At 35.5% G+C, this 57,671-nt stretch carries 51 protein-coding genes, 2 pseudogenes and 1 other annotated feature (2 of these 54 running past the window's edge); of the genes and pseudogenes, 15 read left to right on the top strand and 38 right to left on the bottom strand.

Annotated elements, in window-relative coordinates; translation table 11 throughout:
* A protein-coding gene (locus KBW87_RS09455; protein ID WP_057810420.1) for a P-loop NTPase fold protein crosses the window boundary here: on the top strand, window positions 1-3 show its 3' end. The gene continues 2,586 nt to the left of window position 1, outside the view; only the last 3 of its 2,589 coding nucleotides appear in the window; the start codon falls outside the window, past its left edge; it ends in the stop codon at window positions 1-3.
* A gap of 74 nt (window positions 4-77) precedes the next feature.
* Here KBW87_RS09455 and KBW87_RS09450 read toward each other — a convergent pair whose 3' ends face one another.
* The gene (locus tag KBW87_RS09450; protein ID WP_255807354.1) at window positions 78-206 is read right to left on the bottom strand and encodes a hypothetical protein; all 129 of its coding nucleotides are present in this window, start codon (window positions 204-206) and stop codon (window positions 78-80) included.
* Window positions 190-309: pseudogene (locus KBW87_RS09700) on the bottom strand (histidine phosphatase family protein); the annotation flags it as partial. The pseudogene KBW87_RS09700 and the gene KBW87_RS09450, both read right to left, overlap by 17 nt.
* A 218-nt stretch (window positions 310-527) precedes the next feature.
* Here KBW87_RS09700 and KBW87_RS09445 point away from each other — a divergent pair.
* Window positions 528-1,049, top strand: a pseudogene (locus KBW87_RS09445) (PEP/pyruvate-binding domain-containing protein); the annotation flags it as partial.
* Window positions 1,050-1,203: 154 nt separating this feature from the next.
* On the opposite strand, the gene KBW87_RS09440 reads toward KBW87_RS09445, so the two are convergent.
* On the bottom strand, window positions 1,204-2,121 hold the full coding sequence (locus KBW87_RS09440; RefSeq protein ID WP_057810416.1) for a prenyltransferase: 918 nt from the start codon (window positions 2,119-2,121) through the stop codon (window positions 1,204-1,206).
* Between the two features lie 152 nt (window positions 2,122-2,273).
* On the opposite strand from KBW87_RS09440, the gene KBW87_RS09435 reads away from it, so the two are divergent.
* Both KBW87_RS09435 and KBW87_RS09430 read left to right on the top strand, forming a co-directional pair.
* Entirely contained in the window at window positions 2,274-3,188 is a 915-nt protein-coding gene (locus KBW87_RS09435; RefSeq protein ID WP_057810413.1) for a M48 family metallopeptidase, read from the top strand.
* Window positions 3,189-3,277: 89 nt separating this feature from the next.
* Entirely contained in the window at window positions 3,278-3,574 is a 297-nt protein-coding gene (locus KBW87_RS09430; protein ID WP_057810411.1) for a hypothetical protein, read from the top strand.
* 63 nt (window positions 3,575-3,637) lie between these two features.
* Here the strand turns inward: KBW87_RS09430 and KBW87_RS09425 are convergent, their stop codons facing one another.
* The 3 genes from KBW87_RS09425 to KBW87_RS09695 all read right to left on the bottom strand — a co-directional run bounded on the left by KBW87_RS09425 (window position 3,638) and on the right by KBW87_RS09695 (window position 6,683).
* Window positions 3,638-5,569: an SLAP domain-containing protein gene (locus tag KBW87_RS09425; RefSeq protein ID WP_057810409.1), complete on the bottom strand. Its 1,932-nt coding sequence runs from the start codon at window positions 5,567-5,569 to the stop codon at window positions 3,638-3,640.
* A 159-nt stretch (window positions 5,570-5,728) separates the two neighbouring features.
* Window positions 5,729-6,517 carry a DUF1828 domain-containing protein gene (locus tag KBW87_RS09420; protein ID WP_157055143.1) on the bottom strand — a complete coding sequence of 263 codons (789 nt, stop codon included), beginning with the start codon at window positions 6,515-6,517 and terminating at the stop codon, window positions 5,729-5,731.
* Entirely contained in the window at window positions 6,504-6,683 is a 180-nt protein-coding gene (locus KBW87_RS09695) for a hypothetical protein (RefSeq protein WP_420896554.1), read from the bottom strand. The genes KBW87_RS09420 and KBW87_RS09695 overlap by 14 nt, the downstream gene beginning before the upstream one ends.
* A 208-nt stretch (window positions 6,684-6,891) precedes the next feature.
* Here KBW87_RS09695 and dhaK point away from each other — a divergent pair, with 208 nt between their 5' ends.
* Genes dhaK through dhaM form a run of 3 tightly spaced genes read left to right on the top strand, consistent with a single transcriptional unit; the run spans window position 6,892 to window position 8,855 of the window.
* Complete coding sequence (gene dhaK / locus KBW87_RS09415) at window positions 6,892-7,887, top strand: dihydroxyacetone kinase subunit DhaK (RefSeq protein ID WP_057810405.1); 996 nt, start codon at window positions 6,892-6,894, stop codon at window positions 7,885-7,887.
* 12 nt (window positions 7,888-7,899) lie between these two features.
* A complete protein-coding gene (dhaL, locus tag KBW87_RS09410; protein ID WP_057810403.1) occupies window positions 7,900-8,484 on the top strand; it encodes a dihydroxyacetone kinase subunit DhaL in 585 nt (194 codons plus the stop codon).
* Entirely contained in the window at window positions 8,481-8,855 is a 375-nt protein-coding gene (dhaM, locus tag KBW87_RS09405; protein ID WP_057810400.1) for a dihydroxyacetone kinase phosphoryl donor subunit DhaM, read from the top strand. The genes dhaL and dhaM overlap by 4 nt, the downstream gene beginning before the upstream one ends.
* A gap of 148 nt (window positions 8,856-9,003) precedes the next feature.
* Here the strand turns inward: dhaM and KBW87_RS09400 are convergent, their stop codons facing one another.
* The 8 genes from KBW87_RS09400 to KBW87_RS09365 form a co-directional block, all read right to left on the bottom strand.
* On the bottom strand, window positions 9,004-9,639 hold the full coding sequence (locus KBW87_RS09400) for a Fic/DOC family protein (RefSeq protein ID WP_057810487.1): 636 nt from the start codon (window positions 9,637-9,639) through the stop codon (window positions 9,004-9,006).
* Entirely contained in the window at window positions 9,614-10,051 is a 438-nt protein-coding gene (locus KBW87_RS09395) for a hypothetical protein (protein WP_057810398.1), read from the bottom strand. Before KBW87_RS09395 ends, KBW87_RS09400 begins: the two co-directional genes overlap by 26 nt.
* A gap of 46 nt (window positions 10,052-10,097) precedes the next feature.
* Window positions 10,098-10,592 (bottom strand): P-loop NTPase family protein, encoded by a 495-nt coding sequence (locus tag KBW87_RS09390; protein WP_057810396.1) that lies wholly within the window; start codon window positions 10,590-10,592, stop codon window positions 10,098-10,100.
* A 67-nt stretch (window positions 10,593-10,659) separates the two neighbouring features.
* Window positions 10,660-11,541, bottom strand: coding sequence for a PPK2 family polyphosphate kinase (locus tag KBW87_RS09385; RefSeq protein ID WP_057810394.1), 882 nt, complete (start codon window positions 11,539-11,541; stop codon window positions 10,660-10,662).
* Between the two features lie 240 nt (window positions 11,542-11,781).
* Window positions 11,782-13,404: a peptide ABC transporter substrate-binding protein gene (locus tag KBW87_RS09380; protein ID WP_057810392.1), complete on the bottom strand. Its 1,623-nt coding sequence runs from the start codon at window positions 13,402-13,404 to the stop codon at window positions 11,782-11,784.
* 67 nt (window positions 13,405-13,471) lie between these two features.
* Window positions 13,472-13,716 (bottom strand) — a binding site (T-box leader).
* Window positions 13,717-13,893: 177 nt separating this feature from the next.
* Window positions 13,894-14,505: a tyrosine-type recombinase/integrase gene (locus KBW87_RS09375; RefSeq protein WP_057810390.1), complete on the bottom strand. Its 612-nt coding sequence runs from the start codon at window positions 14,503-14,505 to the stop codon at window positions 13,894-13,896.
* A gap of 353 nt (window positions 14,506-14,858) precedes the next feature.
* Window positions 14,859-17,780 carry a Rib/alpha-like domain-containing protein gene (locus tag KBW87_RS09370; protein ID WP_255807351.1) on the bottom strand — a complete coding sequence of 974 codons (2,922 nt, stop codon included), beginning with the start codon at window positions 17,778-17,780 and terminating at the stop codon, window positions 14,859-14,861.
* 138 nt (window positions 17,781-17,918) lie between these two features.
* Complete coding sequence (locus KBW87_RS09365) at window positions 17,919-20,249, bottom strand: pectate lyase-like adhesive domain-containing protein (protein ID WP_057811298.1); 2,331 nt, start codon at window positions 20,247-20,249, stop codon at window positions 17,919-17,921.
* A gap of 211 nt (window positions 20,250-20,460) precedes the next feature.
* Between KBW87_RS09365 and KBW87_RS09360 the strand changes: the two genes are divergently transcribed.
* On the top strand, window positions 20,461-20,919 hold the full coding sequence (locus KBW87_RS09360; protein WP_057811300.1) for a hypothetical protein: 459 nt from the start codon (window positions 20,461-20,463) through the stop codon (window positions 20,917-20,919).
* Window positions 20,920-21,091: 172 nt separating this feature from the next.
* Here KBW87_RS09360 and KBW87_RS09355 read toward each other — a convergent pair whose 3' ends face one another.
* The 7 genes from KBW87_RS09355 to KBW87_RS09325 all read right to left on the bottom strand — a co-directional run bounded on the left by KBW87_RS09355 (window position 21,092) and on the right by KBW87_RS09325 (window position 27,646).
* The gene (locus tag KBW87_RS09355; RefSeq protein WP_083478886.1) at window positions 21,092-22,015 is read right to left on the bottom strand and encodes an SLAP domain-containing protein; all 924 of its coding nucleotides are present in this window, start codon (window positions 22,013-22,015) and stop codon (window positions 21,092-21,094) included.
* Between the two features lie 146 nt (window positions 22,016-22,161).
* Window positions 22,162-23,811, bottom strand: coding sequence for a peptide ABC transporter substrate-binding protein (locus tag KBW87_RS09350; RefSeq protein WP_057811302.1), 1,650 nt, complete (start codon window positions 23,809-23,811; stop codon window positions 22,162-22,164).
* Window positions 23,812-24,073: 262 nt separating this feature from the next.
* Entirely contained in the window at window positions 24,074-24,739 is a 666-nt protein-coding gene (locus tag KBW87_RS09345; protein ID WP_057811304.1) for an NAD(P)-dependent oxidoreductase, read from the bottom strand.
* A gap of 331 nt (window positions 24,740-25,070) precedes the next feature.
* Window positions 25,071-25,577: a DUF7679 family protein gene (locus KBW87_RS09340; protein WP_338108170.1), complete on the bottom strand. Its 507-nt coding sequence runs from the start codon at window positions 25,575-25,577 to the stop codon at window positions 25,071-25,073.
* A gap of 165 nt (window positions 25,578-25,742) precedes the next feature.
* A complete protein-coding gene (locus KBW87_RS09335) occupies window positions 25,743-26,030 on the bottom strand; it encodes a hypothetical protein (protein ID WP_057811306.1) in 288 nt (95 codons plus the stop codon).
* Window positions 26,031-26,119: 89 nt separating this feature from the next.
* Window positions 26,120-27,283: a GNAT family N-acetyltransferase gene (locus KBW87_RS09330; RefSeq protein WP_057811308.1), complete on the bottom strand. Its 1,164-nt coding sequence runs from the start codon at window positions 27,281-27,283 to the stop codon at window positions 26,120-26,122.
* Between the two features lie 99 nt (window positions 27,284-27,382).
* Window positions 27,383-27,646 (bottom strand): hypothetical protein, encoded by a 264-nt coding sequence (locus KBW87_RS09325; RefSeq protein ID WP_057811310.1) that lies wholly within the window; start codon window positions 27,644-27,646, stop codon window positions 27,383-27,385.
* A gap of 130 nt (window positions 27,647-27,776) precedes the next feature.
* Here KBW87_RS09325 and KBW87_RS09320 point away from each other — a divergent pair, with 130 nt between their 5' ends.
* Window positions 27,777-28,901: a glycosyltransferase gene (locus KBW87_RS09320; protein ID WP_057811312.1), complete on the top strand. Its 1,125-nt coding sequence runs from the start codon at window positions 27,777-27,779 to the stop codon at window positions 28,899-28,901.
* Between the two features lie 117 nt (window positions 28,902-29,018).
* Here the strand turns inward: KBW87_RS09320 and KBW87_RS09315 are convergent, their stop codons facing one another.
* Both KBW87_RS09315 and KBW87_RS09690 read right to left on the bottom strand, forming a co-directional pair.
* Window positions 29,019-29,660 carry a hypothetical protein gene (locus tag KBW87_RS09315; protein ID WP_057811314.1) on the bottom strand — a complete coding sequence of 214 codons (642 nt, stop codon included), beginning with the start codon at window positions 29,658-29,660 and terminating at the stop codon, window positions 29,019-29,021.
* Window positions 29,661-30,159: 499 nt separating this feature from the next.
* Window positions 30,160-30,399, bottom strand: coding sequence for a maltose acetyltransferase domain-containing protein (locus tag KBW87_RS09690; protein WP_057811316.1), 240 nt, complete (start codon window positions 30,397-30,399; stop codon window positions 30,160-30,162).
* Between the two features lie 87 nt (window positions 30,400-30,486).
* Here KBW87_RS09690 and KBW87_RS09305 point away from each other — a divergent pair, with 87 nt between their 5' ends.
* The 5 genes from KBW87_RS09305 (at window position 30,487) to KBW87_RS09285 (ending at window position 34,946) form a co-directional block, all read left to right on the top strand.
* Window positions 30,487-31,032: a cysteine hydrolase family protein gene (locus KBW87_RS09305; RefSeq protein ID WP_057811318.1), complete on the top strand. Its 546-nt coding sequence runs from the start codon at window positions 30,487-30,489 to the stop codon at window positions 31,030-31,032.
* 218 nt (window positions 31,033-31,250) lie between these two features.
* Window positions 31,251-33,485: a ribonucleoside-triphosphate reductase, adenosylcobalamin-dependent gene (gene nrdJ / locus KBW87_RS09300; protein WP_057811540.1), complete on the top strand. Its 2,235-nt coding sequence runs from the start codon at window positions 31,251-31,253 to the stop codon at window positions 33,483-33,485.
* A gap of 20 nt (window positions 33,486-33,505) precedes the next feature.
* A complete protein-coding gene (locus tag KBW87_RS09295) occupies window positions 33,506-33,892 on the top strand; it encodes a DUF4430 domain-containing protein (RefSeq protein WP_057811320.1) in 387 nt (128 codons plus the stop codon).
* On the top strand, window positions 33,892-34,416 hold the full coding sequence (locus KBW87_RS09290; protein ID WP_057811322.1) for an ECF transporter S component: 525 nt from the start codon (window positions 33,892-33,894) through the stop codon (window positions 34,414-34,416). The genes KBW87_RS09295 and KBW87_RS09290 overlap by 1 nt, the downstream gene beginning before the upstream one ends.
* Window positions 34,413-34,946: a cob(I)yrinic acid a,c-diamide adenosyltransferase gene (locus KBW87_RS09285; RefSeq protein WP_057811323.1), complete on the top strand. Its 534-nt coding sequence runs from the start codon at window positions 34,413-34,415 to the stop codon at window positions 34,944-34,946. Before KBW87_RS09290 ends, KBW87_RS09285 begins: the two co-directional genes overlap by 4 nt.
* A gap of 345 nt (window positions 34,947-35,291) precedes the next feature.
* Here KBW87_RS09285 and KBW87_RS09280 read toward each other — a convergent pair whose 3' ends face one another.
* The 4 genes from KBW87_RS09280 to KBW87_RS09265 form a co-directional block, all read right to left on the bottom strand.
* Window positions 35,292-35,801 (bottom strand): YdcF family protein, encoded by a 510-nt coding sequence (locus KBW87_RS09280; RefSeq protein WP_201779845.1) that lies wholly within the window; start codon window positions 35,799-35,801, stop codon window positions 35,292-35,294.
* A gap of 429 nt (window positions 35,802-36,230) precedes the next feature.
* Complete coding sequence (locus KBW87_RS09275; RefSeq protein WP_057811325.1) at window positions 36,231-41,828, bottom strand: mucin-binding protein; 5,598 nt, start codon at window positions 41,826-41,828, stop codon at window positions 36,231-36,233.
* 447 nt (window positions 41,829-42,275) lie between these two features.
* Complete coding sequence (locus KBW87_RS09270) at window positions 42,276-43,559, bottom strand: phosphatidylserine decarboxylase family protein (RefSeq protein ID WP_057811327.1); 1,284 nt, start codon at window positions 43,557-43,559, stop codon at window positions 42,276-42,278.
* Between the two features lie 81 nt (window positions 43,560-43,640).
* The gene (locus KBW87_RS09265) at window positions 43,641-44,771 is read right to left on the bottom strand and encodes a glycerate kinase (RefSeq protein ID WP_057811329.1); all 1,131 of its coding nucleotides are present in this window, start codon (window positions 44,769-44,771) and stop codon (window positions 43,641-43,643) included.
* 76 nt (window positions 44,772-44,847) lie between these two features.
* Here KBW87_RS09265 and KBW87_RS09260 point away from each other — a divergent pair, with 76 nt between their 5' ends.
* Entirely contained in the window at window positions 44,848-45,129 is a 282-nt protein-coding gene (locus KBW87_RS09260; RefSeq protein WP_083478887.1) for a SemiSWEET family transporter, read from the top strand.
* Between the two features lie 38 nt (window positions 45,130-45,167).
* Here KBW87_RS09260 and KBW87_RS09255 read toward each other — a convergent pair whose 3' ends face one another.
* The 11 genes from KBW87_RS09255 to KBW87_RS09205 all read right to left on the bottom strand — a co-directional run.
* Window positions 45,168-45,713, bottom strand: a complete 546-nt coding sequence (locus KBW87_RS09255; RefSeq protein ID WP_057811334.1) for a hypothetical protein — start codon at window positions 45,711-45,713, stop codon at window positions 45,168-45,170.
* Between the two features lie 116 nt (window positions 45,714-45,829).
* On the bottom strand, window positions 45,830-46,906 hold the full coding sequence (locus KBW87_RS09250; RefSeq protein WP_057811337.1) for a hypothetical protein: 1,077 nt from the start codon (window positions 46,904-46,906) through the stop codon (window positions 45,830-45,832).
* Between the two features lie 24 nt (window positions 46,907-46,930).
* Window positions 46,931-47,437: a hypothetical protein gene (locus KBW87_RS09245; RefSeq protein WP_157055164.1), complete on the bottom strand. Its 507-nt coding sequence runs from the start codon at window positions 47,435-47,437 to the stop codon at window positions 46,931-46,933.
* A gap of 140 nt (window positions 47,438-47,577) precedes the next feature.
* The gene (locus KBW87_RS09240) at window positions 47,578-48,609 is read right to left on the bottom strand and encodes a YeiH family protein (protein WP_057811341.1); all 1,032 of its coding nucleotides are present in this window, start codon (window positions 48,607-48,609) and stop codon (window positions 47,578-47,580) included.
* Window positions 48,610-48,807: 198 nt separating this feature from the next.
* Window positions 48,808-49,959, bottom strand: coding sequence for a cysteine desulfurase family protein (locus KBW87_RS09235; RefSeq protein ID WP_057811343.1), 1,152 nt, complete (start codon window positions 49,957-49,959; stop codon window positions 48,808-48,810).
* A 137-nt stretch (window positions 49,960-50,096) separates the two neighbouring features.
* The gene (gene apf, locus KBW87_RS09230; protein ID WP_057811346.1) at window positions 50,097-50,771 is read right to left on the bottom strand and encodes an aggregation-promoting factor; all 675 of its coding nucleotides are present in this window, start codon (window positions 50,769-50,771) and stop codon (window positions 50,097-50,099) included.
* 252 nt (window positions 50,772-51,023) lie between these two features.
* The gene (locus tag KBW87_RS09225; RefSeq protein WP_057811348.1) at window positions 51,024-51,956 is read right to left on the bottom strand and encodes a Ppx/GppA family phosphatase; all 933 of its coding nucleotides are present in this window, start codon (window positions 51,954-51,956) and stop codon (window positions 51,024-51,026) included.
* Between the two features lie 81 nt (window positions 51,957-52,037).
* Window positions 52,038-53,417 carry a DUF2252 domain-containing protein gene (locus KBW87_RS09220; protein ID WP_057811350.1) on the bottom strand — a complete coding sequence of 460 codons (1,380 nt, stop codon included), beginning with the start codon at window positions 53,415-53,417 and terminating at the stop codon, window positions 52,038-52,040.
* Between the two features lie 45 nt (window positions 53,418-53,462).
* Complete coding sequence (locus KBW87_RS09215) at window positions 53,463-54,839, bottom strand: DUF2252 domain-containing protein (RefSeq protein WP_057811352.1); 1,377 nt, start codon at window positions 54,837-54,839, stop codon at window positions 53,463-53,465.
* The gene (locus KBW87_RS09210; RefSeq protein ID WP_057811353.1) at window positions 54,832-57,027 is read right to left on the bottom strand and encodes an RNA degradosome polyphosphate kinase; all 2,196 of its coding nucleotides are present in this window, start codon (window positions 57,025-57,027) and stop codon (window positions 54,832-54,834) included. The genes KBW87_RS09215 and KBW87_RS09210 overlap by 8 nt, the downstream gene beginning before the upstream one ends.
* On the bottom strand, window positions 57,027-57,671 hold the 3' portion of the coding sequence (locus tag KBW87_RS09205; RefSeq protein ID WP_057811355.1) for a Ppx/GppA phosphatase family protein. The gene runs 891 nt beyond the window's last position; only the last 645 of its 1,536 coding nucleotides appear in the window; its start codon lies beyond the right edge, outside the window — the gene reads right to left on this strand; it ends in the stop codon at window positions 57,027-57,029. The genes KBW87_RS09210 and KBW87_RS09205 overlap by 1 nt, the downstream gene beginning before the upstream one ends.

Below are 57,671 nucleotides of genomic sequence, written 5' to 3'. Positions count from 1 at the left end.
TAAGAATAAAACCCCATCGAAGTGAACAAAATTTACCTCGATGGGGTTTTTATTTTGCTATGAAAAGGGAATACATTTCAACAATAATATATTCCTACCTTAACATACAAAACCGAGCTCTTCATCAAGGGATGCGCTACAACATCTCCAGAAGGATTAATATATTTATCAAACTGAAGCACGTCATCATCGGCCTTCATAATCATAGTAGTTCTTCTCCTTTAAGGCCTTCATTCGCGTGTAAGGCATCTGATGATTGGTAATAATTTCCTGAATATCACAGGCGCGCTCTTGCGTAGAACAAAAAGAATAAAATTTTTATAGCTTGTGAAATACTTATCTATACTAATATTGCATTATTGCCTATATATCAATTAAATAAATACAATTTATGCTAGACCAATTTTGTGCAAAACTATTGACTTCATTCAAAATTCCAGCGAAAATGACCGTGAGATGACTTGCTTGTGTTGTAGAAAGATGTGGTCAAATGGAAAAAGCAGATAAGTATTTAACTCAAAAGCATCATAACGTATGATAATACAGCGCGCGATAATGCTTTAGTTCTTTGGTTTGACGAGTTGCGTCGCCAGGATGGTGATTTAGTTGGAGGGAAATCTTCTTCATTAGGAGAACTTACTTCTCAAACTCATGTCCCAGTTCCTTATGGGTATGCCACTACTTCTGAAGCATATCGTTATTTTATGAGAGAGACTGGCTGTAATGAAAAAGTCAATGAACTACTTAAGGAACTGAAAGATGTAGAAAATTCAGACGAATTGCACGCAGTTTGTTCAAAAATCAGAAAAGTGATTGTAGAAGCACCTATGCCAGAGACCTTAGCCTACATTATTGGAAAATCTTACGATGACTTGGCTGCCATGTCCAATCAAAACGAGCCTTATGTGGCTGTACGTTCAAGTGCAACGGCAGAAGACTTACCAAATGCGAGTTTTGCGGGTGAGCAAGATACATACTTAAACGTTCATGGCAGAGATAATGTCATTAAGAAGGTGCAAGAATGTTATGCGTCACTTTTTACTGATCGCGTTGTGAATGAACTCGCTAATGGAATTCGTAAAGTGGTCAGCGCCATGGCTCCTCGTCGTCCAGTGATTTTACGTTTTTCTGACTTTAAATCTGGCGAATACCATAATTTAAAGGGTGGCGAAAAATATGAACCTACTGAACCAGCGGACTTATTTAGTATCCAAAAATTGCAACTAAGGTAAAAAGAGCAATATAAATGGTGAAATAAAGGGATTCATTTTTGATGAATAAAAGATAGGTCTTTTGTTTATCGAGGTTGTTAAAAAAGACTTGCAGATTTTTCCAAAGAAACGGAGTTAAGAGGACGATTAAAGCAACAATCCAATTAATTTGCTGGAAAATTAATAGAAAGATAGGGGTGAGGAATCCTAAAATAGTCAAAATTTTAAGTAATTTAATTGATCTGTCTTTTCCTAAATAGCTTGCCAAAGTTCGGCGCCCATTAATAAGGTCTTCACGTAAATCACAGGTATTGTTGGCGAGCTGTGTAGCAAAAAACAAAAAGGTAATCGGAAGGCATTTCAGGAAAGTAGTAAGCAGAACTTTCCAAGTAAATGGCGCATAATTGTAACTTCCGATGTAGACTCCAACTTCGATAATAAAGATCGAGATCATAACCGATACAATCAATTCACAAAATCCAGTGGCATTGAAAGGCTTGGGACCTGCTGTATAAAATATTCCGAAAAAGTAGCCGATAATTCCCAATAAAAGGACTTGCCAACCAGTGCGCATTACCAGAAAAATTCCCGGAATTGCCGATAAAATGTACATTGTGATCATCAATTTTTTAACTGCAGGAAGGGAAAGATGCATTCGACCAATTGTGTTAGTGACGGTTAGGAAATGTTCATCTTTTCCATTTTTGTAGTCAAAATAGTCATCCGCAATATTAACGGCTAAATCAAATAAAAAGACGTCAATGAAGCAGAGTACGATATTAATTAAATCAACATAGTGAAAATTTTGATAAGTGATGGCTCCGGCAAAAATGAACCAAATTAGGTTGAGTGGGGCAATGAAAATTTCCGATAGATTGTAGAATGCTTCCCAAGTGATTGTTTTATTCATAATATTCTCCAATTATATAATTATTAATTCGCTTTCATTTTAATACTTTAGATAGAGAAGATCTAGGGAAATATTTTGTTTATATAATCTTGAAATAACTTTTTTGGTAAAATAAAAGTGAGAGTAAGAATGAAAAGAGGATATAAGAAAGAATGCTTTATAAGCAAATAAGCCAAAATAAGCGCAACACCGTCATTATTATGGTGCTTTTTGGTATTTTAATGTTGGCCATTAGTGCGCTGTTTGCTAATTTTTTAACGATATGGGCTGGTGTGATTTTCTTTATTATTGCGATTGGATATGTCCTTTATACATATTTCGATGCAACTGAGCACCTGATGAAGGTGACGGGTGGCGTGCAACTCAATAAAGAAAGTGCACCTGAAATTTACGAAATGGTGGAGGAGCTGTGTTTGGCAGCAGGGATGCCGATGCCAAAACTTTATGTTGTGCCTGATTCTGATCCCAATGCTTTTGCCACTGGACGTAATCCTGAGCATGCAAGTTTGGCCTTAACTCAAGGATTGCTTGAAATAATGAATAAGCAAGAAGTTCAAGGAGTGATTGGGCATGAGCTGTCTCATATTCGGAACTATGATACTCGCGTAACCGTCATTGCTAGTGCGATTGTAAATTTGATTTATGGGACAGGAATCGGATTGACTGTGCTAGCTTATGGAATGATCACGAGCAAGTCAAAAGGAATTATTGCTCTCATTATCAAACTGTTTTGTTGTTTATTAGGATTTATCGGCTTAATTATTATTGTCTTTGGAATTCCAATTTCAAAGTTGCTATTTTTATTAGTATCGCGCCAACGTGAATACTTAGCCGATGTTGGGAGCGTTGATTTGACTCGGGAACCATCAGGGATTATTTCTGCTTTACAAAAACTAGAAGATTTAGAAAATCAAGATCTGCTTCAATCACCTGATAAAAACAATTTGATGCTTAATAGCCTGTCATTTAATTTACCCCATGTTCACTCATGGTGGCTAAGATTAATGTCAGATCATCCACCATTAGATAAACGAATTGAACGCCTGAAAAATAGCGATAAAGTTTAATTAATCGATTAGTTAGCATAAGCATGGTATGATGAAAGTGAAAGCTCATACTCTAGTGATGTAAAACGAAAAAAGAAAGGAAAATAAAAATGACTGATGAAGAGATTCTTCAAGAAATTGAAAAACGTGTCAAAGAATCTGAAAATTGGAATATTTATCATCACTTAACTGATAAGTTGGGGCATCCCGCACTGATGCTTCAAGAAAATTGCCCACGCGGCGATCATCAAGGGGTAAACATCGATATCTTTAATGGGAACGCCTATGTATTTTTGGATAATGGCACTCCAGCAGAACCTGGCAGAACATTTTCTGTTCAAAGACAACGCGATATCCCAGCTTTAAAAGATTTATTAGATATTGTTGCTCCATACATTAGACAATAAAAATTAATGCATACTAAAAGCGTCAAGGTCATTTTGATCTTGGCGCTTTTGATGTATCTAAATTTATTTTTCCGTTTCAAAATCACTCACATCAAGAATGCGATTCTTTTTGCCTTGTTGTCTAAGCATGAAGACAGAAACTTTGCTGCTGTTCCAGCGGTAAGTAGGGTAGTAGCCGTCTTTATGAGCCCAGTGTTGGTAAATAGCAACGCTATCCTTTGCAATACCACTAGAGTAGAAACTATTAGCGTAGTAATTATTCATTACTTGCAAGATTTGATTAGCTTCATTGAAAGTGATGTCTTTAATATTTTTGACTTTAACTTTAGCACCGTTCAAATCTGCCTTGTCTTGCTTAAGTTGCCAAAGAAGCTCTTTAACTTCTGAGACAGTAGTCTTGTCTGACTTCATAGCTTTTTCTGCATCGGAGACAACACCATCGTAGTTAGCACGGAGGAAGTAAGAGGATAACTTGTACTTATCACTTTCACGAACACTTGGAGCTTCATCGATGTATTCTTTCAATTGATCCTTTTGATTAGTAGATGCGAGAGCAGAATCAGCTTTAGCTTCTTCTGGGGTATTTTGTGGAGTTAGTTTAATGCCGTAAACATTCACATCATCGGCTTTAACAAAGCTATTACCAATGTCTTCATAGCCTTTTGAAGCAAAGAAAGCAATTCGGTTTTGCAAGTGATAGAAGAGTTCAGCCTTGTTGGTTTTTGCATTCCATAAATACCACATACCATCAATATTATATATATCTTGTGAATTACTTGCATCCTCACTGGTGCTAATCTTGGAACCAGGTAAAGTTTCTTGTTGGGCATTAATATTATAAACGGGCGTTTCCGTATGGCTCTTAAAGTCAAAGTACGACTTAGTTAGATTTTCATAATCGTGCGTGCGCAGGTTAAAGCGAATCTGAAAGTTACTAGTAGGATCATCCTGTGGGTATTCGCTAGCGTCGCCCCACCAGAGATAGCGGTAATTTTTGCCAACTTTTACTCTAGCGTAAAGTTCGGCATTATCGCCTTGACCCTTAACTACAAAGAGGTTAGTTTTGAGTTTTTTACCGGCGCGAGCAACTTCGTCAATTGGTTGGAGCTCACTATTACGATAAGAAAGGTCATTGCGGGGTACAATATAAGTCGATCCTGTCTTATAAACGTAGTTGCTGTCAACTTGGCCAACATTGTAGGCATTGATATAGCGGCCACCACCAACTGCATAATAAGTCTTACCTTTAATCTTATATTGATCTAGTTGATAAAACTTATTGCCACTTCCCTTATAGAAAGTATAAGTGGCATTTTTTTGGGCTGCTTTTATTTTGCCAGCATAGTTGATGATTGAGTTCTTTATTAGTTTTGAACCCTTAATGCGTTGCCCTTTGCGATTATATAAGTAACTATTGTAGTTTAAACGAAGAATGCCCTTACCATTTAACTTACTGATATCGTTGCTTTTAACATATCGACCATTTCCAATATTATAAAAAGTTTCTGGCCGAGTTCCATAAAGTGAACCAAGGTATTGGAATTGGGTATTCTTAGGGATGTAGGCTTTTTTTCCGTTAAAAGTCTTCAGACGTTTACCGTTTTTATCATAAATGTAGCTGTTGAATCTAATGCCAAGTTTGCCATCCTTTGTAACCGATCCAACATTATTAGTCTTAACATAGCCACCTTTACCTAGAGAAGAGTAAGACACTCCATTAATAATTCGAATTGGTGGAAGATTTTCAATTAGACTGTAACGCTGATTAATAGAAATACTACCATAAGTTTTAATGGGTTGATTTTTCTTAACTTTATATGGTTCCTTCAGCGCTTTTCCCTTACGATTATAGACTGTGATGTAATCATCGTAATAAGGAGCAGCTACCGTAATTGTGTTTTGACTTGCTGAAACTGTTTGAGTTTTGCCCGCTCCTAAAAGAGAAAGTGCTAATAAAGCACTCGAAGTTAGTAAAATAGGTTTATTAATTTTCATGATTTAACCCTCCTAGGGCTTATTATACTATGCTTGAGCAGTTTTAGTGATATCAGAAAAGTTACAAAAATCTATAAAAGTTTGTGAAATTTTTTAGTCTCCGGCCTGTGTACGAAGTTGCCTCAAGGTTGGTGTAGAGGGATTGTTAGTTTGTGAAAATTAAGCCTTTAGTTGATCTAATACTTCATTACGTTTACTGTAAAGAACAGTAGTGATGTTATTTTCTTTAAACATTTGTTGTATCTCTGGTCGAATAATCTTAGGTGTTTTTGTATTTTCTTTATTTGTGTCATTTAAAAAGACATAATATTCTGAATTTTGGCGAATTTCTCTAGTTTGCAAAATATCAGTAAGAGCAACTTTGGCAAACATACTATTATTTGGGCTACTAAGAGTTTTAATTAAACGTGTTGGGATTTTTTTATATCCAGAGATAAGAAAGTCAAAATTAAAAGTCATTCTACTTGCACCAGAAAATGATACATCAGGTGTAGCACGAATTTGATTTTCTTCTAAAAAATTTCCCACATCTTCTATAAAAAGAGACTTTGTATTATTTTTGGATAACATGAACATGTCATTTACAGATAACATAGCCTGTAAAAGTCTGTTTTTTGCATCAGGAAATTTGGAAAGAGGGACAGTAATTGTTAGTTCATCATTTTCGTTTTTTATACCAAATGTCATTAACTTCTGATTAAATATCCGCTTTCGATTAACGGACTTGGAAATGTAAACACCTAAAGATTCTAAATTATCTATTGTCCATCCATCATCTGTGAGAGTAATAGTATTATTAGAGTTCTCAATGGCATACATTGTCACTTCATCTGAAAAGCTATCAAGGAAAGGTACATCAATTCGAACAATTTTTGAGTTTAAATTTTTAAAAGAGGATTTAGCTTTGTACCACTCTAAGTATTGCTTTTGTAAATCAAATGCCTTCATTGTTAACACTTCCTTTAAAACTGATATGCACATAATTTATAAATTTATTGAGAGCATCATTTAGATTATCGTGTTCATCAAACGGAAAATCAGTTAGGGGATATGCATACGCTTCTACGTTTTGACCATTAAATCTATAAAGATGAATATGATTTCCGTTATTAATGTTAGAACTTCATCACTAGAAAATTTATCCAAATTCATTGTCTTAACTGTTTTCCTTTTCTACATGTTAGTATATATAATTTATTATTTTATACTACTTATATCACTTATCAATAATTTACCTAGAAATTTCTCCAATAAGCTAAACTTAATCCTCCTAGTAGGTTACAATTAATGTGTAACCGATTTCAAATAAGGAGAGATAAACAATGAAAAAGATCATTAATAATCCTCATGATGTCGTTGCAGAAATGGTTTCTGGAATGACACGTTCTTATCCGCAATTCATTGAAAAGATTCCTGACACTGAAGCTGTGGTTCGCTCCAATAAGGAATCAATGAAAGGGAAGGTCGGCATCGTCAGCGGTGGTGGCTCTGGTCACGAACCAACCCATGCAGGTTATGTTGGCAAAGGGATGCTTAGTGCGGCTGTGTGCGGTCAAGTCTTTACTTCACCCACTCCCGATCAGATTTATGCAGCAATTAAAGCCGTCAATCAAGGCCAAGGCGTATATTTAGTCGTCAAAAATTACTCTGGTGACGTGATGAATTTTGATATGGCGAAGGATTTAGCCGATATGGATGACATTCCAGTAAAAACTATCGTAGTGGACGATGATATTGCCGTTGAAAATAGTTTGTATACTCAAGGACGCCGTGGTGTTGCAGGGACTTTATTTATGCATAAAGTCTTAGGTGCTGCTGCTCAACAAGGGGCTAGCTTAGATGAAATCGATGCTTTGGCTAAGAAGGTTTTGCCTAATATCAAAACGATCGCTGTAGCTCTCTCGGCTGCAACCAATCCCGAAGTAGGGAAACCAGGTTTTACGTTAAAAGAGGACGAGATTGAATATGGTGTTGGAATTCATAGTGAGCCAGGATATCGTCGCGAAAAGATTAAGCCGTCAAAAGACCTCGTTGAAGAGCTCGTGGGTAAATTAAACGATGAAATGCATTTAGATGGCAATAAAAAGTATGCCTGCCTTGTTAACGGAATGGGTGCTACACCTTTGATGGAGCAATTTATTTTTGCTAACGATGTACTTAATAAGCTCGAAGAATTCAACATCAAGCCAAGCTTTATGAAGGTTGGTAATTACATGACGTCCCTGGACATGGCCGGAATTTCGCTTACTTTATTCGAAATTAAAGATAATAAGTGGCTTGACTATTTGAATTTCCCAGTTGAGACGATTGCGTGGTAGAAAGGAATAAAGATGACATTAACTGTTGATACTTTAACAAGTTGGATGAACAACTTTGCTAATAAGATTGAAGAAAATGCACAACACTTAAGTGATTTGGATACGCCAATTGGAGATGGCGATCATGGCTTCAATATGAGTCGCGGGATGAAAGCTGTTAAAGAAAAGCTTGCTACTAAACCTGTTGATGTAACGAGTGCCTTTAAAACTATTGCAATGGCATTGATTTCTACTGTTGGTGGGGCATCAGGCCCACTTTACGGGACTGCTTTTCTTGAAATGGCAAAAAAGAGTACTACTACCAATGACCTGGGTGAATTATTGGATGCTGCCCTGGCAGGCATTGAAAAGCGTGGAGGTGCTAAACCCGGAGATAAGACAATGGTTGACGTTTGGGCGAAGTTAGTACCCGATGTTAAAAACGGCACTTTAACCGAGGATAAAATTCATGAAGCTGTTGTGGCTACTAAAGACATGGTCGCTAAAAAAGGACGTGCAAGTTATTTAGGTGAACGTTCAAAAGAGCATGTTGATCCCGGTTCAGAATCAAGTGGTTATCTTTTTGAAGCCATGCTTGAAACGGAGGGGCTATTATGAGTTTAGGTATTACATTAGTTTCTCATGTGCCTGAAATTGCGGAAGGATTGCCCAAGCTTCTTAATCAAGTGGCTAAAGATGTACCGATTACTACCGCTGGAGGTACGAATGATGGCGATATTGGTACAAGCATGGAAAAGATCATGGATGCATTTGATGATAATGAAGCGGATGAAATCTTGGCATTTTATGATTTAGGAAGTGCCAAGATGAACCTTGAAATGGCTATGGAAATGACTGACAAAAAAACGGTTCATCTATACGATGCGGCTTTTGTTGAGGGTGCTTACACAGCGGCATCCTTAATTCAAGCCGGAGTAGGACTTGATGAAATTGAATCGCAACTGAAACCTTTAAAAATTAAGGACTAAAATAAAAACATCCCTCTAACTTGGATAATTTGTCCAGCTAGAGGGATGTTTTTTAGTTGTAATAATCGGGATCTGTAGGGTCAAGGGGAGCCCTAAAACATGTTTGATTAAAATTCTTGTTTTAAAAAATAAACCAGGATAGGTATACTTAATCCTTATGTGGCTCATTATCTGTTTGAATAGATTCTAATTGACCAAAGGCAGCTTTACGACTATATAAATTTTGAATACGTATCAATTTAGAAATTTTTTCAATATCTGCAGTATTTTGAGCAGCAATCATTTCATCATTTTTTCGTGGGAAGTCAATTACTTGTCCGTGATTTGCTGCTAAACATTGTAAAAATACCTTAGATGAGCGACCATTCCCTTCTCTAAAGGGATGCAGATAATTGATTTCGTCAAGGAGTTCAGCATAGTCCAGATTAGTTAAATGAGTTAATTTGCTCTTTTTCTTTAGCAATTCGTTGATATTCTGAATACCAAACTCTTGCCTATCTCCTTCCAAAAATTGATAGTTATCTTTCGATAAATTATAATCACGAATTTGGCCAGCCCAAGGATAAAGCCAACCAAACATTGCTTTATGAACAAATTGGAGTTCTTTAATCGTCTTGATCTTAGGCTTATTTTTGAGTAAGACCACTGCTCTAGCGGCACTTCCAATATATTCTATATTTTGTAATTTTTCTTTATCTCTTATATTTAGCTTATTCTTTAATGTGCCATTTGGATATAAAAACTTCTTTACATAGTATTCATTGTTCTTCTGTGTTGACATCATATTCATTTAATGCACTTTCAACGTCTTTTATAAATTCAGAATCAGGATTAACAAATTGGTTATTTAAGTATGTAATATCAGCTGCAACAGGATTCCAACCTTCTAAATGTTCAGCTTCGACTACAGCTCTAATCGTATAATAATTTTCAAGATTAGATATATTAACTCCTTGGATAGTTTGAGTATCGTCATTAATGTCGAGTATATAAGTTGAAGGCTGTAATTCTTCCAATAGTTCACTAGGTTTAATTTTCAAGCTTTCTGCAAACGCATTTAATTCTCTAATAGTCCAGAACTCAATAGGTTCTTCAGTCGCATTTACCAAGGCATCGAGAGGTATGTGACTTTTTTTAGAAATCTCTTCAATAGATATATTCGCATTATGTAAAAGTCTTAAAATAATTGTCGACATAAGTGCATCCCCTTCTAGATGAATTCTATATTTATAATATCATGTTTTACCCCTTATACTGATTTAAAAAATCACTTGCGTACTTACGATTTTTAAACTGGTATTGATTAATTTGAGGATGTTTACTTAAAGTCTCAATTATCTGTGGGCGTTTAGTCAAAGGAAATTGGCGAATATATTCCATAAATTCGGGATCCTCTTCTTGTTCAATCCACGGTAGATCAGGACGCTTTTTTCTTATTCTATCTCGTACCCCTTGTAAACATGTTTCTACATCATAGTCTAGAAAAAAGACTGTATCGCAAGCATCCAATCGTTCATCTAAAAGATATTGACTGTAGTTACCGTCTATTATCCATTGAGGTTGTTTCAAGATAGACCTAATTTGTTTATTTAACATTTTAGGTGGAATTGTTGTCTTATCTGCTTTCCAAAACAGATTATCTAAATAAAAAAGCGGCAAATCAAATTTGTTATGTAATTTTCTTGAGAAAGTACTCTTCCCGGCTCCTGGTGAGCCAATTACTAATATTCGTTTCATCTTTTCTCCTTTTAAGAGCAAAAAATTGATCTTAGATATTCTAAGGTCAATTTTTTATAGTACTAAGTTAATATTTATCTTCATCTTCTAAAAATTGCTTTGCCAAAACCAAATCTTTCTTTTGCATAGCTGTCAAAGTAGGATAAGCTAATGGCATCTTATTAACTCGTTTAGTTAAAATGTTTGACACAATTAAGCGTGAATACCATTTATCATCAGATGGGATAACATACCAAGGGTTTTCTTTAGTAGCCGTAGCATTGATGGCTTTTTGATAAACAGCTTGATACTTGTTCCAATATTGACGCTCTTTGATATCTGATGCGGATAATTTCCAATTCTTTCGTGGAGTATCAATCCGTGCTAAAAAACGTCTCTTTTGCTCAGCTTTAGAAATATGGAGGAAAAACTTGAGAATGACATATCCGTTTTGAGTCAAATAGTTTTCATAGTTTCTGATATTTGTATAGCGATTTTCAAAGAACTCTTCATTAATATCTGATAAAGAATGGATATTTGGCAAATAATCATTCAAGATGATTTGAGGATGAACGCGGGTAACCACTACATCTTCATAATAAGAGCGATTAAATACACCAATATGGCCACGTGGAGGTAATTTGCGATTTACACGCCACATATAGTCATGAAGTTTTTCCTCTTCCGTGGGTTGTTTAAAGCTAACTACATTGCAACCACTCGGACTTACTCCAGAAAGGATATGCTTAATCATACTATCTTTTCCGGAAGCATCCATCCCCTGGAGCACAATTAAAATGCTGTATTCGTGACGTGCAAACATTTTAGATTGAGCTTTCTTTAGATGTTTGACATTATCCTTAATCTGTTTCTTTATATGTTTGAGATCTTTACTAGAATCTTTTACAAAAGTTGGAGTATTTGAAATTTCAAAATTATTTTTAGTATAGCAAAACTGTTCTGTGTCCATAATAATATCTCCCTTTTATTATTACTGTAGATAAAAAACATATACTTGTCTAGAATTTGCACTTGCAAAAGACTTGAATTTATTTATTAAAACATAAAAACACATCAATATTTAAAAATATTGATGTGAAAATTATAATTAAAATATAAATTATTATTTTTTGAATTATTGTTTATTACGTTTTATATAATCTAAATATAAATCCATAATTATTTAAGCTCAAAGTCATAATTTACTTCTTTATTGAGTAACATATGTGTTACGGAAATTAAAACTACCGCTTGTAAAGCCCAGCTTATGAATATTCGGTCTTACCATCCATGCTTGTCCTTCGTGATAAAGTGGAGTTAGAGGTTGTTGACTATCAAGGACTTCTTCAGCCTTAGTTAAGTCTTCCAATCTCTTTTGAGTATTCATCTCTTTATTTGAAGCATTTATATATCTATCAAATTTCTTATTTGACCATTTACCAAAGTTGTAATTTTCACCAGTTGTCATACTACCCAACATTGAATTTGGATCAGTATAGTCTGTAATTAATCCGGTAAGATCAACATCATATTTACCATTGAGCATATTACTTACTCTGGTGGTTTTAGGCATCGATCTAACATTTACTACCATCTGTTTACCAAAGGTGCTTTCCAGCTGGCTTTGAAGATATTCCATCACCTTTTTAGACACATCGTCGTCATCTCCACCCAAAGTAAACTCCACTTTGGGCTTCTTTAATTCCTTTAACGCTTGATTAAAGAGAACTTGTGCTTCCTTCTTATTAAAATTGGTGTATTTACTAGTCGCATTAGTTTTAGCAAAATATTTATTAAAGTTTGTACTCCCAACAGTTTCTTCTGGACCAGTAAAAGTAGTAGCTACGGTATTGGCAGGGCCAACTGTTTTAGCTAAGGCTTTACGATTTAGAGCCATAGAAATAGCGCGCCGTAAATTTACATTAGCTAAATCTTTGTTATTAGTTAAACTATAAGTTAAATATTCTGTTTGATCAGCACTAAATACGCGATAGCCGGCTTGGTGCTTCAGCTGCTTTGAGGCGGACGCATCTAAATATGCACCATCTAACTTTTTAGATTGATAAAGATTGTAGTCAGTTGACGGTGTTTTTTGCACACTGTAGTTAACAGTGTTGAGCTTAACGTTTTTCTTATCCCAGTAATAATTATTCTTCTTCAATTTCCATGATAAATTAGATCCGGTCCAGCCAGTATGGATATAAGGGCCATTGTAAACCATATACTTTGAAGCAGTTCCATACTTTTTTCCATATTTCTTTGCGACTCTTTCGTTAACTGGATTCCAGTTTGAAGCGGTCATCGTTTTAAAGTATGGGACTGGATTTTTAAGGTGCACCACTAAAGTATGTTTATCTTTAGCCTCTACTCCCAGCTTGGCCGGAGAAGCTTTTCCAGCGGCCACTTCATTAGCATTTTTAACAGCTTGGTAAATATTTTGCTGCTGGGAATGCGTTTTAGGGTCTAAGGTTCTTTGCAAACTATAAACGAAATCGTCTGCTGTCACTGGATCCCCGTTAGACCATTTGGCATTTTTTCTTAAGGTAAAAGTCCAAGTTTTTCCATCTTTACTAGGGATGGATTTTTTAGCAACAGCTGGCCGAATATTCCCTTGATCATCCAATCGATTAAGTCCTTCAAATACATTGACTCCTTGCTCTCCACTGGTTGTATCAACCATTTTATTTTGATCTAAAGTTTGAATTTCAGATGTTGTCATCCATGACAATGTTTTGTCATATTTCGCCTGCGTTGACGAATTGGAACATGCTGACATTCCTACTGCTACAGCAGTTGTAGCCATACCACCGAATAATTTTACCCACTTTTTCATAAAATCTCTCCATTTCTATACTTTTAGCTTAGATAAAACAAAAACGCCCTACTAGATCTAATTGACCTAATAGGGCGTTTCTTCTACGCGGTACCACCTATATTCATCAGCAAAAAAGCTGATCTCTGCACGTGCGGCCCACTAAAAAGTGGACGATACGTCGCCGCTATATAGGGCGGCCCCTGAATATGCTAATATCGCATATTCAGCTCAAAGGTGATTTTCGCAATAAAATTTAGTTATCTTCTTTCACCAATATGAAGACTCTCTGCAAACTTCATTTTATGTTACTTTTCTTATCAAAGCTAAATGATTTACTTGTTGGAAATAATAATATCATGTTTTAATTAATAGTCAACTGTTTTTTAATTATAATTTTATATTTTTAATAAAAACCATCTTATAAAAATATTTTATGTGTTAAACATTATTTTTATATAAATAATAAAACTGAATTAACATCGTTTGAAACAAGTTATATATTTTAAATTATCCAAAATCTATTGTATCTAAAATGTGTTCCCGAGTATCTTGATCTAAACCTAAATAGGCCAAAGTCATTTCTTCAGAAGAATGATTTAGTAGTTTCATGACTAGGGCAATATTATGGTTAGTTTGTTGATAGACACGATAAGCACCTGTTTTTCGCATAGTATGGGTGCCAAGATAATTAATATTCAATTTTTCACCCACCTTGTGCATGATCATGTAATAACGTTTTTCATCAATATGTTTATCGGGATGAGTAAATGAAGGAAATAGCCATTCGCTAAAAAATACAGGATCAGTTGGATTTTCTTGCTGATACTTTTTTAGCCAGTCAAAGTAGTCTTCTAAGTCACGTTCAACTGGCTTAAGATATAAAGTATTTGGCTTTCTAGTTTTTTTATCGATAATATAAGCATTTCGTTTTACACGACCACGCTCATCATAAACGTCTGATTTTTTTAGCCGTAACACATCACTTACTCGTAAGAGGGTTGCTTTACCAACTTGAAAGATTGTGTAATTGCGTTGTCCCGTCTTAAAATCTTCTTTTAAAGATTGTTGAACTGCAGAAAGTACCCAAGAATCTTTAATCGGTTTTACAATTTGCTTCATTTCGAAAATTCCACCTTTTTCAATTAATAATTTCACTAAAGTATATCTAGTGCTATTTATTATATATCTATAATTATAACACTATTAAATTTTATCAACCACTTAAAACGTTGATATAACAAGGCTTTTAAATGCATTACCTAGTGTTATTTGTAAGAAATAGCACTAGTATTTCAAGCTGAAAACAGCAAAAATCAAGAATTGTAATTCTAGTGGCTTTAATTATTAAGTTATAAGCTTATTGCAGGAACTTGACCGTAGAATGGCGATCTCAGCATATAAAAATAACCAAGTATTTTATTGGAATACTTGGTTATTTAGTTAACATAATTTATTCTAAGTCAGCTTATAATTTACTGTTGTTTGCGTTTCCGATCTACAATCAATCCTAACAAGCCACTAATAGTTGCCATCGCAAGACCAATAGAAGCTAAATCATCATCTTTGCTTCCCGTTTGTGGTAATTCCTTCATCGAAGTAGATTGACTTTCCTTACCATTTTGTGAAGTTGATAGTGAATTACTCATGCTATTATTAGCTTTAGAAGAATTTTCTAATGATGTAATAGAAGTAAGGATTAATTTTCCTTTTAGAGAAATCGTGTAATTATAAACTTTATTTTCATTTACTTTGATAATCGAAGTAATTTCACCATTAGCATTAACTGTTACTTGATAACCGTTATTTCTAAGCCGATTAATAATTTGATCAGTACTTCTATTATTAACTGGAATGGTAATAGCTTTTGGACCGTTGTTATAATCAAAACCATTATTGCTATGGCTAATCTTGTTGCTCTCATGAGTAAAGGTATTTACACGTTTAGTGTGAGTTGAATGATTAGTGTTAGTAGGGTTTTGCTCAGTAGCCTTTGGCTTACGAGTATATGTGACCTTAACAACAGTATCGGCAGAAGTTGGTGAAACTTCAATAGTATTCAAATCGCCGTCTATATGTTTAGTGTAACCCTTTACGTTTGGAGTGGTTACTTTATCTAAGGTTCTTGTAGATGGAGTCCAATTTCCGTAAGAAATTACTTCCCCTGTAGCTGTATTAATAGTCTTATTTCTCGTAAATGTAGCAGTTTGAGTAATCTTCTTAGCCTTCTTACCAGGTTCCTTAATGATTATTGTTCTTGTTACATGTTTGAATAAATCTTTTTGGTTAGGATCATCTGGATTTGTTGGTTCAATAACTTTTGTAGTATTCGTTGGATTTTCTGGAGTATTAGGTTGTTCAGGTGTGATTGGGGTAACCGGTTGAGTCTCGTCTTTTGTAACGACAACTTTAACAGGAACTTCGTCCTTTGAGCCGTCTGGATAAGTTACAACAATAGTAGCTGATTTAGTGCCAACTGTTGAAGTATTAGGAGTATCTTTCCAAGTATACTTGGTGCCTTTTGGCAATTCATTAGTATTCTTGATACCTTCCTCTGGATTTGGAGTTTGGCCCTTCTTTACATTGACAGTTTGGCCTTCTGGTTCATACTTTTCTGAATCTGGCTTTTCAGAAGGTTGGCTGTTATCTGTGACCACAACTTTAACAGGAACTTCGTCCTTTGAGCCATCTGGATAAGTTACAACAATAGTAGCTGACTTAGTACCAACTGTTGAAGTATCAGGAGTATCTTTCCAAGTATACTTGGTGCCTTTTGGCAATTCATTAGTATTCTTGATGCCTTCCTCTGGATTTGGAGTTTGGCCCTTCTTTACGTTAACAGTTTGACCTTCTGGTTCATATTTTTCTGAATCTGGCTTTTCAGAAGGTTGGCTGTTATCTGTGACCACAACTTTAACAGGAACTTCGTCCTTTGAGCCGTCTGGATAAGTTACAACGATAGTAGCTGACTTAGTGCCAACTGTTGAAGTATCAGGAGTATCTTTCCAAGTATACTTGGTGCCTTTTGGCAATTCATTAGTATTCTTAATGCCTTCTTCTGGATTTGGAGTTTGGCCCTTCTTTACGTTAACAGTTTGACCTTCTGGTTCATACTTTTCTGAATCTGGCTTTTCAGAAGGTTGGCTGTTATCTGTGACCACAACCTTAACAGGAACTTCATCCTTTGAGCCATCTGGGTAAGTTACAACGATAGTAGCTGATTTAGTGCCAACTGTTGAAGTATTAGGAGTGGTCTTCCAAGTGTATTTAGTACCCTTTGGCAATTCATTAGTATTCTTGATACCTTCCTCTGGATTTGGAGTTTGGCCCTTCTTTACATTGACAGTTTGACCTTCTGGTTCATACTTTTCTGAATCTGGCTTTTCAGAAGGTTGGCTGTTATCGGTGACCACAACCTTAACAGGAACTTCATCCTTTGAGCCATCTGGGTAAGTTACAACGATAGTAGCTGATTTAGTGCCAACTGTTGAAGTATTAGGAGTGGTCTTCCAAGTGTACTTAGTGCCTTTTGGCATGTCATTACTATTCTTGATGCCTTCTTCAGCGTTAGGAGTTTGGCCCTTCTTTACGTTAACAGTTTGACCTTCTGGTTCATATTTTTCTGAATCTGGCTTTTCAGAAGGTTGGCTGTTATCTGTGACCACAACCTTAACAGGAACTTCGTCCTTTGAGCCGTCTGGGTAAGTTACAACAATAGTAGCTGATTTAGTGCCAACTGTTGAAGTATCAGGAGTAGTCTTCCAAGTGTATTTAGTGCCTTTTGGCATGTCATTACTATTCTTGATGCCTTCTTCAGCGTTAGGAGTTTGGCCCTTCTTTACGTTAACAGTTTGACCTTCTGGTTCATACTTCTCTGAATCTGGCTTTTCAGAAGGTTGGCTGTTATCTGTGACCACAACTTTAACAGGAACTTCGTCCTTTGAGCCATCTGGGTAAGTTACAACAATAGTAGCTGATTTAGTGCCAACTGTTGAAGTATCAGGAGTATCTTTCCAAGTATACTTGGTGCCTTTTGGCAATTCATTAGTATTCTTGATGCCTTCCTCTGGATTTGGAGTTTGGCCCTTCTTTACGTTAACAGTTTGGCCTTCAGGGGTATATTCGTCCGCTAAGCTCTTAACAATAACTTTAACGGGGACAACATCTTCTGATTTATCTGCATAAGTTACAATTACTTTACCATCAAAAGTTCCTGGCTTTGCGGTACTTGGAGTATCATTTTTATCCCAAGTGTAGGTAGAGACATTGGTTAAATCAGCCTTATTAGTAATTGCCTGCTCCGCATCAGCAGGAGTCAAAACTGCATTTTCATTTACAGTAATTGTGCCGCCTTTTGGATCATTCTTATCCGCATCAGGAATAAGATCGCTTCCCATTGCTACATTTGAAGCACTCCACCAGTTAAAGTAATTATTAAAATCAGCTGGAGTAGATAAATCACTTGGTTCATCAGAAAGAGCAACTGGAGCAAAAGTTACACTTGCCTGAGCTTCACCAAATGGAACCCCTTCAGACTAAGAATCTGGTGCGTCAGATGTGGAGCCGCCTTTATTATTATAATTTGCAGCCCAGTTCCCCATCTTATTTACTGTATTAAGATTTGTAATATTCCATTTATAGGCAGTATTTGTTGAAACTTTTCCATTAGAGTACTTTACGCCACCAACTGTAGCATAATCAAGCGGAATAGCTTCACCATCACTTGAAGCGACGTTAATCGAGTTAGTGGTACCTTCAAGACGGAATAACATCCCTTTTTGTGCGCCAGTTCTCACCATCTTAAATAATTCAGGATCGGTAATTTTAACGTAATCACTCGAACTAGTACCAAACATTACTATCATTCCCATTGGGAAGATTTCTTTTTCGCTACCTAAATAACTAGCAGAACCATCAAGTGGAGTACCACTATGACTATCCATTTGTAATGCATCTTCGAGATCCATTCTTCCGCCATTCATAGTCAAGTTCATACTAAATCCATTACTACCATTTGATCCAAAGTCAATTAATGGACTGTTAGCTTGCTTAGAATTACTATCAGTTTTACGAATAATAGTTAAATTTGCGTCTTTATCTATTTCAATAGTAGCGTGGGTATTATTATTTACAAAACTTGAATTATCTGCAGATCCTGTAGGACTCCAACCAACTACAATAGGACCCGAGTGATCTCCTGCACCGTCAGATTGAATACCGTTATTGGAATTGCCGTTATTATCTTGATAAGTGGTGATGTTAATTGAAGCGCTTGGCTTAAGGATTACATTGTCAGCTCTAAAGATAGCATTTGAAACACCATGACCCATGTTAAATTGAGCTTGAGCACCTTCGGCTAATCCTACAGTGTGGTTATCAGCACAATAGAAGATACCGCGAGTATCACGTGAATTAGTAGCATTAACAACATATTTACCAGTTGAGCCAATAATTACATCAGCCGCATTTGAAGGATTGCCTTGGACGCCAATCCCTGCTACTACACCACTGGAATTTGGCACTGCAGTGGCATTAATAGTTAAATTACCATCAATTACAGCTCCATTATTAACTAAAGTAATACTGCTGCAGCCACTTGGAAAACTATAGCTGTTAAATCCAGTTGGAGTTGAAACATTATTTGCAGTTACATTTGAATTTACTACTACATTTGCATCTTTTTCAACTGTTAAAGTGCCATTAATGTTCAAATTGTTAACATTATTGCTTTGAGAACTAGCAGCGGTTAAAATTGTATCGCTTCCAGTCTTGAAGTCAATATTGCCACCTGCATAAAGATTAGTAGCTGCATCGGATGTGCTACCACTACTATCCGCTTGAGAATTTAAGCTGATATTTTTACCAGTGACAGTAATATTTCTATTTGCGTAAACATTTCCATCATTATAGTTGTTTTGGGTAGTGACCAAATTTACATTGTCACCTATATTTACGTTATTGGCGGTAATATTAGGATCCGTAGCACTAGATGCGGGCTTTGAACTAGTATTTTGAACAGTGACATTAGCACTAGGGGCATAAACTAAGACACCATTTCCTCCGTTAGTAACATTATTAAAACTAATATTACCAGTGACACCATTGTCTAAGCTTACTGGACTCCAACCATTACTATTAGTAGAAGTGATATCTATATCTTCAAACGAAATATCCCATTGCTTATTATTGCTTTCAGTTCCACTTCCAAGATAGACATAACCACTGCCAGTGTTCCAACTAGCATTAGTACCATCACTTTGTTTACCAGAAATGGTTAATTGCCGAGCGGTTCCATTATTTAAACTAAATGTGGAGTTGCTATTATTGGTAATGTTGCCATCTAAAACGATATTATTAATATTAGTATTGTTTAAAGCATTTTGAAGTTCGGTTTCATTTGCAACATGTTCTGTTGTTTGAGAAACGTTCGCTTGTACTGCAGGCGTATTTGTAGTATTAGTAGTTGCTGCCACTTGAACTTTAGAAGCTGAAGTAGAAGTTACTTGCTGTGAGTTAGGAGTTGCAGCTTTGACTGGTGTTGAAGGTTGAAATTTTTTTTGATTACCAGTCAAAATGGCAGCTTCTTGCGCCTTGTTAGTTACTTCGGGAGTAGAAGTTTTAGGAGCTTCTTTAGGAACATTGGAAGAAGTTTTATTAGTAGAAGGTTGTGTAGCTTTTACTTCAGTATTGTTTACAACTTGAGGGGATGTAATTGTATCTGCATGAACCGATTGACTCCCCATTCCAAAAAATACTAATCCAATTAATACTGAAGCGGCTCCAATAGTTAGTTTACGAATTGAAAATCTTTGCTTCTGTTGCTCTAGCCGCTTTAATTTCTCATTTATATTTTTTCTAGATAACATAAAAACCATAACCTCCATCTATAAAAGACCATGCTATAAATTGATCTATAACACCCTTATTATTTCATTAATCGACTTTATCCTATCATCATGTGAAAGTAATTTAAAATATAATGACTCGGTAAGTTCATTGTTATCGATGATTGATCTTTTTTGCTAAACATGTAATTATTAGAAGAGATTATTTTTTAGAAAGAAGATTTAACCATTTATGTCAATAGATATTAAAAAAATTGATAACTTTTATAGAGCTGCTACTCTTTCATTTAAGAAAAAGCCTACAGAGATGACAGCCCTAGAGTTTGCATTAATCTATCAAATTAACCAAAAATATCATAGTAAAGATTTAATTCAATCTGCTGTCTCTCCAGATGATGTTATTAATGAAGAAACTCTTTTAATCATGATGGAATACATTAATTTAGTTACTGTAAAAATGAATAAAAGCATTGCTGAAAATATATTTAATAGGAATAAAGAGCTAGCAAGTTTATTGGCTAAAAATCAAGAAGATTCACTTACAATAGCCCTTCAAAAAACTAATAATATTTATGATTTAGTTAATAAATTAGCACTATTTAAAAAGAACGGCTTATTTAAAGTTGCATATGATTTTTCTAGTGAAAAATTTAGTGTTATACCTACAGAATTAACAAAAAGCTTAATTTAAGCAAAAAATATTTGAATTGTTATTTAACTATTGTTACAATATTTAGTGGAATCATTAATGATTCAGCCTTCTTATTATTAAATTTCTTTGACGATAAGTGTTTCCCACCACTTATCGTCTTTTTGTGTATCTTTACAATATTAAAAAGCATCCCTTAAAGGGATGCTTTTATTTATCTTTTAACTGGGCGAGCATAAGTAAATTTACCTTTAAGTAGTTTTTCACTCAAAGATGACCCAAGCGTCCAACGATGAACTGATTGGCTAGAGCTATCTCCACCCATTTGAATAATTTGCGTATTCAAGCCTTCATAAGGACCATCAACAATTGCCGCATGACCGTTTTGATATAAACCATTACCAGTGTTGACAATCATCACATCACCCATTCTAGCTTGAGAAGCTGGAATTTGCTTCAAATAGTGCTGGGCACCGCGCGCATCATTTTCCATATCTTTAGTAGTAAATGGCCAATTGCCTACGGGATAACCTGCACGCTTCATTGCAAGCCAAACAAATCCTGAACAATCAGTTGTACCGTTCTTGTTTGGCTTTTTCCAATTACCAAAGCCAGCATGACTGCCATAATGGAAATAACCAATCAATTTACGTGCGGACTTAATAAGTTTATTGGTGCTACGTGAATCATCTACCCAGTACATACTGGTATCATTGTTATAATTTTGAACTGTAGTATCTATAGCACCTTGATTAATACTACCATCATCGTTATATAAATTATCAACATCTGACAAGTACCAGCCATCTCCACTTACAAAGAAATCTTGCAGAGATCTTAAATTACTTGCACGCACGTACTTATTATTACCTACTTGGTAATATTGTTTACCATTAATTGTACGTGTTCCCGATGGTGTTACAGTAGTACCAGCAACATAAGTACGAGTTACATAGCGCACACCGTTTTGAGTTTTATATGCATTAGTTCGTTTTAAATTACTAGTATAGATGAAACTATTATTTTTAAAAATCATCTTGTTACTTGCAGCATCTACAGTGCGAGAAGAAATAGCTACACTGGAGAGCATCTCCACACCTACAATTAAACTTATACCAAATTTAGTAATTTTTTTCATAATCCCCTTTTTTACTCCTTCATTTTTTGACTTTTTAATAATAATCCTGTCTATAGAAATTAGTCAATAAAATTTTTGATAAAAAAAGAAGATGAATTTAAATCCATCTTCTTTACTAGAATATTTTACGTACTTTTTACGTAGAATTATTTATTATCTACAGATGTATACTTGTAGTTCCATTGAGTACCTGCGGTATTATGAATCACACCATGTACTCGCTTGTTTTGGAGATATGCGGTAGTTTGTTGATAAATTGGAGTAATAGCTTGTTCGCGGTTAACGATCTTTGCTGCAGTAACGAGATCACTCCAACGCTTATTAGCATCATTTGCATCCTGATTGCCCGCTGTTTTAACTAGGTTGTTATATTTAGAATTTGACCACTTACCATAGTTATATGAAGTGCCAGTCATAGGAATTTGCATGAAAGTCATTGGATCGTTAAAGTCTCCACCCCAGTGGGATAAGTAAATATCAAAATCCCCATTTTGTGCACGACTAGTGGTAGATTTATCTGGCACATTAGTTACATTGACTTTCAAGCCTTTAAGTTCTTTAGTCCATTGTGATTGCAAATATTGAGTCAACTGATCACTATCAGATTCGTCGTTTGATGAAAGAAGATCAAATGTTAGCTTCTTAGCCCCGATTTCTTGCATTCCTTTCTTCCAATACTTCTTAGCTAAAGTTGGGTTGTAATCAACGGTATTCTTTACCTTTTGTTGTTTCGCAAAATCAACGCCAGTTTTTGGATCAGAGGCTAAATCATTTGCTACAAAACCAGTTGGCAAAGTTGAACCGTTTCCTAATACTTTCTTAGTAACAATATCTCTATCAATTGATAAAGACAATGCTAATCTAATATTACGGTTATTAAGGGCTTTATTATTAGTTGGATTCTTAGACTTGAAGTTGTACATTAAGAATCTAACTAATGAATATGGGTATGAAGTGAAATCCTTATTACTCTTCAAATTTTTAACTTGTTCACTTGAAAGTGGAGTTAAATCGAGCTTACCTTGTTGGTACATTTGATAGCCAGTGTTGTTTGATTTTACAACTTCATAATTAATCTTATTAAGCTTTACAACTTTCTTGTCCCAGTAATTGTTGTTCTTTACAAAGGACCAGGTATCGTTAGTGCCATTCCAACCCTTAATCTTGAATGGACCTGAGTAAACTTGATATTGCGCCTTAGTGGCATACTTTTTACCATATTTCTTAACTACCTTTTCATTTTGTGGTCCAAATAAGGGATAAGCCATCAAAACTTTAAAGTAAGCAATTGGACGGTTAAGTTTAACTACAACGGTATCTTTATTTGGGGCAGAAATTCCTAAGCTAGAAGCTTTCTTCTTATTTGCAATAATTTCATCTGCATTTTTAACGCCACTGAATAGGTAGGCATATGGGGATGCAGTCTTAGGATTTAAACTTCTTCTCCATGAATAAACAAAGTCTTGCGCAGTAATTGGATCGCCGTTGGACCATTTAGCGTTTCTTAATTTAAAAGTCCACGTACGTCCATCTTTTGAAACTGTCCCAGATTTAGCAAGTCCAGCAGTCGGCTTACCATTTTCCCCTAATCGATAAAAACTTTCAAATACATTTCCAGTTTGACCATATCCAGTTGATTTACTGATATCAATTGTGTCTAGCGGCGCAGTAGTACTTAAATTTAAAGTTTTAGCACTACTTGAATTAGCGTGGTCACTAGACTTTCCGCAGGCAGCAAGCACCAAAGCAGCAGAAATAGTAACAGCACTTGCTAGCACGGATTTAAACTTCAACATAAACTTTCTCCTTTTCTTCTTTAAAGCAAAAAATGAGCTGTACTCCACATGGAATAGAGCTCATTTAAACTAGTCTGATTAAGTTTCAGAATAATTATTTACGAGACGCATTGCACATTGAGCACGACAAATAAACTGCAGCTAGTGCAACAACATTCTCTATTTTGCATTTTATTAGTACGTGCCAACATGTTCTTCATCTCCTTTGCTTATTTTTGATAAGCATACTATAACTGCTAATTTTATATATGTCAACAAAAAATTATTCGTTAGCAATTGTAATTCTTTCACGATGGTGTACAGGATCAAGAATTTCCTTAATTAAAAATTTTGCCATTGTACCAGAATTTAACTTAGATTCACCCTTGTCGTTATATAAAAGCTCATCTTTGCCTGTAATGTAATCAGTTGCGGGACCATCAACAAAATCCATTGATGGAGAAATTCCTAGCCAATCAGCATCTTCATTCTTATCTTCTTCATCTACTTGGTGGATGTATTCTAATTCGTGAAGTTGTTGAATTGGGGTATTTGCCCAACGTTCTGAACCTGGCATCTTCTTGATATCATCAACTACAAGGTGTTTATCTTCTCCTGTGTGCAAACTACCAGCTCCAAGAATAAAGATTACTCTAATATCGTTTCTTTGAGCTAAAGTCATTAACTTCTTAGCAAGCTTAGTATGTTCTTCCGCATTTTCAGGAGTTGTATTAAAAGCATCGATGATCACATCGAAGTGTTCCAACATGCTGTCAGGCATATCAAAAATATCTCCAACAATTAAATTGGCATCTTTACCTAAAACTTCACGAGCCTTTTTTTCATGACGAACAATACCTACTACATCAATATTTGGATTTTTTTCTGCCAATTTATAAATAGCACTGCCTGCCATACCTGAGGCGCCAATAATACCTACTTTTTTCATATTAAATTTCCTTTCTTTTTTTGCCAACACAATAATTGACTCTATATATAGAATAGCACTAAAAAGAAAATAAATTTAATAATAAGGCTTAAATTATATAATCGCTTTCATATTTTAGTGGTATAATAATAAACGAAGTTATCAATCGATAGCTTCGTTTCTCATTAGCATTTCTCTCCCAAAGAAATGCCCAGTTATTCTTATTACTTTATTATTCATATAATCATTAATACATTTGGAGTAACAATACTTTTTAGTTACTCACATAGTTTCAACTTTCTTTAAAAAAGCACACTTACAAAATTTGTAGGTGTGCTTTTAATTATAAAAATTATTTTTTATTGTCTATTGATTTAGTAACAATATTCTTATATTCAATAAATTTATGAAGCTTCCACATTTTCCTATGGAGATTCTTTTTCATTAATTTAATTTTATTTTGAAGCAGAAGATTGTGCCAATAACGTAGAGCGACCCAAATTGCAAATTTGTTGTACCATGAATAATCATGTTTTAAGTAATTATAAGCACTATCAAAATCCATCAAATGATTAGGAGTGACAAATTGATTACGCGTCCAATGCCAATCATGCGATCGATAAGATAAAATTTTGATCTTCTCTACTCTTCCCACCGTTAAACGCGTTTGATGATCATGACTATATTCAGTAGTAGAAACATTAATATAGCATCCTATTAAAGTATTTTTCCAATACCTATTGATCTTCTTTTCTAAAAATAAAGCTTGTCGAAGCAGTTTGCTTACGCAATACCATTCTTTTCTCCCATCGGGAAATTCTATTAAACACCAAATGTATTCTTTTTTCTTTTTCATCATAATAACCAGCCATCCACTTATCTATCACTGTGTTAATTATAACAAATTCTTCTCATTAAAGCATAGAGCTTGTAGTATCTATAATATTAGTGATATATGATTTATTAATAATATCCACAAAAAAAGAGCACGTGAGCGTGCTCTTTTCGACTATTAATAATAAAACTAAACAGCTTGTTTTGGCTTTGGTAAACTATCACTGTTTACCTTCGGATTTTTTTCAGCTGTTTTATCATCATCCTTAAGTTCAGAAGTCATAAGTTCTGCTTGAGAATCATTAACAACATTCTTAGGGAAATCAGTCTTTGTGTCATCAGAAGTTTGTGTGTCAGAATCAGAATCTGTTGTGTCGCTAGCTAACTTATCAAGTACAACTTTAGTAACTGCAGCAGCTGCACCAAGAGCACCGACAACAATCGCACTGATTCCAAAAATCTTTAAAGCTTTACTCATAATATTAACACCTCTTTCGTAACCTTTGCTTACTTATTATTATAGTAAAAAAGGTTTCAAAATTCACTTAATATGCCTTGCAGTTTTTATTAAAAGTAGTCATAAAATGATATTTTTCCCTTTTTAAATTCTATACGTTGATTTCTATTACAATGTACATCTCCAGCTTCAATAGCACGCGATAAAGTTAATTCTCCTAATAGAATTTTACTCCAATTATTAATACTTGCGCTGTAATCAGGATCTCCCTCAACCTTGTTACATAATAGGGTCCCTTCATAATCTTCTATTTCCCATACTCCATTATTCCAGGGACAAAGTTGATCATCAGTAACTTCAATATTAAAAGTTCCTAATCGATTCAATTGCATACAAGACATGATTTTCTTAAAATCAATGATTCGGCTCATCATATAAGAGACAAGGGTAATATTTAAAAATTGTTGTTCAGGAAATACATCTTCCAATAATCCATTTGTTGGCATGATAACCTTAAACTTTAATCTAGAAGAGATATGACTTGCCATAAAGGCTAAAAGGTCCTTAGCACTGTTTCTGTCTAGATAATACATTTCCTCAACATGAAAAGTACTGTTATAAATTCTATAAACCATATATCCTCTTGGACGCTCATTTTCATCCAAACTTATCACTATATTGCGATAAGGATAATATTCATTGATGCGATTCCACCACCATTGCGGCCGCACCACAGTATTGCGTTCGGCCTTAGTATGAAGTTGAGCTTCATAAAGTTGAACTACATAATTTTGAATTTCCAAATCATTCCATTTTCCTCTTAAAAGTTTGCGCTTTTTTGGCATCTTAAAACCCTTAAGTGCATTTTTATCAAAAGAATAAACTTTTTGATAGATAGTATTTTCATATCCATACTGTCGATAAAAATTTTCAGAAAACGGTGCTAAATTTGATAAAGGGATGTTTTGTTCATGTAAATCATGAAAAACTTCTTTAAATAATTTAGAAATTCCACCTTGCCCGCGATATTCTGGATATGAAGCCACATATCCTATTCCAGCCATTTGTATACTTTTCGAAAATATATGGCTCTGAAAGGGCGTCACCATCAAATAACTCTCTAATTTATCACCATTCATAATTCCATAATCTGCACTATGTAAATAGCGACTCATAAAGGTATTATTTTGGGTTAAATCATCGTTTTTTAAAAAGGCATATTCTATTAAATCAGTTACTTGTTTTAAAGTATCTGCATTTTTTCTTAATTTCATAGTTATAATTCCTATATATTAATTTATGTATACGTTTACAAAAATTGTAACAAAAAAAGTCAAATTAAATCAATAATTTGACTTTGAAATAATATATATTTATGCAAATTTAACTAATTTACTATGTTTATTTTTCAAACGAGCCCAACTATTAAAGAATAGTAACCCAAAACCAATCATGATCATGAGACCTGCAAAAATTAATGCATTAGTATAAAACGCACTATTGAGAGCACTATGCACTTCTGAAAAGTCTCTGGTTTCACTCATTTGAATAACTAATCCTGAGAATAACATGGCTAACCCGTTTAAAGTTAGCAAGCCACTGATAATTGTCAGGATTTTTATTTTTATTAACTTCATCCGAATACCATGTCCTTTCTTAAATACAATGACTAAGTATTATACACTTTTAAAATAAAAAATCAAGTATAAAATCAATGAGTTTGCATATAATTTGATATAATAATATTAGTCAAAGAAGGTGTTATTTATGCGAATTTTAATTGCTATTGATGATTACTTTAATCAAAGTAATGGAATGTGTATATCAACTCAACGCTTTGTTAAAGAATTCAAAAAAATGGGACATGATGTACGGATAATTTCTCGAAATATCAATGGAACTCCCGATTATGCAATGCCGAGATTAAGTGTGCCCTTTTTCAATAAACTTATTCAAAAAGAGGGTTTTCATTTAGCATGGCCTATTAAAAATGAAATCAAAAAGGCTGTCTCTTGGAGCGATGTGGTCTTAATCGAAACACCTTTCCCATTATGTTGGAGCGTAAGCAGAATTGCTCATCATCAACATAAACCGATCATTGGTACATTTCATATTTATCCAAAAAATATGACTGCTTCTATCCCTTTATTTAATAATCGCTTTTGGAATTGGATCTTTATGCTTGCTTTTCGGCAAATCGCTTTTAAAAAATGCGATGCTCTTCAATGTCCCACTCCCAAAGTTAAAAACTGGCTACAAAAACACCATTTTAAGCAAATGCTTTATGTCAACAGCAATGGAATCGCTAAAAAATTTATCGACAATCCTCATAAAACTGAAGTGGGCCATCCCTTTACAATTTTATGCATCGGCAGATTTTCTCATGAGAAGCGACAAGAAACTTTATTCAAAGCCCTAAAATTATCTAAATATCAAGATCAGTTTCAAGTTGTTTTAGCAGGTCAAGGCCCACTTAAAGCCAAATATCAAAAACTAAATCAAGAACTAACTAATCCGGTTAAAATGCAATTCTATTCCCAACAAGATCTTTTAAAATTAATGCAAAAGTCAGATTTAGTTATTCATTGTGTAGATGTAGAAATTGAAGGAATGTCATGCATGGAGGCATTCAGTGCCGGTTTGGTACCGATTATTGCCGATGGCCCACTTTCATCAACTGCTAGTTATGCCTTGACTAAATACAATAAATTTCCTATTCTAGATAGTCAAGATTTAGCACAAAAAATTGATTATTGGTTTACCCATCCTCAATCACTAAAAGAAAACAGTCGTCAGTATCGGAAATTTGCTAAAAAACTTACCGTTAAAAAATCAGCTGAATATGCGGTTAAGATGATGGAAAAATTGAGTAAAGCAAAAAGAACTCACTGATTCCTCAGTAAGTTCTTTCCATAGCATTTAGCATAACCATTAAACTTATAGGTGCGTAGGTTTAATGCCTACTCTTTCAATATACAACCTTAGCTCTTATTTGGGTAATTATTTGAATTATCTTCTTAAACTCAGCCGATCGCCATCTACCAGAATCCTTTTAGCGTTTACAGCAAACCGATAAGGAATCAGCTCTAGGCCATCTTCTTTTTCAAGTTCACAACCCATTAACTCTAAAAATCTTTCTAGTTCCGCTGCTTTAACATCCGGATATAATTTCAAAAACTGTTCTTCCGTAATTCCAAGATTCCTAAAACCAACAGAAGTAAAATTCTCGGGAAAAAGATCTTTGAAATCTGCCAATTCGTATTTTGGAGTTCCATCTAGTTCAAAATATTTAATTTCAATATTTTCAAGTTCGATAAAAGCTCCCAGCTGCTTACTCATTTGAGGAAACTTATTGGCAATCTCTTCCAATTCCACTCCTTCAGTTTTAGCTGTATCAGCTTCTTTTGGATGCAGATCAAGCCAAACCTTTCTTACTTCATATTTGTCTGGGCGACTATTGAGAATATTTTTAATTTTCTCAACGCTTTCTTGGCGTTGTTTTTCAATTTTTAACCATTTTACTCTGCCAAGCTCTTGCTTTAATTCAACAGGAACCGCGTCTTTTAGCACATTCCAAATGTAGTAAAGCTTGTCGCTACTATAATTATCTAGTTCATCGTCACGCCATTGAATTTGAAAATATGAACTCATTTTTATCCTCGTTTCTACTAAAAAAATAGAAGTTAAGCCTATCGCCTAACTTCTATTTCTTTACTATATGCATCTTCTACCATACATAAGCCTGCGATTGATCAGTAAATAGGTCATCACTCCTACTTACTTCTAATAATCAATCTTGTCCTCTTTTACCATCTTCACCTTGGCCCAGTATTTAACGCCCTGTGCCATGGCATCTTTATTATAACAAAAGTTGAGAAATAGTTAATATATTTTTAGGATAAAATTCAAATTAATACGGATAATTGTCTAAACGATCCTCTTCCGTGATTTTGCGAATAACTTTAGTGGGTACCCCAACTGCATTCTAAAGCAGCTTGTGAACCATCAGCTTGCTGATGAGGATTTCATTGACTTGGTAAAAGCGGATGAATGGGTGTTGCTAAAGTCACATTAGGCCCACACATTACATATTATCACTGATCGTCACCGAAGCTCTATCTAAAACAGTAAAATTAAAGTTCGCGAAAAATTATTTCCCTATATGCATAAAGTTACCATAGTCTACATTAACGGAGCCTTGAATATAAATGCCATCCTTATGATCCGGAAAAAGCTTATCTAAAATTGCATCCCTCTCTACTTTATCTGTTTCAGTATGTAAACTATAATCACGACACAAGCGATGTGCTAATTGAGACATCTGGCTCAAAACTGGACTTACTGGATTGTGAGGCTGACCAGCAAGCATTTTCTCTAAATCTGAATCCATAAAATTCTCCTTAAAATTGTTCCTAGATCTTTAAGATAGCATAGTTTTTTGATAAATTAACTAGTAAAAGTTTAAAGGAGAAAAATTATGACAAAAGCATTGTTGATCATTGACTATACCAACGATTTTGTAGCATCAGATGGCTCTCTTACTTGTGGCAAAGTTGCGCAAGACTTAGAAGACTATTTGGTAAATCTTGCTGACAAATTTTACAAAAATGGAGACTATGTTATCTTTCCGACGGATGGTCATACAAGAGATAAATTTAGTCCTGAATATAAACTCTTCCCTCCTCACAATATTGTAGGAACCCCAGGTCAAGAACTTTATGGTAAGTTAAAAACTTGGTATTTAGAACATCAAGATGGTGACAAGATTTATAAGTTTAATAAAAATCGTTACTCCTCTTTCCAAAACACCAATCTAGATAATTACTTACGTGAGCGTCGAATTGATGATCTTTATATTACAGGTGTCTGCACCGATATCTGCGTTTTGCACACAGCTATCGCTGCTTACAATCTCAATTATCACATTACTATCCCTACTAAAGGGGTCGCAACTTTCACCGAACATGGACAAGAATGGGCATTAGATCACTTCAAGAATTCACTTGGAGCAACATTAATTTAGAAATGAAAAAGCATTATTTGAAAGTAATGCTTTTTTCTTTACCTAAAAAATATTTTATTTTTTTCTCTCTTACTCACTCATTAATTAGACCCACTTATTTTAGTTTTTACTAGTTTCATACAGTTTTAATAACACAACATCTTGTGGTATTCTCGTTATTGTCACATAGATGATGTATTTATGAGCGGATTTTTAATTAAAGAAAGGAAACTTACATGATGCTTGATAAGAGAGTAATTACACTTGATTCTGACTTTATTAATCAAGTAAAAAAAGAAATTAGGCCTCACTGGGGCGAACTTGGCTGGGTAACTTATAAGAGAACCTACGCTCGGTGGCTAGATGATAAAAATCGCTCAGAAAATTGGGATGAAACGGTAAAACGGGTGATTGAAGGTAATATTAATCTTGATCCTCGGCTAAAGCATCCTACTCCACAAATTGTTAAAGAACTTACTAACGAGGCTCAACAGCTTTTTAAGTTAGTTTATGGTTTATCCGCAACTCCTTCCGGAAGAAATCTTTGGATTTCGGGGACTGACTATCAAAAGCGCAACGGTGATTCTTTAAATAATTGCTGGTTTATCGCTATTCGTCCGCAAAAATATGGCGATAGTCATATTTCTCCAGATTACCTTAAAAAAGATCAGCTTGCAGTATCAATGCCATTTTCCTTTACTTTCGATCAATTAATGAAAGGTGGCGGCGTAGGCTTTTCTGTTGTTGACAGTAACATTAATCAAATCCCAACAGTAGATCAAGAAGTTGATTTAAGTGTGGTAATTGATAAAAATAGTAAATCTTACTCTCCTTCTCTAGAAAAAGGGGCTATTGATCTTGATGAATGGAAAAAAGGCCATGAAAAAGATCAAGATTATGTTTACTATAAATTGCCTGATACCCGTGAAGGTTGGGTTTTAGCTAATGCACGTTTGATTGATATGCACTTTAATGCGACCAACCCCGAAAATAAGAAAAAACTAGTTTTAGACATTAGCAATATTCGTCCTTATGGCGCTAAAATTCACGGTTTTGGCGGAACTGCTTCGGGCCCGATGCCACTTGTTGAAATGTTTTTTGACATTAATCAAGTACTTAATAATCGAGCAGGGAAGAATTTAACCGCAGTTGATGCTACTGATATCTGTAATTTGATCGGTAAGACTGTTGTGGCTGGGAACGTTCGCAGATCTGCAGAACTTGCCCTGGGCTCTAGCGATAATCAAGACTTTATCAAAATGAAGCAAGATAAAGAAAAACTTTACCATCACCGCTGGGCTTCTAACAATAGTGTAGCTATCAATTCTAAATTTAAAGATTATGATCCAATTGCCGACGGCATTTTACATAATGGTGAACCAGGAGTGGTTAATCTTGAATTATCACGAAATTATGGAAGAATTGTAGATGGCTATCAACCAGGCATTGATAATGAAGTAGAAGGAACCAATCCTTGTGGGGAAATTTCTCTATCCAACGGTGAGCCATGTAATTTATTTGAAGTTTTCCCATTTATTGCCGAAAAACAAGGTTGGGACTTAAAAGAAGCCTTTGCACTAGCTGCTCGCTACACAAAACGGGTTACTTTTAGTCATTATGATTGGGAAGTTTCTCGGAATGCCATCAACAAAAATCGGCGCATTGGGGTGTCAATGTCTGGAATTCAAGACTGGCTTTTAAATGATTTAGGTCATCGAGTAGTAATCGGGTTTAAGGATGTAGAAGATCCAGCTACAGGAGAAAAGATTAAGAAGGCAATTTATGATCCCAAGGGGATAAAAGTAGTTGATCAACTTTATCAGGCAGTCGTGGAAGCTGATAGAAAATACAGCCAGGAACTTCACTGTAATCCTTCAATTAAACACACTACTGTCAAGCCATCCGGAACGGTCGCAAAATTAGCAGGTGTTTCTGAAGGGATGCACTTCCACTACTCCGGTTATTTAATCCAACGAATTCGGTTCCAAGAATCGGATCCCCTCTTACCTGCTCTTCGCGCATGCGGCTACCATACTGAGCCCGACATTTACACGGATCATACGATTGTAGTTGACTTCCCTATTAAAGCAGCTAACGCTGATAGTAAAAATTTTGCTTCTGCTGGGACTGTTTCCATTGCTGAACAATTTGCTACACAAGCATTTTTACAAACTTATTGGTCTGACAATGCGGTTTCATGCACGGTTACTTTCCAAGACGATGAAAGCAAGCAAATCGCCCCTCTACTTCATCAATATCGTCACATAATTAAGTCTACGTCGCTTTTGCCATATTATGGGGGCAGTTTAAAGCAAGCTCCCAAGCAACCTATTAGCAAAGATATTTATCTGGAACGTAAAAAACAAATCACTGGAGATGTAGAGGCATTCTTTGAAGCAGAAAATGATGATATCAAAGGCTTAGAACTTGTCGACCAAAGCGATTGCGCAAGTGGCGCATGTCCAATCAAGTAATTTAAAAAAGGAGAAAAAGAATGACTATAAATAAAAAGGTTTCTACTGTAATTACTGCTACTATTTTAACTTTTACTTTAGCTGGATGTTCCAATAACAAATCTGCTCAAACTAAAAAGAATAATCAAATTTCAGTAACATACACTCTAAAAGACAATAAAAAGACCCTTGATTCTAAAACAGTTAAAGTTAATAAAAAAGCTAAAGTTCTCACGGGTCTTCAAAAAGCTTGGAAAGTTAAACAAACTAAAGGTTTTATTACATCAATTGACGGACATAGTCAAAATCCTAAAAAGAAAATCTATTGGACTTACACAATTAATGGAAAATGGGCTCAAAAAGGCGCTAACCAACAAGTAGTTAATAACAAAGACAAAGTTAAATTCACCCTAGCAAAGGTTAAATAATGACGGCTCAACGCATACAGCTTAGACAGCTAACTTTATTGGCAATTTTAACAGCTCTCAGTGTAGTCTTAAGAATTGCTAAGTTGGTGCCTATTCCTAATGTTCAACCTGTTAGTGACATTTTAATGATTGTCACTTTAGAGCTCGGCGTAGGGTTTGGAATAGCGCTAGCTGCTTTGACAATGTTTTTATCAAATATCGTTTTAGGATTTGGTATTTGGACCATTCCCCAAATCCTAGCCTATATCGGCTGCGTATTAACGATTGCATTTTTAGCGAAAATTTTCCCATTAAAAAAACACTTAACCTTACAAATTATCGTGGCAGTACTAATTGGATTTGAGTATGGATTTTTAGTAAGTTTAGGGATGTCAATTTATGGCGGAGTCGCTGCTTTTGTAGCTTATTGGCTCTCTGGGATTCTATTTGACTTTTACCATGCTGCAGGCAACTTTGCATTTTACTTAGTCTTATATAAACCCTTAACGATGGCACTGGAAAAGTATGAAAAGAGGCTCTTATGATAAAAATTTACACTAAAGTTGGAGATCAGGGGGCTACTCGTCAAGCTAGTGGTAAGATGGTTGCAAAAGATGACGCTCAAATTGTTGCTCTTGGCAATATTGATGAACTTCAATCTTACTTGGGAGTAGTAATCGCAAATCTTTCTTCAAATTGTGACCCTTTAAAATCCCCCCTTCAACAACTCCAACGCAGGCTCTATATTTTGGAAGCTGATATTGCAATTGAAGATCATTGTGAAATCAGTGATCGGGATGTTAAAGATCTGGAAGCAAAAATTGACGAAATGACTTCAAAAATCCCTCCAATGAAGGAGTTTATTCTTCCCGGTGGTGATGTGACTGGGGCTAACTTACAATATTCTCGGACGCTTGCACGGCGCGCAGAACGCTCCTTGGTTTCATTAAATCGCATTCAAAGACTTAATCCATATAATTTAAAATATCTCAATCGCTTATCTGATTATCTTTTTACTTTGGCTCGTTATGCTAATCTCCTTGATAGATATGAAGATGTCAAAAGTAAAGAATAAAAAATCAGATTTTTAAATTTGAATTTAAACGCAAAATTTTATATCCTATAAACGAAAAGGGGCTAGTGAGTACCGTTCACTAGCTCCAACCGTAACTCAAGATGACAAATGTGTTAGCTAATCCTTGTGATTAGCTTTTTTTGTTATCGCATAAGCAGTCGCCAAACGAATTAGAAAATGTCCTAATGCGTTCAGAATAATGCTTACCGCAATAGCAACCGCTATAATCACGAAGTGCTACCACCTCGGTCTATCCTATTTATCATGAAAAAGTCACGCTGATAATACAAAAAATATTATTCGCGTGACTTTTTATTATTTAAAGGCAAACTTTGGATTTGCACTTCATACTAATTCTGGATATTTCTCTTGTAAATAATCAAAGACAGACATCACCTCTGTTGGGATCTCTACATGTGCAATGAAGTTCTTGCCTAAAGGGCCGTAGCCATTCTCATCATCGCGCAAGCGTGGAATTTCTCCTAAAAGCAAACTAATATAATGCCTCATGCTCCACATATAGGGGGGTTCTGCTTCAAATTCCAGCTTATCTCGAGTTGCAGTTACTGGCGCCTTGTAAGTTGCATAATCAATGATCATCTTCTCAGGTGCGAACTTTTTCAATGTCGCACTTATTCTGCGCATCATGCTAGCATCTTGCATTAGCAAAATGCTCTGCCAATCAATGCCTTTCTTTTCAAGTAGCTCCAGCAAATATGTGCTATTGTTGCCACAATTGGTCGATTTTGTCTCGAGTAGCTCAGCTTCAAGATGATATTTACTTTGAAGGTAGTTTTGGAAAAGCTCAGCTTCACTTAATCCTTCTAAATCTAAATTCGGAAGTGCCTGAGACATCTTTTCAATTAAGGCTGCTGAGTATTCCTATAACCACCAACAATTACTGTATGCTTTGCTAAATGATTCTCTAGAGCCTGCGCAAATACATCCCCCAGGAATAATCGATCCGCCAAATAAAACCATGACGTCGACTTGCTTAATTCCATACTGCTTTTACAGTGAATCTTGAGTTAGAGATTTTAAATCACGCACTCCTAAAAAATCTACAAGTGGATTGATCGCTGTAACTTTATCTATAGTATTTTGTCCTTACTGCAAGTTTAATGTGAGCCTTTTACTTAAATTATTATATACTACTCCGTTCTTAAGTTAAATTGGATTAGAGAAAGAATCATCCCTCCAAAAAACAAAAACTTGACCTCGACTATTTATCGAGATCAAGTCTGAAAGCTATCCATTTGTGATAGTAATTAGCATGAAATTAATTTATCTTCTTCTCTTGCGACCTACTCCAAGCAAGCTTGATAAGATTACCGAACTTGTGGCTAAAACGGCTAAGCCTACATCACCTGCTAAAGTATCGTTCTTAGCCCCAGTCCGAGGCAATTCACGCTGATTCTTCAACTTCTTATTAGCGATCTTATTTGCTGTAGCGAGCTTTGGTGTAGCAAGTATCTTCTTAGATTTGACAGTTACCCTTTCACCTTTTTCTTTAATACTCTTTGAGCTACTATTCTGATTCGTATCCTGCTTCATCTTTTGAATGAGGTGACTGAATTCTACTTTATTGGCATTCACGCGCTTTAATTTTGTAGCAATTAGCTTTTTATTTTCCTTGATAGTAGGAGTCTTGTGAGAAACAGGAGTGTACTTTTTACCCTTTAGCGCCTTCTTAGGAGTTGGCTTCTTTGATGGCGTAGAATTCGTAGAAGTCTGCAGCGTAGTTGGCACATTATTTTGAGGAGTTGGGTTAGGATTATTAGTATTTTGCTTGTGAGATGGTGTCTGCAACGTTTGTGGTTGTTGCGGAGTCTGCTTTGGCGTTACTGGTGAAGTTAGTTGATGATCATCTGGGTGTGGAATTGGTGTTGCATTCTTGGTATAAACAACAAGGTAATTCCGATCGATATTGCCTTTACCATCCTTATCAACAGAAACTGTCTCTCCACCAACTTTAGCTTTATCCGGAGTATATCCTTTAACAGTTGGACTTGCCACAATCTTATAAGTTTGCGGACTAGTCCAGCCACTATCTTTAATAACTTTACCCGTGACCTTGTCATAGGTAATGCTATCTTCAAACTTCACCGTTGAAACATTGTTCTTTGGAGTTAAGTTGCCAGCACCTTGATAACGAACCGCTTGCGTACCGGTTATTGAAGAAGTCTTAGTAGTAGTCCCGTGCACGAAGTCAATCTCATAGACCTTATTACCGTCAGGATAACGAACATCTTGAGTTGGATAGCCGTCTTTTTCAAGAATATAGCCTTTATCCGTATAATTCTTAATGGTTGAAATTGGACTGTAATCTACTTCAGTGCCAGTTTTACCAGTTAAAATCTTAGTTTCAAGCACCTTACCCTCAGTTTGATCAATGTAGTTGACAACGACAGTCCCGTTTTCAACTGGTGTTGGGATGACTGCTTTCTTAGCTAAAGTAATGATAACCTGGCTATCTTGACTAGTTGGAGTGACTTGCTGAGAAGCAACCACACCATTTTCCATATTAACCTTAGCTGAAGTATTAACTTCACGCACGTTAATGATCTGATAGTTAGACATATCAATAGCCTGTGTATCGTCAAGCTTATGCGTTGAAACGCTCCAACTTGTCTTCTTACTGCCAGTTACTTCATCCGTGGCTGTCTTTCCAGTAAAGGTAAACTCTTGATGAACTGGGCTTAAACCTGGCATTTCATGCCCCTGTTCATCAACATATTTGACATCGCGAGTCACCGTCTGCTTCATTGAAACTGGAGTTGCGCGATGAATTAAGTTAATGATCCACTTTTGAGTTGGATCTTGTTTATCTGAAAGATTATCATATTTGCCAAAAGCGATTTCGTCGTATTTTTTAGCATTAAGCGGTTCGCCATTATAACTTGCACTATCCCAGGCATAGTTTTCATTAAGCAAGTCTTGCACTAATTCAGAAGCATTCTTAAAGCTAATTGGATCTCCTTCATAACCAGCTTGACTAAAGCTGCCTAATTCCTTTTCTTGGCCAGGAGTGACATCACGAATGATTAATTGCGCATTTTGAACGGATTTAGTTGGAACCACAGGAATCTTGGCATAGGTTACGACAACAGCGATATTTTCAGAGTTTTGATTGATGGACGTGATTTCTTTAACATTGCCTTTACCATCATTGTAATTGCCACTAACATCAATGACGCGATAGCCGCTAATCAATGGTGAAACAACAGTGTCAAAGTCATGACCATTGGTTGCTATCCAAGTAATATTGTCAGCCTGATTTGCTAATTCTTTCCCGCTGGCGTCAGTCCACTTCTTAGTTACAGAATCGTAATATGCTTTGCCAGGAAAGTGAAGAGTTACAAGGTGAACCTTTGATGCTAAAGCTTGATCACCATCAACAAGGTAGGTAACTGTTTCTGTAACTGATTTTTCCAAATCCTTTGCAGTTAACCCATTGCCAGGATTTTCTGGCGTAACTGGAATTACTTTGTGATCAACATAAATAATGAAGTTTTGATTGCTCTTAGAAATTTGATCTGGAATAACAATGGTTGGATTAAGAACTGTATAGCCTGTCTTAGTTAACTCGTCAATTATGCTTGGTGTGTTATAAGTAAACTTAGTCCCAACATTTTCTACCCCGCTATATTTGCCATATTTGGGCAAATCTTGGTTAGTGTGAACATCATGAACACTAACTCTAATCGAGCCTTGTTCAATCACAGGGATGAGATCGTAATAAACAACATCGGTTAAGTCCTTTTGGACCATCTTTTGACCAGGAATGTAAGATGTAATGTGAACGCCATCCTTGGTGATTGGCTCAACTGTATATCCTTTAACACTTGGCACGGCAAAGTTATCATAATATGTTTTATTTGGAGTCCATGGAGTATCATATTGACCATTTTTAATGATGTCACCATTGATTGCATCTACTGTGAGATGTCTGGTCCAAGTAGAAGTTTGAGAACTTTCTGGAGCAACATTTTTACCGCTGCGTGTTTGATAATAAACCGTCGAAGTATATTGTTTAGTCAACTCACTTGGATCAACACCATGTGGATTTTCAGAAGTTGCAGCCACTTGCCCGTGCTTCATCACAATCAGATATTGCTGTGAATCGCCATTTTCATCATTAAGATCATCGAAGTCAATCCCAGGTTTAAAAGTGGTAGAAACATAAATATAGCCCTTATTTTCCAAACTTTTTACTGAAGCAGCAGTGTTACCAAAGCTAATTGGCGTGCCCACATTGCCTTCACTATCAAAATTAGTTTGAATTCCAGAAAGTTCAATTTGCTTCATATCGTTATCTTCATCAACGATGAGCAAGTTAGCCTTCCCTATCTTACGCTTATAAGTTACAAGCACAGTAGTGTTCTTGCTATTTGGAAAAACCGTCAACTGCGGGACGATACTTATATTAACTGAAGTAAAGGTGTTACCATCGGGGGCTTTTACTTTATCGGGAGTTTGCGAATCTACTTGAGAAAGACTTTGATGCAGAGGAACCCAGGCGCGATCTCCATCTTGGAGAGTGACTGTCGGAGTAGTTAAATCTTGATTCGTATCATAAGCGACAGTTTGTTTAATCACTTCATCAACGACGGCATTGCGAGTAAAGTTAGTCGTTTGCGTGTCAGTACTGTGCCCTTGAGGTGAACCATTAACTGCAACTATTTTGCCATTAGGTAAAATACCCTGATAATTAATCGTCCGTTTAACACTAACATTTTCTGGGGTGATTCCTAATTTATGATTTACATATACTACGAATTGATTCTTGGTACTGTCGTCATTATAGTATTTGTTTCCATTATCAAAATTATCAGAAACCAAACTATAACCTAAGTCTTCAAGTTTCTTAATTTGATCTTTAACTGGAATCTTGAAACTAATTTGATTATCAACTGCTCCTTGAGCGGTTTCATCATATTTAGTCAAATTTTGCGGATGAGCTTTATTAAGATCAACAAACTTCACTGAAGCATCTTGTAAAGTGACAGTGGCATTTACTGTGACAATCATCGGATTGGGACCACCATCACTAGAACCTTCAATATAAATCGGTTGAACTGGGCCTTGATAAGTTTTATCAGTGGAAGTGAAAGTTACATGGATGATGTTTTTATATCCCCCATCATAAGTTGAATCCCCTAGTTGTAATTGCCAATTTCCAATAACTCGGCTTCCATTTTGGCTGTATGCTTGAATAGTAATTGGGTTATATTTACCAGTATTTGGATTAAAAGTCCCCATCATATTAGTAAAATCTGCATCCCCAGAGTTAGGAATTGACGTAATACCAGTTGGATAAAGAACTTCTGATCCATTCGAAATACTCATATCAATGTCATCTACTATGTGATTTTGATCGGAATCAGCAAGTGTATCTTTAACGTTGTATGCAACAAATTTACCATTTTCATTAAAGAGTTCGTAATTATTTTCGCTATTTATATCTACACCCTTACTTTTTCCAGCAGAGACCTGAATCGTTTGCGGATCAATTGCATTGCGTACTAAGAATAAATTGATATCTTTTGATTTATCGGTAATAGTATTTAAATCAATACTTGAAATACGTCTTCCTGTTTGATCGATTATGATATTGTATCGAGCATGTTGATCATCAAGGGGCAACTTTTTATTAAGATTTGCTACAAAAGTAGTATCAAAATTAATGGTGATGTTCTGATTTAAAGGGATGCTTTCAATAGGCGTCATTACTGATGGTGTAGTAGTAGACATATCAGTAATTGGATAAATATTTAGATTTCCAGCTTCTGTTGGATTATTCTTTTTATACTTCACCACCGTATTCTTTAAAATATTGTTTACAGTTATTGAAGCAATTGGGGTACCAGCATCATTAACTGCCGAATACCCTGATATTTTTGGCAAAGTAACTGTCAAGGGAGTATTAAGATTACCTATATCATCTGCAGATAAAATCGTCTTAAAATCACCTGTATCATTATTTACATTAGAAGTATTGTAAACTCTGGTAAACGGATATAAAAGTTGGTTATTGTTTTCATCTACTGAAATTATTTTACCTACACTTTGATACATAGGTGCAATAGTATTAGTGCCATTATAGGTGCATTTAGAAGTTAAATCGTAATTATCGTTCAAAGTAGTAATATTATTCTTTGTCGTTAAATCCGATGGCTTTAAATTAGATAAATCAATATCCAAATCTTTAAAAGTAGGAATTTGATAAGGATTGTTTTGATTAGAGTTATACATCAAATTTATCGATTTTGAAAAATCAAGTGCTAATTTCCCATCTTTATCAGAATAATTTACATGATTTCCTTGATTATCTGTCACACTATTTACTTCAAAACCATTATTAGAAAAATTGCCACTAATATTAAATGTCGTACCCTGTTTAAGATTAATATTGGAATTCATTTCGCTCAATGTTCCACTAAGATCAACGTTTTTAATAGTAGTGTCTTGCGTCTTTTGCTCACTAATGGCAGCTTTTGAAATTCGCGTCATTTGAGATGATTTTTTAGGAACAGTTAAAGTCTGCTTTTGCGTTGATTGTGAAGTAGACATACTAGCTTGAGCGGCCTTAACTGAAACCTTTTTATTATTTTCAGTCTTAGTCGACGGTCCCGGCGTATTTTTAGCGGTAGTCTCAGTAGCTGCAGCTGAAGGAGCTTTACTTGGCTTTTGCTCCTTCATTACTTGAGTCGTCTTAGTTGCTGCAACTACTTCAGGATGTTGAGTTGTAGCAGATACAGGATGAGTACTCCCAATACTCATAAAGGTAAGTCCAATTAGTACAGAAGCAGCCCCCATACTTAACTTACGAATGGAATATCTTTCTTTTCTAGATTCCATGTTTTTTATTCTAATTTTCATTGTTAAAATTCAGTCTCCCTAATTTCTTATATTCATCCAAAATCAGTATTAATTATATCAATAAAAACACATCTATTTATAAAAAAGTTAGTTTTATAAACAAAAAAAGCCGATTTGCTCATACAAGGAACAATAGGCATCTTTATATATATTAATTGCTAATTTCTAACCTTTATAATTCAAATTGTAACATTTATATTTTATCATGCTATTAATAGCACTTGTGAAAATTAGCACTAAAAACAAAAAATGAGTTGATGCTTCAACTCATTAATTTTAGATATTTTCTCTATTTATTATCTTTATCAACTTTGTCAGTCAACAATTTTCCAACTACTGCGGCGAAAGCACTCACAAATAATGCGCTCAAGCTCATTTTACCTAGCTTTTTCACTGAAATCACTCCTTTTCTAAAGAAAGTATATCAGGAAAAAGTTAAGAATTGCTTTATTCAACGCGGGCAATAATATCGCGGACTTTAATGTTATGAGTATCCAATCCTGGCTCTTGCCCATGTAAATCAAACATTACATTTACTTCAGGTCTAAATAATAACACATGAGTTGAACCACCGAAGTGGAACATCCCTAATTGATCACCCTTTTTTACATGTTGACCAATACGAACAGTAATTTCATTATTAGAAACGTCGCCCATTCCTACCGCTACAAAGCACATGAGTCCAATTTTAGGATTATCTGCTTGAATAAAAATTACCGCTCTAGTAGCAGTCGATGTCAAAAAGGCCTGTGAATCATTAGCAGCCACAGGATCAGCTCCGCGTGGATTTTCAAAGCCTTGACTAAGAGCTTCCCCATAATAGGAGCCATCAAGATTGTATGCTTTAACTATTTTGCCGCTCACTGGACTATTCCAGCGATGATAACTGAGTGCACTTAAAAATGCTTGATAAAGCGTGCCACCTTCGAATTTTGAAGTCCAAGGATCATTATGAAGCAAATCTATTAAAGAATATGGTTGCCCTTTGATCCAGAACTTCGCCTTCATTGGAACATCATGAGCAATCCGATAAGGAGCTGACTCGCATGCATTAGCAATTACATTATCATCATCTGCTCCTGCTACTGGACGTACACCCGGCTTAAAGGTACGCGTAAAGAAGTCATCCCAAGACTTGAAGCCATACTTTTGAACAACATCTTGTGACCGCACATTAAAGATATCTAGAAAACTCTCTCCTTCTGCTTCTTCAGCCATCTCTTTTTGAGCATAAGGAGAGAGCCATCCTTTAGAGCTAGTGTTCAAAACGTAAGTCGAGTCTTCACTTTGCAAGTAATGACCCCAATAATCCAAAATCCCTTTAAATTTTTCGTTCACTTTAGGATTATTAAACAAAACATAACCTGCACGCGTGCCCATCGGATAATCTAAAACAGCGTTCAACGGAGTGCCTACTAAGCCAGTCGTATTAAATTCAGGCGCCCTTTGAATAATCCGGTTAATTACCAAAAGCAACTGTTCATAATCACGCACTTGCGGCGCACCATTAGGCGCATTCACGTCCTTAACTGGGATCTCCGCAAACATCATATGAACTAAATTCCAAATATAGCGATCAGATTCAATCAAATCCTTTAAAGCTTGCACTGGTGGCAAGAGGTGCTGATTTTCTTCACTTTCAGCTTCTTTATAAACCTTCTTCAACCACTTATTTTCAAATTCTTGATCACTTGGTAACCATTTACCAACATTAAATCTATGTTTAGTCATCGTATACGCTCCTTCTATTTTACTAAAAGCGCTTCTACTTTAATCCTATCTCTAGATACCCTTTAAAGCAACGAAATAACCCTAGCACATTAATGTTCGTACGATATTTTCAGTGGTTCTTTCTACATTTTGAGGACCATTCTTTAAAGCTTCTTCCAAACTACTTGCTTGCGCTAAAATACCAAAGAAAGCCGTAAAACCATATTGATATAAGTCTTCAATCCCATCACCCAAGTACCCGGCTAAAGAAAAGACTGGCTTTTGATATCTCTGAGCAAGTTGGGCAACTCCATAGGGAGCTTTTCCGAACTTAGTTTGAAAGTCTGTTCCTCCTTCTCCCGTAAAAACATAATCAGCCTGGCGAATCTTTTCTTCTAGGTGAGTTAACTTAATTACTAAATCAATTCCTTTTTCCATTTGAGCATTAGTAAAAGCCATCAACCCAGCCCCTAGGCCTCCAGCAGCGCCAGCTCCTGGAAGATTTTCGATATCTTTACCCAAATCGCGTTTAATGATGTGAGCATAATGGGATAAATTTTGATCTAGTTGTTCAATTAAGGATGCATTCGCCCCTTTTTGTTTTCCAAAGACATACGAGGCTCCATTTTTACCAGTTAAAGGATTGGTGACATCACTTGCTAGGATAATTTGAGTAGATTGAAGACGCGGATCGAGTTCAGAAATATCAATTTTTGCCAGCTTATTCAGCTGACCGCCTCCTGGAGTCAGTTCATTTCCTTTTTCATCTAGCAAATATGCACCTAAAGCCTGCGCCATTCCGGCGCCCCCATCATTAGTACTGCTTCCCCCAAGACCAATAATTATTCTCTTCATCCCTTGATCAAGAGCATCTTTAATTAATTGACCAGTTCCATAAGTAGTGGCCTTGGCAGGATTGCGTAAATTAGGAGTAAGCAGCTCTAATCCACTAGCTTTAGCCATTTCAATAATTGAGGTCTTCTTATCGCCCAAAATTCCATAATAAGCTTGAACCTCTTGATTCAAAGGTCCTTTTACATTTAAATAAACGCGCTTGCCATGCGTTGCATCAACTAATGAATCAACAGTTCCTTCGCCTCCATCTGCCATGGGAACTTTTACAATTTCAGCAGTTGGATCGGCTTTAAGGATGCCTTTTTCCATAGCCTCACAAACTTCTTTTGCTGTCATACTTTCTTTAAATGAATCTGGTGCTAGTACATATTTCGTCATAATTTTTCACCTCTTCTACATTTTACTATTTTTGCATTTAGAGAGCTTTTTCATTAAAATGTAAAAAAGGAGTGATTTGTTGAAAAAATTAAAATCATTAGATGATAAAACTGTTTTAACGATTGGTCGAATTGGATCAGTCCTATCAGTTTTGATGTATGTCTCTTATGTCCCTCAGATTATGAACAATTTACATGGTCAATATGGTAATCCTATTCAGCCCCTAGTAGCAGCAATTAACTGTACTATTTGGGTGCTATACGCCATTTTGAGAGAAAAGAAAGATTGGCCACTATTTATCGCCAACTTCCCCGGAATTATCTTCGGATTAATTACTTTCTTTACAAGTTTACACTGATAATTAAAAACCTAGGTTCTTAGAACCTAGGTTTTATTTTACTTAGAATTATTATCTGCACCGCTATCGATAGCTTCACGCGAAATCTTGGTCTTTTTAGCCAAATTCTTAACTTGTTGGACCTGCTTGTCTTGATTAATTTCTTTAACAATTCCTTTTAGACTTCGAGTCCCTAGATAGCTTTTACCTTCATAAAAGTAAACGCGTTCACTTGCATTCGCACCCCTCATAGTGTAGTAAGTTTTACTGGATTTGCGCTTAGGAGCAGCATGATATACGTAACCTTTTCCCTTGTCAATAAAGGAGAAAGCATTCCGATTGCGGAAAGAAATGACTAAACCATCTTTTTTAGCAGCATTCCAAGTCTTCTTCCATCTGCCACCATAAGTTTGAGCAGCATAGTAAGTAATTGCACTTGCATTTTGTTGAGCAGTTAAATTGCTTGCTTTAAGAGTAGTTTTTTTCACTTGAGAAGTTTTAGGAGTTGAAGAAGTAGAACTTGATTTACTTGAATTTTGACAGGCAGCTAAACTAAAAGCAGCTAAAGTTATCATTACACCAGCAGTAATTTTTTTCGAAATCATAATTAACGCCTCTTAAATAATTTATACTTATACTTCTATCATAATTAATTTAAGGCGCTTTCTTCAAGTAAAATGGACTAGAAAATGAAATTGCTTATTTAACTAAAAATAGGTATTTAATCATCCGAATCATCGTCATCACTATCGTTAATGTAGGCGCCAAGTTGCTTAAGATCACTAAAGTGAGTATTCTTATTCTTCTTAGCTAACTCGGGTGACTTCCACAAGAGTGAGCGGAATCCTCCACTAGTATTGTAGTTTACAATTACAGCTTGCCCAGCTTCAGTATGGGGTGCATAAACATCGGTGCCACCAGTTGGCTGAACCCAACCTTGAGTTCCAATTCCATCAAAGTCATAATTTGGATTTTTATATGAAACTGTCCTTAAGATATGCTCAGTTTGTTTAAACACAGACTCAGAATATTTCGCATCATAATCTTTACTTTGTTTATGAAGTTGATAAGTGCCTCCTTCATTCTTAAGTGTGTGCGCACCAATCGTAATTTCTTCTAAGCTATCTCCATAATATCCATACCAAGTACCTTGCATATTACTTGGCATCGTAAATTCCCCGGCATCCCCCGGAATGTTGCTCTTGCCATTCTTATGACTGCTTGAATCAGAATCGTCGGTACCAGAATCAGCTTCTTGATTACCAATCTTAGCCCTTCCAGCTAGCTTATTCACAACATCATCTCTGTTGAGTTTATTCAAATAAGTGACGATATCCTTGATAGTCGCACTGCCTAGATAGTGATTTCCTTGATAGAAATAGATGTCTTGACTGCTCCCATTTCCATCTAAAGTGTAGTAAGTATCACTACTCTTACCCTTTGGAGCAACTTGATAAACGTAACCTTCACCCTTATCAATTCCAGAAAAATCATCTCGGCTATGGAATGAAATATCCAAATTTGATTCTTCAGCCTTCTTCAGTGTCTTTGTCCAATCCTTACCATATTTTTCACTGCCGTATACGGTAATTACACTTGCATTTTGCCGAGCAGTTAAACCATTAGGTGACAAATTTCCTGGTTTATTCGACTTGTGAGGTATATTCTTCTTCACACTAATTTTGCTGGTTTTAGGAGCAGAAGTGACCTTAGTTTTCTTATTTGTGTTTTGACATGCGGTCAAAGTTGCACCAAGGACACCCACGCTTAAAATAGTTAAAATTTTTCTTGTTTTCATTAATTTCACTTTCTTGAATTTGATCTATCTTCTGTAGTAATCGTTGTTATAGCTTTCGTTTTCAAAATGAAGAACCTTCTTAGACTTATTGTTTAAGAAAAAGCTAAAGGCATTATCATTTGTCCAATCAAGCTTGAAGAAATATTTTCCTCCTTGATCTTTTCTTGCAGCTAGCCAATGATGTTTTTGCGCATAGCTATTAGCTCTAACACCTGTCATAGTATACATGTACTTGCTATACCACCTGTCATTCATGTGATACAAGTTCCATTTTCCATTGTATCTTTTATAATAATACGATAGTCCAGTAAAGGTAACAGTATGGGCTGTGAGTTTGAAACTCTTATATGCAGTCTTTTTACTTCTTGAAACCCAGGTTCCGCGCATTTTACGTGGTACTGTAAACTTTCTATCCGCACCATATTTCATGGTACTTGCTGCATGTACACTTTGTGGCTTAGCTATTGGCATTGTTGAAAATATTCCCAATAGTAAACAACTTATTCCTAATGCAATGATTCCCTTTTTCATTTTTACTCCTTTTGAAACTAATTCATGTTTGACCACATTTTTCATGCTATCACTAGCTTTTTATTCGTCAATACTTTAGAAATATATGCACAAAAAACAATCCATCTACTTCAAATGGATTGTTTTTTTAAAATCTTTATCTAAAATAGCACCTTACTCATAACAATCATCAAAACTAATAAGAATGTTGAACTAATTGCTGCAGCTCCAAAGACTGCCTTTCCACGTTGAAAGATAACCTTGAAGTTCACTGACATCCCTAAAGCCGCCATTGCCATTCCTAAGAAAATATAAGCAATTTGCACTAAAGCATCAATTGCTCCTGCTGAAAATGGTAAAAATGTGCCCATAATACTTGTTCCAATAAAGCCTACCAAAAACCATGGAACAGGTAATTTCTTCGGTTCACTTGCATTGGTTCTCACTGCTTTTTTAGTAAGACGGCGTTGATACCAAATTCCAATAATTAAAGCTACCGGAGCCAGAAGAATTACGCGAGATAATTTCATAATCAAAGCACTATCCAAACTAATGTCGCCAAAAGCTCCTCCGGCTGCAATTGCGTGCGCAATTTCATGAAGAGAACCACCAGTTACAATACCAAATTGAGCATCGCTTAATCCCAAAATTGGCTTTAATACAATTTCTAGCAAAGTGAAGACAGTTCCCATTACGCAAACAACCGCAACAGCGAGAACTTCATTTTCTCTTTTGCGAGCTTCATCTTCAGCCTCAATTTGAGGAGAAACTCCCATTACCGCAGCGGCTCCACAGACGCCACATCCACATGCAGTTAGAGCAGCCAATTCATCCTCTGCCCCAAACTTCTTACTTAACCAAAAAGTAAGAGCAATCGTTGTGCTTACAGCAATTGCGGCCACTAAAATAGTTTTCACACCCGCACTGGCTAGCTTTTCTAAATTAAGGCGAAAGCCTAGCAAGATGATCCCCAATCTCAAAAACTTATTAGAAATAAATCCTACCCCAGCCTGCGCTTCTTCTTGAATACCAGCAGGCAGCAATTGTAATCCAATTCCTAGTAAAAGTGCAATTACTAAAGCACCAATTAAGTTGACATACGGCAGTTTTGCCAAAAAAATCCCCGCAACTGAACACGTTAGGGTCATAATAGTGGCCATCCAAAAAGGTTTAGTTTTTACAATACTTAACAAATCAATAATACCTCCATACAAATCTAATTAGTAGAAATGTTATATGGAAGCTAGTAAGGTACACCTATATATTTAAATAAAATGCATAATCTATAACTTATTCCCTATTAATATACATTATACAACTAAATTAGCAAAAATAAAAGATTTTTTTCACAAACAAAAAATAGCCATAACTTAATATGACCATTTTATATTTTATTTCTTTAAACGCTTAATAATTTTAGTTAGTGTCTCAACCACTGTGTTTACTTCATCGACAGTGTTTTCAATACTAAAACTGAATCTTAATGATTCCCAAACTCGCGGATTATCCTTTCCATACATAGCTATCAAAACATGTGAAAGATCGAGCGAGCCAGCCGTACATGCTGAACCAGCTGAACCAATAATTCCGGCCAAGTCGAGATTAGTCAATAAAACGTCACTACGAATTCCTTTGAACCAAATATTAATAACTTGCGGAGCCATGTGATCTTCAATATTTCCGTTCACTTCAATGTCAATGCCATTATTCTTTAAACCATCAACTAAAGTATGCTTAAAACTTAAATAACGTTCTTTATTTGCTAAAATGGCCTTATTTGAGTGTAATTCTACTGCCTTTGCAAATCCAGCAATAGCAGGCACATTTTCAGTTCCTGCACGACGCTTTAATTCTTGATCTCCTCCTAACAAGAATGAAGGAAGATTGATTCCATCACGTTCATACAAAAATCCGAGTAACTTTGGACCATTTAACTTATGTGCTGAAGTTGAAAGAAGGTCAATTTTCATATCTTTAACATCAATTGGTACTTCGCCATAAGCTTGAACTGCATCGGTATGGAACCAAGCATTAGTAGGAGCAACAATTTCTCCAATTTCCTTTATTGGTTCTAAACTACCAACTTCATTATTTATCATCATGATAGTTACTAGGATAGTGTCTGGACGAAGAGCGTTCTTTAAATCATCTAAATTGATTTGACCATTTTCATCAACATCTAAATATGTTACCTCAAAGCCCATCTTTTCCAGACGTGCAAGAGGACGCAAGACAGCTTCATGTTCAAACTTAGTTGAAATGATGTGCTTACCTTCATTTTGACGAGAGAGTGCTGTTTGTATAATAGCGGTATTATCACTTTCGGTCCCACCACTAGTAAAAATGATTTCCTTATCATCAGCATTAATTGATTCTGCCAAAATATGACGGCTATCTTCTAAGACATGCTTTGCTTCACGCCCATAAAAGTTGGTAGCTGAAGCATTACCAAATACATTCGTCATCATGTCAGTCATTGTCTTTACAACTTCCGGAGCCATTGGCGACGTACCGGCATTATCCATATAAATTTTGTTGTTCATTCTTTTCACTTCTTACTTAAACATTATTTTTATAGCATTAATAGTATATTACTTAAAGTAAGTAAGTTCAACTCTGATAAAAATAAACACCCATCATTTGATGAGTGTTTATCTTAGATTATTAGAATTAATACTTTTTAATAGTAACCGTTTGATTGCCAAAAGCTCTTAGCAGCTGACCATGAACCGTAACGGCTCTTAACATAATTATCAGCAGCTCTTTCTTGGTTGGCAGCTGAGTAGTCACCACCTAAATATGAAGCCGACAATTGATACTTACCAATGTATTGACCGTTTCTTGAGCCATATGAACCACCGGATTCTTGACTAGCAATCCATTCCTTAGCACTAGCTTCAGAACCACTAGCACTTGAAGTGTAAGTGGTTGAAGATTTTTGAGTAGTTTGTGGTGCAGAATAAGTTTGTTTTTGTGAGGCAGTTACTGCTGAAGAAGTTTGGGTAGATTGAGTATTTTGAGTTGGTTGAGCTTGAGTATGTTTTACATGCTTTACAACTTCGTTAGCTTTAACCCATTGGTTTTTACCTAAATCGTACCACTTTTGTCCTTTTGAATCATAAGCAGTCTTAATAATCTTCCAGTCTGAGTTGCTTGGCAAAGTTTGTCCGGTAGCAACTGGATTTTCATAATTGTTGTAAACAGTAGTTGCACTTTGAGCTGTAAACACTGAGCTGTCGTTTTGAACAACAGCAGCGTGAGCAGTTTGTGAATTCATGTTATTGATTGCAACCAAGCCTGAAACTGAAAGAGCAGTTACGGCGATAGATTTTACTAAGATAGATTTAGCTTTCAATGATTTTCTCCTTTTTAGTCTAAGTTCTAAATATATAATGTTTTTTCTAACTTGTTCTTTAATCAACTTTCAGTATTTATAATACAAGCAGAAAATTGCAGAACCATAACAGAGAGGTCACCTAAGTATTAAAATAATGTTGCATTTTGTAAAATTACGTAATATTAGTAACATAAACCGCAATTATGTAATATTTGTAACAATATAATACAAAAAAACAGAGCTTCGGTAGTTCAAAGCTCTGTTTTTTTGCTAAATTGTTCTTTTTGCTAAAAATTCATACAGTAAACCATCACGTAGGCCATGATTTGAGAAAATCACTTCACCAATTTGTAAATTACGTAAAACTATGCTTAATGGAATTAATCCTCCAACAATAACATCTGCCCGACTCTTGGAAAGACCGGGAATTTGAGTACGACCTTCTTTATCTAAAGAAATCAACTTAGTAATCAAATCAAAAATGTATTGCGTTGATAAGTGCATCCCATGAATATCCGGCAGATCATCCACATTTGTCGTCATTTCTCGACGATGAATCTTAGCAATTGTCCGATTGCTCCCACCCAAAACAATCAATGGTAAATTATGAACTTTACTGAGCCAATTGGTAGATGAAATCGTTCTGCCTGCTAAATTCATCGCCTGATACAAATCGCTCGCTTTAATTTCGTCCGTTAAATTAAAATTTTGCGATAAAAGGACTGCTCCAATTGGCAAGCTAACCCTTTCACAACACTTTCCATTATTAACCCAAACCAGCTCGGTAGAAGCACCACCAGTATCCATAATTAAACCGTTTTTTACTGGAAGAGTATTAACTACTCCTAAATAGTCCAAATAAGCTTCAGTGGTTCCAGCAATTACTTCTAATTTTAAGCCAACTTCCTTTTCAACCAAATCCAAAAATTCTTTTTGATTAGCGGCTTGTCTAACTGCAGCTGTAGCTACGGCACGAATTTTAGTATTCTCTAACTTGCTGTATCGACTCTTAAACTTTTTTAAGGCCTTTATTGTACGTTCAACAGGTTCTTTTTTAAGCGTCTTTTCTTTTCCCATATTTTCAGATAAACGTACATACTCTTTTTGATAGCCAATCACATTGAAACTACCATAATTATCTATTTCAGAAATTTTCATTCTGACAGAATTTGACCCAAGATCAATTACAACTAAATTCAACATTTTAATCCCAACCTTCCTTTCTACCCATATTGCCACAAAATCAACAAAAAAACGAGTCCGAAATTCAAACTCGTTTCTTTTTTACTCTTCACCGCGTAAATACTTGGCAAAAGCATCATAATCTTCATGCACTTGCTTACTATAAGTTTCAGCCCAGTCAGCCATTTTCTTAGAAAACTTTTTACTTTCTTTAAGATACCCATAGATCATGGGAGCAGTTGGACTTTGATAATGAGCCACTGCCAAAATGAAACTACACAATCTAGCATATGCAGCAAAGCTTTCTTTATCCAATTTAGTTGAATCAATTGAGTCTTTCATATCTCTAAACTGGCGCACATAATAATTTCGCTCTTTGGTTTTAGTATATCCTAAAAACGGATCAAAGAAAGTTTGTAAAATCTTTTGCCCAGTAATTACACGCTTACCTTCCTCAAAGCTTTGTTTTTCAGCTTCTTCAACAGTTAGTTTTAACAAATCATACTTTGATGGGAGGGCTTCTTTAATTTGTAAGACTAAATTAGTATCATCTTTACCCTTTAATAAAACTAAGTAGCAACGTGTGCCAAAACTTCCTACACCAACACTATAGCGGATAATATCGGTTACCTTAAAATTACTCAAAAAGACCTGCATATCAGGTGAGAGATTTTTAAGATATTGTTCAAATGCCTCAAGAATCTTATCATAGGATTTTTGCGACATTCGCCGAGCACGCGGAGGATTCTCTTTAAATTGGACTTTTCCATCCTTTTCTTCCGTAAATTTCTTGACCACTTTATCAGAGTTTTGATGGGGAGCCTTTTTAGCAATTTTATTCAATACTTTAACCATTTGCTCATCATCTTTAGCAATCTCCAAGAGATCTTTGATGTTGTAAGAAAGATAATGTCGATCAAGCAAATTTAAATTATTAGCATATTCAATGCCATCTTCATAAGATTTGGCCGTTTTTTCCAGAATCTTGCGCGTATCCTCTGCGTCATAGCCATTAATCTCACTAATTAACTTTGCACTGACCATTAGTCGTTTGAGATCATTTTCCCAAGAACCAACTCGAGTTTCATCAAAATCATTTAAGCCAAATAAGAGTTGGCGTTCCGGCGACGCGAAAAAGCCAAAATTATTAAGGTGAGCATCCCCACAAATCATCACTGGAATATGGGACTCTTTACTTCCATGTAAAATATCGTATTCCATTATCCCAGCTGTTCCACGTAAAAATGTAAAAGCATTCTCCATCATTCTTTGATGACGCAAAGATAATAATTCAGGGATCAAGGTAGCTTCTTGTGTCTTAATCATCTCAACGGCATCTCGTTTCACCGGATGATATTGCGTAATTTCATCTATCGGTGTTTCTTTGGCACATTTCTTCCCATCTTCGATCAATTGATTTTTATCAGCATTTAAGCGGAGCTTATCTACTTTAAATTTTTTGAGTACAAAACTCTTAGTCATTACTTTCCCTCTTTTGATTGAGCTTGACTATGTCTGCTCTTCTTATCAGGCATGGTGTAAATATTTTTTAAATGCTTTATAGTCTTGACGTACTTGCTCACTATAGGCCTCTGCCCAGTTGGTCATTTTCTTAGAGAATTTCTTACTCTTCTTGATATAGCCATAAATCATTGGGGCAGTTGGACTTTGATAATGGGCTGCTGCCAAAACAACGGCACATAGCCGAGTATAAGCACCAAAGCTCTTTTTATCAAGCTTAGTTAAATCAATTGAATCTTTCATATCTCTAAATTGACGAACATAGAAGCAACGATCGCTAGTTTTAGTGTAACCTAAGAATGGATCAAAGAAAGTTTGTAAAATTTCTTGACCAGTAATGACACGCTTACCTTCGGCTGCTTCTTGAGCTTTAGCTTCATCAACAGTCATGCTAAGGAGCTCATATTTACATGGAACGGCTTCTTTAATTTGCAAAACCAAGTTACTGCCATCTTTTCCTTTCAAAAGAACTAAGTAACAACGGGTACCAAAGCTGCCCACGCCAACACTGTAGCGAATAATATCAATTACTTTAAAGTTGCTCAAAAGCACTCGAATGGCTGGTGAAACATTTTTACGATATTGATTAAATGCGTCAAGAATCTTCTTATACTCTTGAGAATTCAACTTTTTAGCCCTAGGTGGATCAACTTTAAATCTTAATTCCCCGTTCACCATTTCGGTGTGCTTTTTTACTACCTGATTAGAATTGTGATGAGGAGCCTTTTTAGCGATTTTCTTCAAAATCTTTCTCATTTGCTTGTCACTTTTAGCAAATTCAAGTAGTTCTTTAATATTGTAGGAACGGTAATAACGCTTAAGCACTTGTAAGCTGTTGGCATGCTTAATCCCTTTTTTATAAGACTTAGCTGTCTTTTTCAAGATTTTATGTACATCATGCTTACTATAGCCATTAATTTCACCAGCTAGATCGGCACTTACCATCAAGCGCTTTAAATCAAATTCCCAATTACCAACTCGAGCTTCATCAAAGTCATTTAAGCCAAATAAAAGATCTCTTTCAGGTGAAGCAAAAAAGCCAAAATTATTAAGGTGAGCATCCCCACAAATCATTACTGGAATATTAGTTTGCTTTCCCGTATGAAGAAAATCATAGACCATCACTTCAACAGTTCCGCGCAAAAATGAAAAATAGTTTTGCATCATTCTCTTATGTCTAAGAGGAAGAAGCTGAGGGATCATGTGAGATTCTTGAGCGCAAATCATTTTTACCGCGTTACGTTTTACAGGATGATATTCCGTAATCTTATCAATAGGGATTTGTTGAGCACGTTTTTCCCCTTTTTTGATTAACTGGTTTTTATCAATCTTTATACAAAGCTTATCAATTTTGAACTTTTTTAAAATAAAACTCTTATCCATTATTATCCTTCTTTTCATCGAGTTTCAAATCATTATCCTGTCTTCTGATAACTTCAAAAGTTTCAATTTTTCTTGCGTTAGCCTTGCGTCTTTGCTTTAATTCTTCATTCTTTTCTTGAGCTTGCTCAATAAAAAATTCCTGACAGTTGACGGCTTCTTTTCCTCGTCTATCAATCATTGTGTAAGTATCATTATGCAAAATTCTGCCCTTTACATTGTCCTCCCACATCTTGTTGTAAATATCAATGGCACGCTGTTTTAAGTCCGGTTGTAAAACTGGAAATAGTGTTTCAACTCTTCTGTTCAAGTTTCGTTTCATCATATCTGCACTTGAAAGATAAATCTCATCATTTCCATCATTATAGAAATAATAGATTCGACTATGTTCAAGTAAACGTCCCACAATTGAGTGAACTTCGATATTATCGCTGATTCCCGGAATATCGGTTCTCAAACAACAAATACCACGGACTATTAAGTGAATTTTTACACCAGCATGAGAAGCTTGATAAAGCTTAGCAATAATTTCTGGATCGGATAAAGAATTCATCTTCATATGAATTTCAGCATGACGTCCAGCCTTGGCAATTGCAATTTCATTATCTACCTTTTCGTTGATAAATTCACGAATATGCTCTGGAGAAATTCTTAATTGTCTGAAATATGGTGGTTTTGAATAACCTGACAACATATTAAACAAATTAGTAGCGTCTACTCCTAGATCACGGCGACAAGTAAAGAGCCCCATATCGGTATAGAAATGAGCAGTCACATCATTATAATTTCCCGTACCTAGGTGCAAATAACGACGAATTCCATCTTCGTCTCGTCTAATTACACAAGTAATCTTAGTATGGGTCTTTAATCCCTTTAAACCATAAATTACGTGACATCCCATTTGCTCTAAAGTTCTAGCCCAGTGGACATTATTTTGTTCATCAAAACGGGCCTTTACTTCTACCAAAACAGTTACTTGTTTTCCAGCTTGGGCTGCTTGGCCTAAATACTTAATAATTGGAGAATTCCCTGATACACGATAAAGCGTCATTTTAATAGCTAAAACCTTATCATCATGAGCAGCTTTTTTGATAAAGTTAAGAACTGTATCGAAAGAATCATAAGGGTGTTGAACTAAATAATCACGTTTCCTAATATTGGCAAAGATATCACTGGATAATTCCAAATCAGGATCTACATATCCTTTAAATGGCTTGTAGCGTAAATCATCATGTCCTTGAACGGCTCCTAACATTTTCTTTAAGAAAGTCAAATCGATCGGTCCATTAATTTCATAGACCTCATTCTCACTGACTTTCAATTTTTTAAAGAGACGCCGCCGAAGTTTATCCCCCATGTTTTTATCAATTTCAAGACGGACCACCTTACCATGTTCACGATCTTTCAATTGAGTCTGAACACTTCTCAAAAAGTCTGAAGTATCTCGTTCTGCTACATCTAAGTCCATATCTCTAGTAGCTCTAAAAGTAGCAGCTTCTTTAACTTCGTAGCCATCAAAAAGTTGCCAAATAAATTCTTTGATAATGTTTTCTAGCAAAACGAAGCTATTTTCGGCATCAGGCAATTTAACTAAACGTTTAAAAATGTTAGGTACTCGCACTGTGGCATAATCATGATTGCCATTTTCAGTATCTTTCAAGCGAACGGCAATATTTAAGGAATCATTTGCAATGAATGGAAATGGACGGTTAGTATCGTCAGCCATTGGGGTAAGTACAGGATAGAGTTCATCATAAAAGTAACGTCTAATGAATTCGTATTGATGTTCATTTAAATCTTCTACATTTTTGATGTAAATATTATTACTTTCTAATAATGGCAAAAGTGAGCGTGAGTAAGTTGAATATCTCTTCTCAACTTCCTTGTGTTCTTTCTTATTGATCTCATCCAATTGCTTTTGTGGTGTCATTCCAGAAGCATCGGTTGAAGTGATTCCTGCAGCAACTAATTTATGTAATGAAGCAACTCTAACCATGAAGAACTCATCGACATTACTTTGAGTAATTCCCAAAAAGTTAACTCTATCTAAAAGCGGATTATCCTTATTACGGGCTTCTTCTAATACACGATCATTGAAGTCCATCCAACTAAGTTCACGGTTAATGTAATATTCAGGCTTTCTATACTTTTTTGTTTCTTGCTTTTCAAGCTTTAAAAGCTTATCACTCATTATCTGTTCATTCCTTCTTGTTTTAGACTAACTTTAATACCAAAAACTTCTTCAAATAATTTTGCACGTTTATTAAATGACCACCGCTCAAGAGTAATATCCGCATTAGTCTTGGCGTGAATAATTAATTGATTATCTTCTTTTAGTGAAACTACTATTTGCTTGATTTTTTGCTTATGAGATGCATCAAGCGCTATTGCAATTCTTAAAATAGCTGACAGTTTTGCGACTTGTAATTGAATGTGAGAATCCAAATTACGATAATGATGGCCACCAATATCAGGTTTTCCAGGTCCCTCATCAATTGTTTGATAGCGACATATCTCCTTCACAATCTCATTTTCTTTCTCTGACAAGCCTATCAACTTATTCGCATTAAGAATTTCTGCAGATTCCTCATAGCGACTAGATTGATTGATAAAATTTCCCACATCATCAACAATCGCTGCTAAGGTAAGCAACTTCCGATCCTTTTCATTTAACATATGAACATGACGTAAACGATCAAAAATATGAAGAGCAAATCTTTCAACTTCTTTTGCATGATTTTCATCTACTAGATAGCGATTAGCCATATTTTTAGCAAAAGTTGTAATAATATCATCACTATAAATTTCTTTATTGGTGTGCTTTTTTGCTTCTTG

The organism is Lactobacillus intestinalis, assembly GCF_024397795.1.
Lineage (GTDB): Bacteria > Bacillota > Bacilli > Lactobacillales > Lactobacillaceae > Lactobacillus > Lactobacillus intestinalis.
This window is presented reverse-complemented; position numbering and strand designations above follow the sequence as displayed.

Coding starts and splice junctions, on each gene's coding strand:
- KBW87_RS09285 (WP_057811323.1), top strand. CDS start 34,413: ATGATAAAAATTTACACTAAAGTTGGAGATCAGGGGGCTACTCGTCAA.
- KBW87_RS09320 (WP_057811312.1), top strand. CDS start 27,777: ATGCGAATTTTAATTGCTATTGATGATTACTTTAATCAAAGTAATGGA.
- dhaM (WP_057810400.1), top strand. CDS start 8,481: ATGAGTTTAGGTATTACATTAGTTTCTCATGTGCCTGAAATTGCGGAA.
- KBW87_RS09340 (WP_338108170.1), bottom strand. CDS start 25,577: ATGATGAAAAAGAAAAAAGAATACATTTGGTGTTTAATAGAATTTCCC.
- KBW87_RS09305 (WP_057811318.1), top strand. CDS start 30,487: ATGACAAAAGCATTGTTGATCATTGACTATACCAACGATTTTGTAGCA.
- KBW87_RS09275 (WP_057811325.1), bottom strand. CDS start 41,828: ATGAAAATTAGAATAAAAAACATGGAATCTAGAAAAGAAAGATATTCC.
- KBW87_RS09360 (WP_057811300.1), top strand. CDS start 20,461: ATGTCAATAGATATTAAAAAAATTGATAACTTTTATAGAGCTGCTACT.
- KBW87_RS09255 (WP_057811334.1), bottom strand. CDS start 45,713: ATGATTTCGAAAAAAATTACTGCTGGTGTAATGATAACTTTAGCTGCT.
- KBW87_RS09345 (WP_057811304.1), bottom strand. CDS start 24,739: ATGAAAAAAGTAGGTATTATTGGCGCCTCAGGTATGGCAGGCAGTGCT.
- KBW87_RS09440 (WP_057810416.1), bottom strand. CDS start 2,121: ATGAATAAAACAATCACTTGGGAAGCATTCTACAATCTATCGGAAATT.
- KBW87_RS09215 (WP_057811352.1), bottom strand. CDS start 54,839: ATGGATAAGAGTTTTATTTTAAAAAAGTTCAAAATTGATAAGCTTTGT.
- KBW87_RS09280 (WP_201779845.1), bottom strand. CDS start 35,801: ATGTCTCAGGCACTTCCGAATTTAGATTTAGAAGGATTAAGTGAAGCT.
- KBW87_RS09400 (WP_057810487.1), bottom strand. CDS start 9,639: ATGATGTCAACACAGAAGAACAATGAATACTATGTAAAGAAGTTTTTA.
- KBW87_RS09430 (WP_057810411.1), top strand. CDS start 3,278: ATGACTGATGAAGAGATTCTTCAAGAAATTGAAAAACGTGTCAAAGAA.
- dhaL (WP_057810403.1), top strand. CDS start 7,900: ATGACATTAACTGTTGATACTTTAACAAGTTGGATGAACAACTTTGCT.
- KBW87_RS09355 (WP_083478886.1), bottom strand. CDS start 22,015: ATGAAAAAAATTACTAAATTTGGTATAAGTTTAATTGTAGGTGTGGAG.
- KBW87_RS09210 (WP_057811353.1), bottom strand. CDS start 57,027: ATGAGTGATAAGCTTTTAAAGCTTGAAAAGCAAGAAACAAAAAAGTAT.
- KBW87_RS09390 (WP_057810396.1), bottom strand. CDS start 10,592: ATGAAACGAATATTAGTAATTGGCTCACCAGGAGCCGGGAAGAGTACT.
- KBW87_RS09290 (WP_057811322.1), top strand. CDS start 33,892: ATGACGGCTCAACGCATACAGCTTAGACAGCTAACTTTATTGGCAATT.
- KBW87_RS09420 (WP_157055143.1), bottom strand. CDS start 6,517: ATGAAGGCATTTGATTTACAAAAGCAATACTTAGAGTGGTACAAAGCT.
- KBW87_RS09265 (WP_057811329.1), bottom strand. CDS start 44,771: ATGACGAAATATGTACTAGCACCAGATTCATTTAAAGAAAGTATGACA.
- KBW87_RS09330 (WP_057811308.1), bottom strand. CDS start 27,283: ATGAAATTAAGAAAAAATGCAGATACTTTAAAACAAGTAACTGATTTA.
- dhaK (WP_057810405.1), top strand. CDS start 6,892: ATGAAAAAGATCATTAATAATCCTCATGATGTCGTTGCAGAAATGGTT.
- KBW87_RS09380 (WP_057810392.1), bottom strand. CDS start 13,404: ATGAAAAAGTGGGTAAAATTATTCGGTGGTATGGCTACAACTGCTGTA.
- KBW87_RS09220 (WP_057811350.1), bottom strand. CDS start 53,417: ATGACTAAGAGTTTTGTACTCAAAAAATTTAAAGTAGATAAGCTCCGC.
- KBW87_RS09315 (WP_057811314.1), bottom strand. CDS start 29,660: ATGAGTTCATATTTTCAAATTCAATGGCGTGACGATGAACTAGATAAT.
- nrdJ (WP_057811540.1), top strand. CDS start 31,251: ATGCTTGATAAGAGAGTAATTACACTTGATTCTGACTTTATTAATCAA.
- KBW87_RS09270 (WP_057811327.1), bottom strand. CDS start 43,559: ATGACTAAACATAGATTTAATGTTGGTAAATGGTTACCAAGTGATCAA.
- KBW87_RS09385 (WP_057810394.1), bottom strand. CDS start 11,541: ATGGACACAGAACAGTTTTGCTATACTAAAAATAATTTTGAAATTTCA.
- KBW87_RS09295 (WP_057811320.1), top strand. CDS start 33,506: ATGACTATAAATAAAAAGGTTTCTACTGTAATTACTGCTACTATTTTA.
- KBW87_RS09370 (WP_255807351.1), bottom strand. CDS start 17,780: ATGGGAAGCGATCTTATTCCTGATGCGGATAAGAATGATCCAAAAGGC.
- KBW87_RS09375 (WP_057810390.1), bottom strand. CDS start 14,505: ATGAAGCAAATTGTAAAACCGATTAAAGATTCTTGGGTACTTTCTGCA.
- KBW87_RS09245 (WP_157055164.1), bottom strand. CDS start 47,437: ATGAAAAAGGGAATCATTGCATTAGGAATAAGTTGTTTACTATTGGGA.
- KBW87_RS09225 (WP_057811348.1), bottom strand. CDS start 51,956: ATGTTGAATTTAGTTGTAATTGATCTTGGGTCAAATTCTGTCAGAATG.
- KBW87_RS09235 (WP_057811343.1), bottom strand. CDS start 49,959: ATGAACAACAAAATTTATATGGATAATGCCGGTACGTCGCCAATGGCT.
- KBW87_RS09450 (WP_255807354.1), bottom strand. CDS start 206: ATGATTATGAAGGCCGATGATGACGTGCTTCAGTTTGATAAATATATT.
- KBW87_RS09425 (WP_057810409.1), bottom strand. CDS start 5,569: ATGAAAATTAATAAACCTATTTTACTAACTTCGAGTGCTTTATTAGCA.
- KBW87_RS09350 (WP_057811302.1), bottom strand. CDS start 23,811: ATGTTGAAGTTTAAATCCGTGCTAGCAAGTGCTGTTACTATTTCTGCT.
- KBW87_RS09250 (WP_057811337.1), bottom strand. CDS start 46,906: ATGAAAACAAGAAAAATTTTAACTATTTTAAGCGTGGGTGTCCTTGGT.
- KBW87_RS09365 (WP_057811298.1), bottom strand. CDS start 20,249: ATGTTATCTAGAAAAAATATAAATGAGAAATTAAAGCGGCTAGAGCAA.
- KBW87_RS09395 (WP_057810398.1), bottom strand. CDS start 10,051: ATGTCGACAATTATTTTAAGACTTTTACATAATGCGAATATATCTATT.
- KBW87_RS09335 (WP_057811306.1), bottom strand. CDS start 26,030: ATGAGTAAAGCTTTAAAGATTTTTGGAATCAGTGCGATTGTTGTCGGT.
- KBW87_RS09690 (WP_057811316.1), bottom strand. CDS start 30,399: ATGGATTCAGATTTAGAGAAAATGCTTGCTGGTCAGCCTCACAATCCA.
- KBW87_RS09435 (WP_057810413.1), top strand. CDS start 2,274: ATGCTTTATAAGCAAATAAGCCAAAATAAGCGCAACACCGTCATTATT.
- KBW87_RS09325 (WP_057811310.1), bottom strand. CDS start 27,646: ATGAAGTTAATAAAAATAAAAATCCTGACAATTATCAGTGGCTTGCTA.